General features: G+C 56.6%; 53 protein-coding genes. 24 read left to right on the forward strand and 29 right to left on the reverse strand.

Annotated elements, in window-relative coordinates; all coding sequences use genetic code 11:
- Positions 1 to 147: 147 nt before the first annotated feature.
- The 5 genes from dusB to C814_RS10040 all read left to right on the forward strand — a co-directional run bounded on the left by dusB (position 148) and on the right by C814_RS10040 (position 6,859).
- A complete protein-coding gene (dusB, locus tag C814_RS10020) occupies positions 148 to 1,113 on the forward strand; it encodes a tRNA dihydrouridine synthase DusB (protein ID WP_016317689.1) in 966 nt (321 codons plus the stop codon).
- A gap of 268 nt (positions 1,114 to 1,381) precedes the next feature.
- The gene (trmB, locus tag C814_RS10025) at positions 1,382 to 2,032 is read left to right on the forward strand and encodes a tRNA (guanosine(46)-N7)-methyltransferase TrmB (protein WP_016317690.1); all 651 of its coding nucleotides are present in this window, start codon (positions 1,382 to 1,384) and stop codon (positions 2,030 to 2,032) included.
- 157 nt (positions 2,033 to 2,189) lie between these two features.
- Complete coding sequence (purB, locus tag C814_RS10030; protein WP_016317691.1) at positions 2,190 to 3,623, forward strand: adenylosuccinate lyase; 1,434 nt, start codon at positions 2,190 to 2,192, stop codon at positions 3,621 to 3,623.
- Between the two features lie 240 nt (positions 3,624 to 3,863).
- Positions 3,864 to 5,480, forward strand: coding sequence for an alginate O-acetyltransferase AlgX-related protein (locus tag C814_RS10035; RefSeq protein WP_016317692.1), 1,617 nt, complete (start codon positions 3,864 to 3,866; stop codon positions 5,478 to 5,480).
- Between the two features lie 149 nt (positions 5,481 to 5,629).
- A complete protein-coding gene (locus tag C814_RS10040; RefSeq protein WP_369750548.1) occupies positions 5,630 to 6,859 on the forward strand; it encodes an MBOAT family O-acyltransferase in 1,230 nt (409 codons plus the stop codon).
- Between the two features lie 72 nt (positions 6,860 to 6,931).
- On the opposite strand, the gene C814_RS10045 is transcribed toward C814_RS10040, so the two are convergent.
- Complete coding sequence (locus tag C814_RS10045) at positions 6,932 to 8,101, reverse strand: aminotransferase class I/II-fold pyridoxal phosphate-dependent enzyme (RefSeq protein ID WP_022788296.1); 1,170 nt, start codon at positions 8,099 to 8,101, stop codon at positions 6,932 to 6,934.
- Positions 8,102 to 8,226: 125 nt separating this feature from the next.
- Positions 8,227 to 9,276: a stage II sporulation protein D gene (gene spoIID, locus C814_RS10050; RefSeq protein WP_016317695.1), complete on the reverse strand. Its 1,050-nt coding sequence runs from the start codon at positions 9,274 to 9,276 to the stop codon at positions 8,227 to 8,229.
- Between the two features lie 325 nt (positions 9,277 to 9,601).
- Between spoIID and C814_RS10055 the strand changes: the two genes are divergently transcribed.
- Positions 9,602 to 10,438: a hypothetical protein gene (locus C814_RS10055; protein WP_016317696.1), complete on the forward strand. Its 837-nt coding sequence runs from the start codon at positions 9,602 to 9,604 to the stop codon at positions 10,436 to 10,438.
- A 204-nt stretch (positions 10,439 to 10,642) separates the two neighbouring features.
- Here C814_RS10055 and C814_RS10060 read toward each other — a convergent pair whose 3' ends face one another.
- The 5 genes from C814_RS10060 to C814_RS0104120 all read right to left on the reverse strand — a co-directional run bounded on the left by C814_RS10060 (position 10,643) and on the right by C814_RS0104120 (position 15,332).
- Positions 10,643 to 11,416, reverse strand: a complete 774-nt coding sequence (locus tag C814_RS10060; RefSeq protein WP_022788297.1) for a hypothetical protein — start codon at positions 11,414 to 11,416, stop codon at positions 10,643 to 10,645.
- A gap of 11 nt (positions 11,417 to 11,427) precedes the next feature.
- A complete protein-coding gene (locus C814_RS10065; RefSeq protein WP_016317698.1) occupies positions 11,428 to 12,675 on the reverse strand; it encodes a glutamate-5-semialdehyde dehydrogenase in 1,248 nt (415 codons plus the stop codon).
- Positions 12,676 to 12,690: 15 nt separating this feature from the next.
- Positions 12,691 to 13,497: a glutamate 5-kinase gene (proB, locus tag C814_RS10070; protein ID WP_016317699.1), complete on the reverse strand. Its 807-nt coding sequence runs from the start codon at positions 13,495 to 13,497 to the stop codon at positions 12,691 to 12,693.
- Between the two features lie 2 nt (positions 13,498 to 13,499).
- Positions 13,500 to 14,792 carry a hemolysin family protein gene (locus tag C814_RS10075; RefSeq protein WP_016317700.1) on the reverse strand — a complete coding sequence of 431 codons (1,293 nt, stop codon included), beginning with the start codon at positions 14,790 to 14,792 and terminating at the stop codon, positions 13,500 to 13,502.
- 150 nt (positions 14,793 to 14,942) lie between these two features.
- Complete coding sequence (locus tag C814_RS0104120) at positions 14,943 to 15,332, reverse strand: SF0329 family protein (protein ID WP_016317701.1); 390 nt, start codon at positions 15,330 to 15,332, stop codon at positions 14,943 to 14,945.
- 36 nt (positions 15,333 to 15,368) lie between these two features.
- Here C814_RS0104120 and C814_RS10080 point away from each other — a divergent pair, with 36 nt between their 5' ends.
- Positions 15,369 to 15,596 (forward strand): hypothetical protein, encoded by a 228-nt coding sequence (locus C814_RS10080; RefSeq protein WP_016317702.1) that lies wholly within the window; start codon positions 15,369 to 15,371, stop codon positions 15,594 to 15,596.
- Between the two features lie 67 nt (positions 15,597 to 15,663).
- On the opposite strand, the gene C814_RS10085 is transcribed toward C814_RS10080, so the two are convergent.
- From C814_RS10085 to C814_RS10095, 4 genes are all read right to left on the reverse strand, one after another.
- Positions 15,664 to 17,775, reverse strand: a complete 2,112-nt coding sequence (locus C814_RS10085; RefSeq protein WP_016317703.1) for a polyribonucleotide nucleotidyltransferase — start codon at positions 17,773 to 17,775, stop codon at positions 15,664 to 15,666.
- 197 nt (positions 17,776 to 17,972) lie between these two features.
- Positions 17,973 to 18,239: a 30S ribosomal protein S15 gene (rpsO, locus tag C814_RS10090; protein WP_016317704.1), complete on the reverse strand. Its 267-nt coding sequence runs from the start codon at positions 18,237 to 18,239 to the stop codon at positions 17,973 to 17,975.
- Positions 18,240 to 18,578: 339 nt separating this feature from the next.
- Positions 18,579 to 19,361, reverse strand: a complete 783-nt coding sequence (locus C814_RS0104130) for a GDSL-type esterase/lipase family protein (protein WP_016317705.1) — start codon at positions 19,359 to 19,361, stop codon at positions 18,579 to 18,581.
- A gap of 84 nt (positions 19,362 to 19,445) precedes the next feature.
- Complete coding sequence (locus C814_RS10095) at positions 19,446 to 20,309, reverse strand: pyridoxamine kinase (RefSeq protein ID WP_016317706.1); 864 nt, start codon at positions 20,307 to 20,309, stop codon at positions 19,446 to 19,448.
- A gap of 170 nt (positions 20,310 to 20,479) precedes the next feature.
- Here C814_RS10095 and C814_RS10100 point away from each other — a divergent pair, with 170 nt between their 5' ends.
- A complete protein-coding gene (locus C814_RS10100; RefSeq protein ID WP_016317707.1) occupies positions 20,480 to 20,662 on the forward strand; it encodes an acyl carrier protein in 183 nt (60 codons plus the stop codon).
- A 96-nt stretch (positions 20,663 to 20,758) separates the two neighbouring features.
- Here C814_RS10100 and C814_RS10105 read toward each other — a convergent pair whose 3' ends face one another.
- From C814_RS10105 to C814_RS10115, 3 genes are all read right to left on the reverse strand, one after another.
- The gene (locus tag C814_RS10105; RefSeq protein WP_016317708.1) at positions 20,759 to 22,171 is read right to left on the reverse strand and encodes a TrkH family potassium uptake protein; all 1,413 of its coding nucleotides are present in this window, start codon (positions 22,169 to 22,171) and stop codon (positions 20,759 to 20,761) included.
- Positions 22,168 to 22,590 (reverse strand): bis(5'-nucleosyl)-tetraphosphatase, encoded by a 423-nt coding sequence (locus tag C814_RS10110; RefSeq protein ID WP_016317709.1) that lies wholly within the window; start codon positions 22,588 to 22,590, stop codon positions 22,168 to 22,170. The genes C814_RS10105 and C814_RS10110 overlap by 4 nt, the downstream gene beginning before the upstream one ends.
- A gap of 225 nt (positions 22,591 to 22,815) precedes the next feature.
- Entirely contained in the window at positions 22,816 to 23,244 is a 429-nt protein-coding gene (locus C814_RS10115) for a nuclear transport factor 2 family protein (protein WP_016317710.1), read from the reverse strand.
- A gap of 273 nt (positions 23,245 to 23,517) precedes the next feature.
- On the opposite strand from C814_RS10115, the gene C814_RS22140 reads away from it, so the two are divergent.
- Positions 23,518 to 24,642: a class B sortase gene (locus C814_RS22140; protein WP_016317711.1), complete on the forward strand. Its 1,125-nt coding sequence runs from the start codon at positions 23,518 to 23,520 to the stop codon at positions 24,640 to 24,642.
- A gap of 31 nt (positions 24,643 to 24,673) precedes the next feature.
- A complete protein-coding gene (locus tag C814_RS10125; RefSeq protein WP_016317712.1) occupies positions 24,674 to 25,249 on the forward strand; it encodes a serine acetyltransferase in 576 nt (191 codons plus the stop codon).
- 193 nt (positions 25,250 to 25,442) lie between these two features.
- On the opposite strand, the gene C814_RS10130 is transcribed toward C814_RS10125, so the two are convergent.
- From C814_RS10130 to C814_RS10175, 10 genes are all read right to left on the reverse strand, one after another.
- Positions 25,443 to 26,225, reverse strand: a complete 783-nt coding sequence (locus C814_RS10130) for a glucosamine-6-phosphate deaminase (protein WP_016317713.1) — start codon at positions 26,223 to 26,225, stop codon at positions 25,443 to 25,445.
- A gap of 457 nt (positions 26,226 to 26,682) precedes the next feature.
- Positions 26,683 to 26,907 (reverse strand): hypothetical protein, encoded by a 225-nt coding sequence (locus C814_RS10135; protein ID WP_016317714.1) that lies wholly within the window; start codon positions 26,905 to 26,907, stop codon positions 26,683 to 26,685.
- On the reverse strand, positions 26,907 to 28,274 hold the full coding sequence (locus tag C814_RS10140; protein WP_016317715.1) for a divalent metal cation transporter: 1,368 nt from the start codon (positions 28,272 to 28,274) through the stop codon (positions 26,907 to 26,909). Before C814_RS10140 ends, C814_RS10135 begins: the two co-directional genes overlap by 1 nt.
- 19 nt (positions 28,275 to 28,293) lie before the next feature.
- Positions 28,294 to 28,767 carry an L-2-amino-thiazoline-4-carboxylic acid hydrolase gene (locus tag C814_RS10145; protein WP_016317716.1) on the reverse strand — a complete coding sequence of 158 codons (474 nt, stop codon included), beginning with the start codon at positions 28,765 to 28,767 and terminating at the stop codon, positions 28,294 to 28,296.
- A 375-nt stretch (positions 28,768 to 29,142) separates the two neighbouring features.
- Entirely contained in the window at positions 29,143 to 30,750 is a 1,608-nt protein-coding gene (locus C814_RS10150) for a B12-binding domain-containing radical SAM protein (protein WP_016317717.1), read from the reverse strand.
- Between the two features lie 215 nt (positions 30,751 to 30,965).
- Complete coding sequence (locus tag C814_RS10155; protein WP_016317718.1) at positions 30,966 to 33,119, reverse strand: Tex family protein; 2,154 nt, start codon at positions 33,117 to 33,119, stop codon at positions 30,966 to 30,968.
- Positions 33,120 to 33,353: 234 nt separating this feature from the next.
- Positions 33,354 to 33,677 carry a sodium ion-translocating decarboxylase subunit beta gene (locus tag C814_RS24490; protein ID WP_016317719.1) on the reverse strand — a complete coding sequence of 108 codons (324 nt, stop codon included), beginning with the start codon at positions 33,675 to 33,677 and terminating at the stop codon, positions 33,354 to 33,356.
- Positions 33,674 to 33,982: a hypothetical protein gene (locus C814_RS10165; RefSeq protein ID WP_016317720.1), complete on the reverse strand. Its 309-nt coding sequence runs from the start codon at positions 33,980 to 33,982 to the stop codon at positions 33,674 to 33,676. Before C814_RS10165 ends, C814_RS24490 begins: the two co-directional genes overlap by 4 nt.
- Before the next feature lie 96 nt (positions 33,983 to 34,078).
- On the reverse strand, positions 34,079 to 35,023 hold the full coding sequence (locus C814_RS10170) for an AEC family transporter (protein WP_016317721.1): 945 nt from the start codon (positions 35,021 to 35,023) through the stop codon (positions 34,079 to 34,081).
- 27 nt (positions 35,024 to 35,050) lie between these two features.
- Positions 35,051 to 36,781 carry a sigma-54 interaction domain-containing protein gene (locus C814_RS10175; protein WP_016317722.1) on the reverse strand — a complete coding sequence of 577 codons (1,731 nt, stop codon included), beginning with the start codon at positions 36,779 to 36,781 and terminating at the stop codon, positions 35,051 to 35,053.
- A 292-nt stretch (positions 36,782 to 37,073) separates the two neighbouring features.
- Here C814_RS10175 and gcvPA point away from each other — a divergent pair, with 292 nt between their 5' ends.
- From gcvPA to C814_RS10240, 12 genes are all read left to right on the forward strand, one after another.
- Positions 37,074 to 38,465, forward strand: a complete 1,392-nt coding sequence (gene gcvPA, locus C814_RS10180) for an aminomethyl-transferring glycine dehydrogenase subunit GcvPA (RefSeq protein ID WP_016317723.1) — start codon at positions 37,074 to 37,076, stop codon at positions 38,463 to 38,465.
- Between the two features lie 12 nt (positions 38,466 to 38,477).
- Positions 38,478 to 40,046: an aminomethyl-transferring glycine dehydrogenase subunit GcvPB gene (gene gcvPB / locus C814_RS10185; protein WP_016317724.1), complete on the forward strand. Its 1,569-nt coding sequence runs from the start codon at positions 38,478 to 38,480 to the stop codon at positions 40,044 to 40,046.
- 221 nt (positions 40,047 to 40,267) lie between these two features.
- Positions 40,268 to 41,422 (forward strand): FtsW/RodA/SpoVE family cell cycle protein, encoded by a 1,155-nt coding sequence (locus tag C814_RS10190; protein WP_016317725.1) that lies wholly within the window; start codon positions 40,268 to 40,270, stop codon positions 41,420 to 41,422.
- Between the two features lie 276 nt (positions 41,423 to 41,698).
- A complete protein-coding gene (locus tag C814_RS10195; RefSeq protein ID WP_016317726.1) occupies positions 41,699 to 43,366 on the forward strand; it encodes a formate--tetrahydrofolate ligase in 1,668 nt (555 codons plus the stop codon).
- A gap of 10 nt (positions 43,367 to 43,376) precedes the next feature.
- Positions 43,377 to 43,802, forward strand: a complete 426-nt coding sequence (tsaE, locus tag C814_RS10200; RefSeq protein WP_016317727.1) for a tRNA (adenosine(37)-N6)-threonylcarbamoyltransferase complex ATPase subunit type 1 TsaE — start codon at positions 43,377 to 43,379, stop codon at positions 43,800 to 43,802.
- The gene (tsaB, locus tag C814_RS10205) at positions 43,799 to 44,503 is read left to right on the forward strand and encodes a tRNA (adenosine(37)-N6)-threonylcarbamoyltransferase complex dimerization subunit type 1 TsaB (RefSeq protein WP_016317728.1); all 705 of its coding nucleotides are present in this window, start codon (positions 43,799 to 43,801) and stop codon (positions 44,501 to 44,503) included. The genes tsaE and tsaB overlap by 4 nt, the downstream gene beginning before the upstream one ends.
- Positions 44,504 to 44,515: 12 nt before the next feature.
- Positions 44,516 to 44,953, forward strand: a complete 438-nt coding sequence (gene rpiB / locus C814_RS10210; RefSeq protein ID WP_016317729.1) for a ribose 5-phosphate isomerase B — start codon at positions 44,516 to 44,518, stop codon at positions 44,951 to 44,953.
- Positions 44,954 to 44,996: 43 nt separating this feature from the next.
- Positions 44,997 to 45,626, forward strand: a complete 630-nt coding sequence (gene upp / locus C814_RS10215) for a uracil phosphoribosyltransferase (protein WP_022788299.1) — start codon at positions 44,997 to 44,999, stop codon at positions 45,624 to 45,626.
- A gap of 277 nt (positions 45,627 to 45,903) precedes the next feature.
- Entirely contained in the window at positions 45,904 to 46,254 is a 351-nt protein-coding gene (locus tag C814_RS10220) for a sulfite exporter TauE/SafE family protein (protein ID WP_016317731.1), read from the forward strand.
- On the forward strand, positions 46,251 to 46,676 hold the full coding sequence (locus tag C814_RS10225; protein WP_016317732.1) for a sulfite exporter TauE/SafE family protein: 426 nt from the start codon (positions 46,251 to 46,253) through the stop codon (positions 46,674 to 46,676). The genes C814_RS10220 and C814_RS10225 overlap by 4 nt, the downstream gene beginning before the upstream one ends.
- Before the next feature lie 134 nt (positions 46,677 to 46,810).
- The gene (locus C814_RS22145; protein WP_016317733.1) at positions 46,811 to 47,584 is read left to right on the forward strand and encodes a M23 family metallopeptidase; all 774 of its coding nucleotides are present in this window, start codon (positions 46,811 to 46,813) and stop codon (positions 47,582 to 47,584) included.
- A 392-nt stretch (positions 47,585 to 47,976) separates the two neighbouring features.
- Positions 47,977 to 48,318 (forward strand): helix-turn-helix domain-containing protein, encoded by a 342-nt coding sequence (locus C814_RS10240; protein ID WP_016317735.1) that lies wholly within the window; start codon positions 47,977 to 47,979, stop codon positions 48,316 to 48,318.
- A 336-nt stretch (positions 48,319 to 48,654) separates the two neighbouring features.
- Here C814_RS10240 and C814_RS10245 read toward each other — a convergent pair whose 3' ends face one another.
- Positions 48,655 to 49,425 (reverse strand): IclR family transcriptional regulator, encoded by a 771-nt coding sequence (locus tag C814_RS10245; RefSeq protein WP_016317736.1) that lies wholly within the window; start codon positions 49,423 to 49,425, stop codon positions 48,655 to 48,657.
- Between the two features lie 231 nt (positions 49,426 to 49,656).
- Here C814_RS10245 and eda point away from each other — a divergent pair, with 231 nt between their 5' ends.
- Positions 49,657 to 50,625, forward strand: coding sequence for a VOC family protein (gene eda, locus C814_RS10250; RefSeq protein ID WP_031219532.1), 969 nt, complete (start codon positions 49,657 to 49,659; stop codon positions 50,623 to 50,625).
- Between the two features lie 45 nt (positions 50,626 to 50,670).
- Positions 50,671 to 51,693 (forward strand): sugar kinase, encoded by a 1,023-nt coding sequence (locus C814_RS10255; protein WP_016317738.1) that lies wholly within the window; start codon positions 50,671 to 50,673, stop codon positions 51,691 to 51,693.
- 128 nt (positions 51,694 to 51,821) lie between these two features.
- Here C814_RS10255 and C814_RS10260 read toward each other — a convergent pair whose 3' ends face one another.
- The 4 genes from C814_RS10260 to C814_RS10275 form a co-directional block, all read right to left on the reverse strand.
- Positions 51,822 to 52,334 carry a GNAT family N-acetyltransferase gene (locus C814_RS10260; RefSeq protein WP_016317739.1) on the reverse strand — a complete coding sequence of 171 codons (513 nt, stop codon included), beginning with the start codon at positions 52,332 to 52,334 and terminating at the stop codon, positions 51,822 to 51,824.
- A 71-nt stretch (positions 52,335 to 52,405) separates the two neighbouring features.
- The gene (locus tag C814_RS10265) at positions 52,406 to 53,188 is read right to left on the reverse strand and encodes an ABC transporter ATP-binding protein (RefSeq protein ID WP_016317740.1); all 783 of its coding nucleotides are present in this window, start codon (positions 53,186 to 53,188) and stop codon (positions 52,406 to 52,408) included.
- Positions 53,185 to 54,195: a FecCD family ABC transporter permease gene (locus C814_RS10270; RefSeq protein ID WP_016317741.1), complete on the reverse strand. Its 1,011-nt coding sequence runs from the start codon at positions 54,193 to 54,195 to the stop codon at positions 53,185 to 53,187. The genes C814_RS10265 and C814_RS10270 overlap by 4 nt, the downstream gene beginning before the upstream one ends.
- A complete protein-coding gene (locus C814_RS10275; protein WP_016317742.1) occupies positions 54,192 to 55,331 on the reverse strand; it encodes an ABC transporter substrate-binding protein in 1,140 nt (379 codons plus the stop codon). The genes C814_RS10270 and C814_RS10275 overlap by 4 nt, the downstream gene beginning before the upstream one ends.
- Positions 55,332 to 56,612 lie beyond the last annotated feature (1,281 nt).

A 56,612-nucleotide genomic window follows, 5' to 3' on the forward strand; every position in this document is an offset into this window, starting at 1 on the left:
TTGGAAACCGCAATTTTTTGAAAAAAATTGAGTAAAACTTTCATTTCAGAAAAAAGAGGATTTCTCCCCATTCGCATGATTTAAAAGATTGCCAGAACGCTTTTTTTCTGATATAGTCAAATCATTTCAAACAGCGAGGAGGATTCTATGAAAATCGGCAGCCTGGAACTGAAGCGCACCGCCGCGCTCGCACCGATGGCAGGGGTCGCGGACAGTGCATTCCGCCAGATCTGCAAGGAGTTTGGTGCATGCTATCTGGTCGGGGAGATGGCCTCCGCCAAGGGGATGCACTACTCGGACAAAAAGACTGCCCGCCTGCTCACGGTGCGCGAGCAGGAACGGCCAATCGCGGTACAGCTGTTCGGAGATGAACCGGAAATCCTCGCGGAAGCAGCGCGCAAGGCGCTTGCGTTCCAGCCCGATGTCATCGACATCAATATGGGCTGTCCTGCGCCAAAGGTCGCGGGCAACGGAGGCGGTTCGGCACTGATGAAAAATCCAGCGCTCGCGGCCCGGATTACCGAGGCGGTTGTCCGGGCGGTCGATCTGCCGGTTACGGTTAAATTTCGCAAGGGCTGGGATGACCAGTCGGTCAATGCGGTGGAATTTGCCCGCGCAATCGAACAGAGCGGCGCTGCGGCGGTGACAGTCCATGGGCGCACCCGCCAGCAGTATTATGCGCCCCCGGTCGATCTCGACATCATTGCAGCAGTCAAACAGGCGGTTTCGATTCCGGTAATTGGAAATGGCGATTGTATAGACCTGCCATCTGTAATGAAGATGTATGAATATACGAAATGCGATCTTGTGATGATCGGGCGCGGCGCACTTGGAAGCCCATGGATTTTTCGCCAGGTTGACCGTTACCTGACCGATGGGACAGTCCTTCCCGACCCCAGCCTGCCGGAAAGGATGCAGGTGATGCTCCGGCACATCAAGCTAATCTGTGAAAACAAAGGGGAAAGCGGCGGGATGCGGGAAGCCCGTAAACATGCAGCCTGGTATATGAAGGGGATGCGCGGCGCGCCCGCATTCCGCAAGCAAAGCGGGGAGCTGTGCACCTATGCGGACGCGGAAAAACTGGCGGCGGATGTGCTCGCCCGCAACGGTTAAAATGAAAAGTTTCGCCAGCCTTTTCAAAGGCTGCGGTTTCCAAAGGCAGAGCCTTTGGCCGCTTGTCGCACTGCGAGCCGCAGCGAAGCGTTTCGGAGCGCAACCGCTGAAGGCGGCTCTTGGCGCGGAGATCGAGCGGAACACTTTATCCTGTGAAGCGCATTTTGGGGGGTGAATTGCCGCCATTAGCGGCAGGAGGGGCTTTTTGCAAGAGAAAAAGCCCCTTTGTCAGAGATTTCAAATAGGCTCTAAAAAGGAGTGATATCCTATGCGTCCACGCAAAAAGACCAACCTGATCCCACGGCTCAATGCCTGTGCTTCGATGATCCTGTCGAATCCAACCGCTCAGAAAGGGCGTCTGCGGGAGGCGTTTCCAAATCCATCCGCGCCGCTCCATTTGGAGATCGGATGCGGTAAAGGGGCGTTTATCTGTCAGCTCGCCCAGCAAAATCCCAACATCAACTTTATTGCGATGGAGCGGGAACCCAATGTAGCGGTGATCGCGGTAGAACGGGCGATGCGTGCCGAGCCGCCGCTGCCCAATCTCCGTTTCCTGCTTGATGATGCGGAGAAACTGCCGGAGATGTTCGAGCCGGAAGAGCTGGAGCGCATCTATATCAATTTTTGCGATCCGTGGCATAAGCGCCGCCAGTATAAACGCAGGCTGACTTACCGGGGGAATCTGGAGGTCTATAAAAAACTGCTTGTGCCAGGCGGTGAACTCCAGTTCAAAACCGATAATTATATGCTTTACCACTTTTCAACTTTTGAATTTGCGGCGGTACTGCCGGCCTATTTCACAACCACCGACCTGCACAACAGTGAAGCAGCTGCCAGCAACATTATGACCGAATACGAGACCTATTTTTCCAATCTCGGACAACCGATCTATGCAATTCGTGCACGCAGACAGGACTGAGTATCAAAACAGGCGATGGCAGGGCTTGTCCACCTGTCAGGATTGATGGTATAATGGCTGTGAAACAGCCATTATACCAGAGTTATGGCCAGAACAATTATACCAAGTTCACGGACAATGCCGCCCAAAAACAGAGAGAAAGGATGTTGAACCAAACATGGGACACAATCAATATGAAAGCCCATTTTGCACCCGTTATGCAAGCGAGGAGATGCAGTATATTTTCTCCGCGGATCACAAGTTCAAAACATGGCGCAAGCTTTGGATTGCACTGGCAAAGGCGGAACAGAAGCAGGGCCTGCCGATTACCGATGCGCAGATCAGCCAGCTTGAACAGTTTGCGGAGGAGATTAACTATGATGTTGCGATCGCGCGGGAAAAAGAGGTGCGTCACGATGTCATGAGCCATGTCTATGCCTACGGGGTACAGTGTCCCGATGCCAAAGGGATCATCCATCTGGGGGCGACGAGCTGTTATGTCGGAGATAATACCGATGTCATCATCATGAGAGAGGCGCTGCGGATCGTCCGTCGCAAGCTGCTCAACGTGATCTCGCTGCTTTCAGAGTTTGCGATGAAATATCGGGAGATGCCTGCCCTGGCGTATACCCATCTTCAGCCTGCCCAGCTTACGACAGTCGGCAAGCGCGCAACCCTCTGGATGAACGAACTGCTGATGGACCTTGAGGAGGTCGAGCACCGGATCGCCGGACTGAAACTGCTCGGCAGCAAGGGGACGACTGGCACACAAGCAAGTTTTGTGGAACTGTTCGACGGAGATTCTGCCAAAATCAAGGCAGTCGAGCAGGATATCGCGCAGATGATGGGTTTCGACGCGGTGGTTTCGGTTTCTGGCCAGACCTATTCTCGTAAGGTGGACAGTTTTGTGGTCAATGCCTTGGCGGGGATTGCCCAAAGTGCAAGCAAATTTTCAAATGACCTGCGTTTGCTTGCCAGCTTCAAGGAGATGGAAGAGCCGTTTGAAACCCACCAGATCGGTTCATCGGCAATGCCGTATAAGCGCAATCCGATGCGCTCCGAGCGGATTACCGCGCTTTCCCGTTATGTGATGGTCAATTCTCTGAACCCGGAGTTTACTGCGGCGACTCAGTGGTTTGAGCGCACACTGGACGACAGTGCGAATAAGCGGATTGCGGTGGCGGAGGCGTTCCTTGCTGTGGATGCGATCCTCAAGATCATGCTGAACGTCTGTGACGGACTGGTTGTCTATCCCAAGGTAGTCCGCCAGCGGGTGATGCGGGAACTGCCGTTTATGGCGAGCGAAAATATCATGATGAGCGCAGTCAAGAAGGGCGGCGACCGGCAGGAGCTGCATGAGAAGCTGCGCATCCATTCGATTGCAGCGGCGAAGGTGGTCAAGGAGGAAGGCGGCGAGAACGACCTGATCGACCGAATTGTTGCAGACCCCTCGTTCAATTTGAAGCGCGAGGAGATCGAAGCAGTGCTGCAGCCTGAGCAGTTCACCGGCAGAAGCAGGGAACAGGTGGAAGAGTTTATCCATGAAGTGGTTTCTCCGATACTGGAGGCAAATCGGGAGCTGCTGGGAGAGCGTGCGCAGCTATCGGTATAACGCGCAGAAAAATTTGTCGGGCTGGATACAAGAGCAGGTCCAGATTGATAGTTTTGTAAATAAGTGGTGAAATACACCAAAACAGAGGACGTCCTCTGTTTATGCTTATGTCTTGGGAACATAAGCATAAACAGAGGACGTCCTCTGTTTATGCTTATGTCTTGGGAACATAAGCATAAACAGCTTTGAGCGAATCCTCTTGATCTTGTATAGAGTGTTTTTAGGAGGGTTAAAAACCGAATGAAATTAAAAAAGATGGTAATTGTGCTGTTTCTGACAGTACTGTATCTGCCGTTCGTGCTGGGGCTTGTTTCAAAAGCTGGTGCATGGGCTTGTGATGTGCCTTTGAAAGGCTTCACAGATACTGCTAAAAAACCGGAATTTTCCGCGAGTTCCTTTTTGAAAGGGGATTTTCAGAGGGATTTTACGAAATGGTATGAAGCGAGTTTCAAGCCAAGAGGGGTCATCACAAAAACCTATGCAACGATACGCTATAACTGCTTTAATCTCGGGAACAGAAATATAATCGGATACAACAAGGATATTATTGGAGAGGGATACATCAATGCCGAGTTATGCATTAATGGGGCTCCGGATTTTTCCGAAGAGGCCCCTCGAAAGCAGATGGAGAATTATGTAGAAAAACTTCAAATCCTTCAAAACAAGCTGAAACGTTTTGACAAACATCTTTATGTATATGTTACACCAAGCAAGGCGAATTTTTATCCAGAGAATATTCCAAAGAAATATAAAGCACTTTCGAATGATAATGCAGTCAGATCGGTGGATTATTTTTCTCAATTACTTTCCAAAACCAGCATCCCATATTTGATATGCGCAGATCAAAAGGATTCTTTGGAATATCCAGCTTTTTATACGTCTGGAATTCATTGGTCAAGACCATTTGAGCAGGAGACAAGTGCACGTATTATACAGGAATTATCCGAAATAACAGGCAAAAATTATAGAAATATATTATTGGTAGGAATGAACCAGTCATCAGTTCCTTATTGGAGGGATGCAGATGTATATAATACGCTGAATGTGTGGAATAAACTTCAGGGTTCCTATTACGAATATACAGTAAGCAGAGAGTATAAGGAAAGTTACGACAGAATGAGGTTTTTGCTTCAAGGGACTTCTTTTGGAGAAGGATTTAGAAAGGATATAATGGATTTATATCCGTATGAAGACATCATTATAATAAACAGAGATGAACGAATGGTAGATAGAAAAGAGGCATTTATAACAGAAAATTACAAATATATTGGCTCATGGGATACCTTTAATATTTCAAATCAGTTAGATAACACTGATGTCGTTATTATTGAATCAACAGAAGCGGAATTAACCAAGTATTCCAACGGTTTTGTTGATTATCTGATTGAATTTCTGGATACGTATATGCCTCAGGAAAAAACCGGAAACCATGCGGAGTCCTTAAACTACGCTTTGGATGAAAGGGTTCCACCAGATTCTTTGTATGGCGGATATGGGAAAGAAACAGGATTTGAGTGGCTCAGTAATTATAGTGACATTATTCTGAAAAGCACAGAGATTGCAGCCGCGGGACTGGAGCTTCAAATAGGGATTTCCCCTCATTTGTTTGAAGGGGACGGAACGCCGGACACAGTAGAAGTCTTTGTAAACGGAAAAAGGCTGCTGCAAAAAGATTTTTATGAGGCGTGGTCCGGGTCGCTCTTTATTACAGCGGAGGAACTGTCTGGGATCGGCGACGAAGACCGGTATGACATCGAAATCTATTGCAGCAAGTCCTTCATTCCAAAGGAAAAAGGAATTAACGATGACAGCAGGGATCTGGCAATCCAGCTGATGTATGCGGGGAGGGCGCGCTGATGGTATTTTCTTCTTCAGTCTTTCTGTTTCAGTTTCTCCCGCTCCTTTTATTCCTGTATTATTTTGCAAAGGACAGATACAGGAATCTGGTACTGTTAGTGGCTTCGCTCGCATTTTATGCATGGGGAGAGCCCAAGAATATTTTTTTGATGCTTTTGTCGGTATTTGTCAACTACTGGATCGGAATTCTCCTTGACAAATTCCGCAAACAGGGCAAGCTGCTCCTCACCATTGCAGTAGCCTACAATCTGGGGATTCTGTATATTTTCAAATATCTGAATTTCAGCGTAGATACACTGAACCGGGTGACAGGCGCAGCACTGACCATCCCCCAAATCGCGCTTCCGATCGGGATTTCCTTTTTCACCTTTCAGATTATGTCCTATGTGATAGATGTCTATCGGAAACAGGTGGAGGTTCAGAAAAATATTCTGGATCTGGCACTTTATATCTCCCTGTTCCCGCAGCTGATCGCAGGGCCGATTGTGCGCTATGTTGACGTAAAAAACCAGATCGCGCAGCGCGGCACATCATGGGAAAAATTCCACGCGGGGGTGATCCGCTTTGCAATCGGGTTTTCCAAAAAGGTGCTGATTGCGGATCAGCTTTCCTCCCTGGTGGATACGGTTTTTGCAGGAAAATATCCTTCACTGTGGGGGCATTGGGTTGGCATTTTGGCCTATACATTACAGATTTATTTTGATTTCAGCGGATATTCCGATATGGCGATCGGCATGGGGAAGATGTTTGGATTCGATTTTCTTGAGAACTTCAACTATCCATATATATCAAGGTCGATCAAGGAATTCTGGCGCAGGTGGCATATCTCGCTGAGTACATGGTTCCGGGATTATCTCTATATCCCCCTTGGAGGCAGCAGAAAGGGGAAAGCAAGGACCTATGTGAATCTTCTGATTGTCTTTTTCCTGACCGGATTGTGGCATGGAGCCAGCTTCAATTTTATTGTTTGGGGACTGTTTTACGCCGTATTTTTGATTGCAGAGCGGCTGGGATTTGAAAAGGTTTTGAAGAAGATGCCGGTTGCCCTCCAGCACATCTATTCCTTGTTTGTGATTATGATTGGCTGGGTGTTTTTCCGGGCGGATACACTGGGTGCGGCAGTCGATTTTATCAGGGGGATGTTTGTTCCATACGGAAAAGACATCGCGTATTTGAATGTGACGCTGAATCCGCAGTATGTTTTCTTTCTCGTTATGGGTATCCTTTTCTCGATCCCGCATACAAAGGCGATGAAGCGTGTCAATGCTTCCAAAATAGGCCGCGCCCTGTATGAGGTGTTTGTCCTTTTGACCTTTGTGCTGGCGATCATCTACATGGTTGGCAGTGGATACAGCCCATTCCTTTATTTCAGATTTTAAACAGAGACAGGCGGCAGCCCAGCAAGATGGGCTGCCGCCTGTCCTATGTAGAACCTTCGCAACGGGTGGGAATCATGAACGCAGGATACCGGATTGGTCGATCGCATGGATTGCATAACGCATCTCTTCCTCGTCCTGAACGAGTGCGAGCCGTACATGCCCTTCGCCGGAGGGGCCAAACGCACTTCCGGGGGTGACGAGCACACCGGAACGCTCGAGCAGCTCGAGAGCAAACTGCTCCGCATTTTCAAATTTTAGGGGAAGTTTGGCCCACACAAACATGGTGGCTTTGGAGCGGTCGACCGGCCAGCCGATTGCGGAAAGCCCGTCGCAGAGGATATTGCGGCGGGTTTCGTACGCCTGCCGGGTAACAGCCACACAGGACTGGTCACCGGTGATTGCCGCAATTGCGGTTTTCTGCACCGGGAGGAACATGCCGTAGTCCATATTGGACTTGAGTGTAGAAAGCTTGGAAACAACCTCCGCATTGCCAACACAGAACCCGATCCTTGCGCCGGCCAGACCATAGGTCTTGGAGAGCGAATTAAATTCGACACCGACCTCTTTTGCGCCTTCGTAGGCGAGGAAGCTGCCGCACGTCTGCCCATCAAACACCAGTTCACTGTAGGCATTGTCGTGCAGGACGATAATCCCATATTTTTTTGCAAAGGCGATCAGCTCCTGATAGAACGATGCAGGTGCAATCGCTGTTGTTGGATTGTTGGGATAGGAAACGATCATCAGCTTGGCAGCCCGGGCAACCTGCTCCGGGATTTCGTCCAGGTCGATCAGATACCCGTTTTCCCGGCGCTGGGGCATATAATGCAGTTTTGCCCCGGCGATGCGCGGACCGTCTCCAAACACCGGATAACAGGGGTCAGGCACCAGAACGACATCCCCTTCATCCGCGACTGCGAGACTGATATGGGCCAGCCCTTCCTGGGAGCCGAGCAGAGAGACAACTTCGGTACGGGGGTCCAGCTCGACCCCATACCGCCGGTGGTACCAGGCTGCGGCCGCATCCTGAAGCTCGGCAGTATCGCTGATCGCATAGACATAGTTGCGCTTGTCTGCGGCTTCTCTGGCCATAGTATCCAGAATATGCTGTGCCGGCGGGATGTTTGGCGTGCCGACGCTCAGGTCCACCACATGCACCCCTTTGGCAAGCTGCTGTTTTTTCAGTTCAAGCAGTTTGGAGAAAATCCCCACACCGAAAAGTTCCATCCGTTTGGCAAATTCCATCTTTGGCAACCCCTTTTTCCACATCCCCGTCAAAGCGGGAGCGGGCAACGGCCCGCATATCATCCAAATCGAAATCCTAGTTTCATTTCTATTATAACACAGAGCGGCCCTTTTGCAAACTGTTTTCAGGAAATCACCGCCAATGTTGCGCCGGTATAGTAGTGCAGCAGGATTTCGTCAAAGGTGGCACCCTGCCGCGCCATATAATCCGCGCCGTATTGGGAAAGCCCTACCCCATGCCCGTACCCGCGCACTGTGAAGCAGAACTGGGTACCGTCGCAGGAGATGTCAAAGTCAGCCGAACGAAGGCCGAGCAGGGAACGCAGGCGGGTCCCGGAGAGGTTCTGCCCGCCCGCCAGAAGGCCGGTAACATATCCCCCCTCTGACCGTTCGGTGATCTCAAACCATCCGGAGGGGTCTCCGTCGAGCTGCGCGGACGGGCAGGTGGAGCGGACCGCCTGTGCAACCTGCTCCACCGGAAAAAAGGTTTGCGTCTCGTAGTCGGGAGCGAGTGGGTCCCCGGTGCTCTCGACCGGCACCAGATAGGGTTTTCCGCCCTGCCACACATTGGATGCATCCTCGGTGACCCCGCTGCTCATCGAGTGGTACGCCGCAACAATCGGTTCCCCTTCCCAGGTCAGAAGGTAGGCGGCTACCGGGTCGGCCGCGCTGCAAATTGCCTTCCAGTAGGCGTCCGCATAGCTGCCATACCGTTCCCGGAATACCTGCTCGGTGGTGTAGCTTCTCCAGTTCTGCGGGTCGGCGGTCAGGTCATACGCCTTGCCCGTATTCTGCGCTTTGCAGGCAAGCGCATAGGTATGCGCTGCCACTGCCTGGGCCTTCATCGCCTCCGGATGGAAGGTCGGCGGCATCTCAGCCGCCAGCGCGCCGCGCACAAACTCCCGCCCGCTGACCGTAAAAATTTCCCCTGTCTGCTCGTCCAGAATCCGGAGCCGGTCGTCCGCCTGCACCACCTGCGAGGGCTGGGGCGGCTCCCCGGCCCCGGAATCCGAATGTTCGCTGTCCGCCGTCCAGGTGGGCCTCAATGCGGCAGGCGTGTCCTGTGCGGCTGCGGATGAAAGCTCCAGCAGAGGGATCGGGTGCCGCAGGGCAAGCAGCGGGATCAGAAAGAGCAGGACCGCAAATACCGCATAGTCTGGAAAATTCCTTCGCATGGTGGTTCCCCCTGAATCTGATGATAGAGTCAACACACACCCATTGGATGTGCAATGCGAAACAAAGCCGCCAGAGGCGGCTCTCTGCGGCCAAAAGGACGCAGGCTTCCAAAGAAGGGTTTGATTTTGGAAGCATTTCGGTGATAGTTCCATTTTATGCGGGGGAAACAGGGGACAGTACACTTTGTCCGGATTTTGTGCCCGGATGCATCTTGACCATTTTTCGGGTAAACTGTATAATAAACAGGTCATACCAATCTAATCTTATCCTGCCGGGCATCCGGTCCGGCATCCGCGGCAGGACCGCGGCGAAATGGAGCGTCTTATGAACCGGAAACTGTTGCATCTGTATTTTATTGGGTTTACAGCCGTCTGCACTGTCCTGCGCCTTTTCCTGAAATTTGCCTCGGTCGATCCGCTGACCGGCTACTACGAGGGTTATGGCGCGGTCGTTTGGCTTTTCAACCTGCTTCTGCTGGCGGGCATCGGGGGATGCCTGCTTCTTGGATGGCTCCAACCGAGAAGGTCGTATCTTCCGGTATCCCGTATCCGGCGGATGGCAGCCGTATTGGTGGGGGTTGCCTGCTTTCCGGCCGGGGTTTCAGGGCTGGCGGCACAGTCCGGCCAGCTTGAGATGCTGCAGGGGGCGATTACCATGCCGGCATTGATTGCCGCGTTGGTGGTTACGCTGGTTTCGTTCCTCTGCCTCGGGATAGCGCCATTTGTAACGGGCGGGCTTTTCCTGATGATCGCGCGGCGCACAGAAGATTCGCAGTCCAGGCCAATACACGGACTGCTCCTGCTGGTGCCGCTTGCCTGGCAGGTGGCGCTGCTGCTCTCCTCATTTATGGAATACACGGCCATACGCAGCGTTTCCGACCAGATGCTCACGACGGTAATGCTGATCCTGCTTGCGCCGTTTCTGCTCGCACATGCGCGGGTGCTCGGCCAGATCGACCCGGATCGGGGGGCCAGACAGGCGGTCGTATTCGGGCTTCCGTTTGCGTTGGTTGCGTTCTGTGCCTGCATGGGAATGCTCGCCGCATCGCTTGCAGGGCGGGGTGTTACAGTGGCTCCGTCGCCGGTCTTTTCCGCGTTTTACCTGTTTTTCGGCATCTATGCGGCTGCTTTCTGTCTGGAACTCACACCCGTCAAAGGGTGAACCGGCAGGCATTGCGCGTACAGCGCGAAGAAAAAGCGTAAACTGTTTTGATAGGGACAGGCGCGCTGAAATAGAAAAACGAGAGGGAAATTCCCTCTCGTTTTTTATAACCCAATTATAAGGTCAAGAAGCCGAAATCCTTTTCGCTCCCACGGCGAGACCATCGCAGAAGCAGCCATCCGATCTGTTTTGTATGCGGGCGGGTTATGCTGCCGGCTGTGCGGAGGAGCTGCTTTCCGAGGAGGATAGGATCTCCACAGTGGAAGAAGTATCACGCGGTACATCCCGGATTGCAACCAGCTGGAAATGGTCCTTGACCCGGACCAGCTCGTACATCATATGTTTGTTCTGGGTGCTGGGGCCGCTCGCTGCCGGACGTCCGCCCGCCTGCGTCCATGCGGTTGCCGGCGGGACATACTCGACCTCAAGGGTGTAGCTGTCCCCCTTCTTGACTACGCTCAGAACATTCGGGCTGGGGCCGGCCTCCATGGTGGTGGGGATATAGTAGGTCTTGCTCTCATCGTCGTAGACATAGGTTGTCTCGTAGTCACCAAACGTCTGGTGGTGCAGCTCGACTTCGGGGCCGAACAATCGCGCACAGGCGACGTCAATGTCCGAAGCGGGCACAATCAGACGCAGGTTGGTGTCGTTGTCGAACTGATAGCTGTCCCGCTTCTCGCCCAGCAGGGCGCTCCACATGGACGATTGCAGCAGGAAAAGCGGGTCGGCGTCGACCGCATTTTCAAACGGGACCGGGTCGAACATCAGCACAGGCGCGATGATTCTGCCGAACTCCTCCTTTTCGCCCGAGTTGTCGAGCATGGCGCGGGTAAAATTCACGCAGAATACCGCGACCGAGATCAGCCCAATCAGCATCAGGAGAAGAAAGAGCGTCCCCACCGGAGCGGCGTATTTGTTTTTCCGGGGCTGCATCCGCTCGCCCAGATCGGGGCGGCCCCCGGGTTGGTTTTTTGCCATAGTATTCCCTTTCATGTTCGAATTTGACCGCTTCCGGTCACGATGTATTTACAGGAGGTCAGTTCAGCCAGCCCCATCGGCCCCCGCGCGTGGAGCTTCTGGGTCGAAATACCGATCTCGGCGCCGAATCCGAACTCCCCGCCGTCGGTGAACCGGGTCGATGCGTTGACATAGACCGCTGCCGCGTCAATCTCTGCGGTAAACCGCTGTGCGTTTGCAAAATGGTTGGTCAGGATCGCTTCCGAATGTCCGGTTGTGTAGGTGCGGATGTGCTCGATTGCCTCGTCAAGCGAATCCACCACCCGCAAGGCTAGGATATAGTCGTCAAACTCGGTGGCATAGTCCTCGTCGGACGCGGGCAGGGCCTGCGGCAGGATCGCCCGGGTGCGCGCGCAGCCTCGCAGTTCCACCTGGTGTTCGGCCAGCTTTTCCGCGAGCGCGGGCAGGAACTGATCGGCAATCCGGCTGTGCACCAGCACCGTCTCCACCGCGTTACAAACCGACGGGCGGGAGGTCTTGGCATTGTCACAGATTGCGACTGCCTGCGTGAGGTCGGCGGATGCATCAACAAAGATATGGCAGTTGCCCGCGCCGGTCTCGATCACCGGGACGGTCGCATTTTCGACCACCGCGCGGATCAGCCCCTTGCCGCCGCGCGGGATCAACACATCCAGGTAGCCGTTCAGGTTCATCAGGTCGTTGGCCGAGTCGCGGCTGGTATCGGTCACAAGCAGGATACAGTCGTGGGGGAGCCCGGCGCCCCCGAGCGCACCGCACATGATCTGTGCAAGCGCTGTATTGGAGTGGATCGCTTCCTTGCCGCCCCGCAGGATACAAACGTTGGAGGATTTGAGGCAGAGACACGCCGCGTCAACTGTGACATTGGGGCGCGCTTCAAAGATCATCCCGACCACCCCAATCGGGGTGCGCACCTTCTCGATTTTCAACCCGTTTGGACGGGTGCCGCCATCTATGACCTGCCCAACCGGGTCAGGCAGGCCGATCAGGTCACGCACCGCCCCGGCGATCCCCTCAATACGGGCCGCGGTCAGCCGCAGGCGGTCCTGCAATGATTCGGACATCCCGTTTTGCGCCGCAGCTTTCAGATCCTCCTCATTGGCCGCGAGGATTTCCGGGATATGTGCGCAGAGCGCGTCCGCAATCGCCGCAAGCGCGGCGTTTTTCTGCGCTGTGGATGCACAGGAGAGGGTGCGGGAAGCGGCCTTCGCACGCTTGCCCAGTTCAGTCAAACGGTTCATCCTGTCCACCGCCTTTCAATCGTTGTGCGGCGCCATGAACCAGGTCCCAACCTCTTCCCCGTCCAGCAAACGATAGAGGTCGTTTGGGTTCGCGCCGTTCAGAATCAGCATTTCGGCCCCATGCGACACCGCGAGCTGTGCCGCCCGGATTTTGGTAACCATACCGCCGGTGCCGCGTGCACTGCCTGCGCCCGAAGCCATCGCTTCGATCTCGGGGGTGAGCCGTTCCACACAGGGAATCAGCTGGGCGTCCGGGTTGGTGCGGGGATTGTCAGTGTAAAGCCCGTCGATGTCGCTCAACAGGATCAGCAGGTCGGCCTCAATCAGTACACTGACAACCGCTGACAGGGTATCGTTGTCACCAAACGATCCGCCGGCCTCGATCTCTTCGGTTGCGACCGAGTCGTTTTCGTTGACAATCGGCAGAATATTCATCTCAAGCAGCCGATGGAAGGTATTTTGCAGGTTCTGCTTGCGGACGGGATTGTCCACATCCTCGCGGGTCAGCAGAATCTGGGCGGTGACATGGTTGTATTCGGAAAACAGCTTGTCGTAAATGTACATCAGTTCGCACTGGCCAATCGCGGCGACCGCCTGTTTGCCGGGCATGTCCTGCGGTTTTTCACGCAGGCCGAGCTTGCCCACGCCGACCGCCTGCGCGCCCGAGCTGACCAGCACCAGTTCCCGCCCGCTGTTTTTGATGTCGGCAAGCACCTTGACCAGTGCTTCGACACAGCGGATGTTGAGCAGGCCGCTCGGATGGGTGAGGGTGGAGGAACCGATCTTGACCACCACCCGCTTGACGTTGGAAAAATCGCGCATATTTACACCTTCTTTTTGGTTTCCTCCGGCTCGGATTCCTCCGGCGCCGGGGGTTGTTTCTCCACCAGCAGGCTGAGCACCCGCTGTTCCTCGACCAGCTGGACGGTAACCGTCAGCGGTCCATAGACGTACTGTTCGCCCGCTTCGGGGATATGCCCGAGCATCTCAAGCGCCCAGCCGCCAACCGTATTGTAGTCGCTGTCAAACGTCCGGTCGTCGATTTCAAGAGCCTCGAGCAGCTCAAACACGTTCATGTCGCCGCTCACCCGCCAGACGTTTTCTCCGGCTTCGACCAGCTCATCGACCACCTCGTCGCTCTCGTCCCAGATGTCGCCCACCAGCTGTTCGAGCACATCCTCCATTGTGACGATGCCCATAGTGCCGCCGTAGTCGTCGGTCACCACAGCCAGATGCAGCTTTTTGGCCTTCAGTTCGGTGAGCAGGGCAGAAATCCGCATGGTCTTGTGCACGTAAACGCAGTCGGTCAGCAGATGGGAAAGCGCTTTGGCGTCGTTAAGCACCACCGCCTTGAGCAGGTCGCGCACCTGAAGCACCCCGATGATATTGTCCACCGTCCCGCGGTAGACCGGGATCCGGGAGAAATGGGCCTCCATCACCGCCTTGAGCGCTTCCTCCATGGGGGTATCGACGTCGATCGCGGTGAGGTCCACACGGGGGGTGAGGATTTCCTGTACAGTGATCTCGTCAAACTCGAGCGCCGAGCGGACGAGGTCGCTCTCCTGTTCCTCGAGCACCCCCTCCTGCTCGATCGACTCGACAATGTATTTTAGCTCTTCCTCGGTGACCGAAGGCTGTGCCTCGCCGCCCTTGAACGCCCGGAGTGCAATCTCCTTGATCCCGATGAAAATCCAGACCACCGGCGAGAGCAGCTTCATCAGGAAGGAGAGCAGGCCGCTCACCTTGAGGGCGATCTGCTCACTGTTCTCTTTCGCGAGGGTTTTGGGAAGGATTTCCCCGAAGATCAGCACCACCACCGTCATGACGATGGTGGCGGCAGCCGGGCCATACGCGTTGCCGAGCAGGGCGGTCGCAACCACTGTCGCGATCGAGGCGCTTGCCATATTGACCACATTGTTGCCGACGAGGATCGTCGAGAGGGTGCGGTCAAAATTTTCGGCGATTTGAAGCGCGCGTTTGGCGCGCTTATCGCCGTTGTCGGCATAATTTTTCATGCGGATCTTGTTGAGAGAGGAGAACGCGGTCTCACTCGCCGAGAAAAAAGCGGAAAAAGCAATCAACAAAAGCAGAATCAACCAGGATATGCCACTGTCCAAACGAAAACCAACCTCCAAAATGTTTCATAATTCTTGTCTTGGTTATTTTTATGCCGGCGGAAAACCGAAAAGACTGATTACACTATAGCAAATTTTCCATCCGGCTACAATCAATTTTAGCATAAGTTTATGAAAAATTCAATCTCTGTATCAGCAGACGCTAAGCCGCAGCTCGTAAAACTGCCGCACCCATGCTGGGTCTGATTGGTATGCCGCCGCATCCGCAATCGCTTGCAGGGTCCGTTTCCCCAGCCGCCTGTCCATGACTGCAAAAACCCTGACGAGAGGGTTTTCGGATGCAAGCGCCTGTTGGATGGGTAGGTTGAGATAAGAGAGCGCCGCTTCTAGAAAATCCATCTCGCTATAGGTACCGTCTTTTGCCCACTTTTCTTTTAGTGCTGCATTCCCATCGTCCCAGACGCCGGTTTCTTTCCAGCGCTGGTGGAGGTCCCATTCCCGCAGATAACCGTCCATCCAGGTAAAACCCGCGATCTCTTTGCCGTCCAAGCGGATCGACGCCCGGCCATAGGCGTTATGCACCGCATGGTACCGGGTGAGGAAATAGGAGACCCGCCCTTGCAGCGGCGCGCACAGGAAACTTTGCAGCTGTTTGTTGAGCCCGGACCAGGATTTGTAATGGTTGATCTTTTTCTCCTCCTTTTGCAGGGGGCTTTTTCTCTTGCAAAAAGCCCCCTCTTGCCGCTTCGCGGCAATTCACCCGAAAAAAGCGCTTCTCAGGATAAAGTGTTCCGCGTCCTGCGGGACGCGGCGAGGGCTCTGCCCCTCGACCCCGCGATTTTTTGAAAAAAATCGAGTAAAACTTTTGGTTGAAACAAAGCAACGGCGCGGATTCGACCGCGCCGTTTGCTCTTTATCGATTGTGTTTTTTGGCTTCCATCGCGAGCAGCGCGTCGCGGCGGGAGAGGTTGATTCTGCCCTGCTGGTCGATCTCGGTGACCTTGACGATCACCTCGTCGCCGACCGCGACCACGTCCTCGACCTTCTCGACCCGGCCCATATCCAGCTTGGAGATGTGGACAAGTCCTTCTTTGCCCGGTGCAAGCTCGACGAATGCGCCGAAGTTCATCAGACGGGTGACCTTGCCTTTATAGATCGCGCCGACCTCGGGATCGTTGACGATCGTCTCGATGATCGAGATGGCGCGGCGGATACCGTCCGCGCTGGTGGAGGAGACAACCACTGTCCCATCATCGTCAATGTCGATCTTGACGCCGCAGTCAGCCGAAATCTTCTGGATCACCTTGCCGCCGGACCCGATCACCTCACGGATTTTGTCCGGATGGATCCGGATCGACTGCACCTTGGGCGCATATTTTGAAAGCTCAGGCCGCACCTCGGGGATCGCCTTGAGCATGATCTCATTGAGGATATACATACGGGCGGCGTAGGTCTTTTCAAACGCCTCTTTAATCATATCATAGGTCAGGCCGTCGATCTTGAGGTCCATCTGGATCGCGGTGATGCCGTTTTTGGTGCCGCCGACCTTGAAGTCCATATCCCCGAAGAAATCCTCAAGTCCCTGGATATCGACCATGGTCATCCAGCGGTCGCCTTCGGTGATGAGGCCGCAGGAGATGCCCGCAACCGGCTCCTTGATCGGGACGCCCGCATCCATCAGCGCGAGGGTGGAGCCGCAGATCGAACCCTGCGAAGTGGAACCGTTGGAGGAGAGCACCTCCGAGACCAGGCGGATGGTGTAGGGGAACTCCTCGACCGACGGGATCACCGGCTCGAGCGCGCGCTCGGCCAGAGCGCCGTGGCCGATCTCACGGCGTCCGGGGCCTCTCGAGGGACGGGTTTCGCCGACCGAATAGGACGGGAAATTGTAGTGGTGGATATAGCGCTTCTGCTCCTGGTCGTCGATACCGTCCAGCTTCTGCGCCTCGCTGATCGTGCCGAGGGTCGCGATGGTCAGCACCTGGGTCTGGCCGCGGGTGAACATACCCGAGCCGTGGACGCGGGGCAGCAGCGAAACCTCTGCGGCGAGCGGACGGATCTCGTCCATCTTGCGGCCGTCCACCCGTTTCTGCTCGTCGAGCAGCCAGCGGCGGACAATCTTTTTCTGGAGCTTGTAGAGCACCTCGTCCAGCACCGCAGGATTTTCGGTTTTTTCGTCGAATGCCGCGTGTACCCGGTCGACAATCGGGGCAAGCCGCTCGTCACGGATTACCTTGTTGTCGGTATCGAGTGCGAATTTGACATCCTCGGCGCAGAACGCCTCCACCTCGTCGAACAGGTCGTGCGGGACCTCCATCGACTCAAAGGTAAATTTGGGCTTGCCGATCTCGGCCTGTACCTGCTTGATGAACCGGACCATCTTTTTGATCTCCTCATGGCCCTTGATGATCGCGTCGAGCATAACCTCATTAGAGACCTCGTTCGCGCCCGCCTCGATCATGCAGATGACATCCTCATTGGCGGCGACGGTGAGGTTGAGGTCGCTCATCCGGCGCTGTTCGGCGTCCGGGCAGACGATGATTTCCCCGTTCACCAGACCGATATTTGCGCCTGCGATCGGTCCGTTCCAGGGGATATCCGAGATCGAGAGGGCAAATGAGGTACCGATCATGCCGGCAATCTCGGGCAGACAGTCGGGATCGACCGACATCACTGTCATAACGACCGAGCAGTCATTGCGCATGTCCTTGGGGAAAAGTGGGCGGATCGGGCGGTCAACCAGGCGGGAAGCCAGGATCGCCTTATCCGACGGGCGGGATTCCCGCTTGATGAACGAGCCGGGGATCTTCCCGACCGAGTAGAGCTTCTCTTCAAAATCGACCGAGAGGGGGAAGAAGTCGATCCCCTCGCGCGGCTTGGCGGATGCGGTGACGTTGACGAGCACGACCGTCTCGCCCCAGCGCACCAGCACCGAGCCGTTGGACAGGCCGCACATCTTGCCGGTCTCGAACGTCATGGGGCGTCCGCCGAACGTGGTTTCATAAATCTTGAAATTTTCAAACATGTTACAGTTTCCTCCGTTTCCATTCTTCAAAATTTTCACGGAGCCGGGAACTCTTTAGCAAGTATCTCAACATGCCGGAGCGGTTCCGGGATGCTCAGATAACTGCTAAAAGTGTCGCCGCGGCCCCGTCGTTTCTGGGCTGTGGGATACGCACAGGAAGGCAGACGGTCGATCCGCCTGCCTTCCCTCCATTTCTGTTACTTACGCAGACCCAGCTTCGCAATCAGTGCGCGATAGCGGTTGATGTCCTTTTTCGCAAGATAGCTCAGCATATTCCGTCTTTTACCGACCATCTTCAGCAGACCGCGGTTGCTGTGGTGGTCCTTCGGGTGAAGTTTGCAGTGGGCGGTCAGGTCATTGATCCGTTTGGTCAGGATCGCGATCTGTACCTCCGGCGAGCCGGTGTCGTTTTCATGCTGTTTGTTTGCAAGAATAACTTCCTGCTTTTCTTCTTTGCGCATCATGGCTGTTGTCACCTCAGATTAAAATTTCGTCCGCTTTCTCAGGGGCAGGCGGGTGATTTCCCTGCCTGAAGCAGGCTTGCAGTCCTGTCTCCGGGAAATGGCCGTTTCGAAGGATCATTATACCATAGTTTAGGCAGCTTGTAAAGCATCCATACAGGCCTTTTTGTGGATTTGTGGGTAAAAACGAGGAAAACAGTGGATTCCAACGACCGGATTCGTATTTTAAGGACGCTCTCCAGGCCTGCTTTTCCCTTTAGAGGGAATTTTTTCGTCTGAAACATCTTTTGGCATCCTTCTGGAGACAACGAAAGAACCGCGGACAAGACATCCGATGGCGGCTCAGCCCCGCTCCCAGACTCCGATCCGTCCCGGCAGACGGTCACCTGGCCGGTCGGGGGCCGGTTTCCGGCTGGGTTCGGACTCGGTGATGAAGGGGAGGACCTTCTCCTGCCAGACCGCATACCCTTCCTTGCTCAGATGCAGCCCGTCGAGCTGGTAGTCATACGCGAGCTGCCAGGAGGACTGGTCGAGCATGGGGAAAAACAGGTCGATGTATTCCAACCCTCGCTCCTCCGCCATCTGCCGGATCGAGCGGTTGACCTGTTCGAGCAGCCGGTTATCCGGCAGGGTGCGTATATCGGTTCGGACCGGCAGCAGGCTCTGGACATAGATGCGGGTTTCGGGCATCGCCTGCTGAAGCCGGTCGAGCAGCCCTGCATAATCTGCACAAACCTCCCTGGGGGCGCGCTCACTGAGGTCATTGATCCCGACCAGCAGAAAGAGTTTCCGAGGCCGCAGGGCAACGACCTGGTCCAGCCGGGCTTCCAGACCGGCGATCCGATCGCCGTCGATCCCGCGGTTGGCGATTTTCAGCGTCTGGGAAAGGGCCTGCCAATCCCCCCGGTAGGTCAGGCTGTCCCCGAAAAAGACAAGATCCGCGGTTTCCCCGCGCGGCTCATATTCCTTCAGCATTTGGGCATATCCCTGTGCATAGCTTTCCCCCCGTGTTTGTGCCAGCTGATCCAGATAGAACGCCTTGTCCGGGTCCGCATGGCGCACCCCGTAGGCGGTCAGGGACAGCGCTGCGCAAACAAGCAGGGCGGCTGCCGCTCCCCATCGCAAAAAAATCCCTCCATTCACATCTTTCGACCGGATTCGACTTTGAACCCTGAAAAAAATCCCCTCCCAGAGGGGCCGGATAGGTGCTTACAAAAGCTGATAGTTGGTGAGAACCTCGCGATGGGTCAGCCATCCGAGGCATTTTTCCAGCATCACCCCATAGCGGGTGTCGGTTCCATAGCTGAAAGTGGTCTTGATCGCCAGTTCGACAAAGCAGGTTGCCCGGTCCATTGCCATGGGGAAGCTGTCCCCGGTGAGCATCGCGCCGGTGAGCACGCTCGCGAAGATGTCCCCTGTGCCGGGATAGGAGGTCGGCACATAGTCGTAGTTTACACACCAGTAGGCGTTCTGACGGCGGTCATAGCCCACGTTGGCGCACTCGCCGGAAGCCAGCTCCGCCCCGGTAATCACCACATACCGCGGCCCAAGCTCGGAGAGCCGCGCCATCATGCTTTTAAGCTGCTGGCGGGTGAGCGGCTCGTGACGGTAGGTCTCCCCCAAGAGCAGGTACGCCTCGGTCAGATTCGGGGTGATGACCGCTGCCGACTGTACCAGAAGGCGGATCTGCTCTACCAGTTCAGGGGTATAGGTGCGGTAGAGCTTGCCATGATCCCCCATCACCGGGTCCACCACCGCAAGCGCGTCCGGATAGGCGGAGATGAAGGATTTCATGTCGCCCGCCTGGGAGGGCCTGGAGAGGAATCCTGAATAGATGCCCTCCAGATCGACCGACAGCCGCTGGTAGTGCTCGACGGTGGGATAGATATAGTCGGAGAGGTCGCGGTGCACCAGCTCGCCAAGCCCGCCGGTGTGGGTGGACATGACCGCAGTAGGGATCGGGCAGACCTGCACGCCCATCGCGGATAGGGTGGGGATCACCACTGCGAGCGAGCTGCGCCCAAACCCGGCCAGCGCGTGGATTGCCGCGACTCTCGGCGGACGGTTGTTCATAAGCGGACACCTGCACTTTCCTCGGTTTTGAAAAGATTCTGGAAATTTGTTTTTCATCGGTACAGCCTGTAGATTTGCCCTGCGAACCGGGCAAACTAGTTCAGGCGGATTCCGCCCGGGCCGACCGGAAAGGGAAGCTCTGAAACATTGAAATAGGGAGGTGGATCAGGATGAACAAAGCAGCTACCACAGCGATGACCGGTGTTGCGGTTGCGATGGCAGCGGGGACTGCGGCATATATGCTCTCCGGACATGGCAAAAACAGCACCGGCAAAAAGCTCAAACGCAACGCAACCAAGGCGGTCAAGACGCTTGGGAACGTGCTGGACAGCGTGGAATATCTCATGCATTGAGCGGGAAGGGAGGCTTTCGGCTGCGAAAGGCTCCCTTCTTTATATGTTCGGCGCAGCGGGCGCCGTCCCTTTACAAAAGGAACGGCGGGCAAGCGATTAAATCCCGATCTGGCCTTCGGGCAGAACCCGGCGGCTGGAAGGCTCTCTGCGCATTGCGAGCGAGAGCAGGAACGAGACCGGCCCGAGCCTGCCCATATACATCAGCAGGATGAGCAGCCCGCGTGAAACCGGGCTTGCGGCGCCGGTCACCCCCACCGAGATTCCGACCGTCGCAAAAGCGGAAACACTCTCGTAAAACGCGTCAATCCCGCTGATCTCGGCAGCCCCGTCGGTGAGCATCACACAGGCCGCGCTCATCGCGACCGCAGACAGCCCCATCAGTACGACCGCCAGCGATTTGTAGACCGTCCCGTGGTCCAGCCGCCGCCGGAAGACGACGACCTCCTCATCCCCGCGGGCAACCGAGCAGACGGTCGCAGCCAGGACAACCGCAGTCGTACATTTGATGCCTCCCCCGGTCGAGCTGGGTGCAGCGCCGATAAACATGAACAGTGCGGAGAGGACCTTGGTGCTTCCCCGCATCAGGTCGCAGGGGAACGAGTTGAACCCTGCGGTGCGGCAGGTCACCGAATAGAACCAGGCGGCTCCCAGGCGCTGCGCGTTGTTTGGCAGTGCGCCGAGAGTGGCCGGGTTGGTCCACTCACAGGCCAGCGTCATGAGCATACCGGACAGGAGCAGGATGCCGGTTGCCGCCAGCACCACCCGGGTGTGGAGCAGCAGGGTGCGGGTGCGGCGGTACTGGAACAGGTCGTAATAGACCACAAAACCAAGCCCGCCGGCAATAATCAGCGCGCTGACCGTCCCCATGATCAACGGGTTTCCGTTATAGTTGGTGAGCGAAGAGAACAGACCCTGACCGCCGAACAGGTCAAAGCCCGCATTGCAGAATGCCGAAACCGCGGTAAAGATCGAAAAAAAGATGCCTTGCGCACCGTACTGCGGCACCAGCGCGATCATCAGCAGGAGTGCGCCGGCCCCCTCCGCAGCGAGCGCGCCGCCCACCACCAGCCGGAGCAGCGGACGTATGGTGAATTCCTGCGTACCGATAGATTCGCGCGCGAGGTCGAGGTTTCGGCGTTCCAGCCGCCGGCCGACCGCCATGGAAAAAAAGCTGGTCATCGTCACCAGCCCGAGGCCGCCGGTCTGGATCAGCAGCAGAATCACACACTGTCCGAATCCGGTCCAATGGGTGTAAGTATCATAGATTACCAGCCCGGTGACACAGGTTGCCGAGGTGGCGGTGAACAGGCAGTCGAGCAGCGGGGTCCAGCTGCCATCCCGGCTGGAGGCCGGCAGCATCAGCAGGAAAGTCCCGATGAGGATCACCATTGCAAAGCTGACCGCGATGATCCGGGCCGGAAACCGGAAGAGGAACCGGAACCGCGCCTCCTTCCGTCCGCGCCCAAACGGCTCCGGGCGGGAGATGCGGACCGGGAACGACCCGGTCACGGCTCCCTTTTGACCGTGAGAAACCGCTTGGCTTCCCGGATCAGGTTTTTGTCATTGCGGAAGGTGACCAGCCCGTCCGCCTCATCCAGCAGGCACCAGCGGTAGTCGCTGATCTCCTCCTCCTGTTTGGTGACAGTGTCATCCGCTTCCGGGCTTGCCAGAAAATAAACCACCTGCTTTTTGACATGCGGCTTGGGAAAATATTCAACACTCTGCCGGAACCCGTCCATCAGGCGCACATCCAGCCCGGTCTCCTCCTTGATCTCCCGCAGAGCGGTTTGCAGCTCGTTTTCTCCCGATTCGACATGCCCCTTGGGGAAAGACCAGTGGCCGCCGCTTTTATGCTTAATCAGCAAAAGCTCATATTTTTCCTTTCGTTTGCGGTAGACCAGCGCACCGCACGATTTTTCACGCAACATTTTAATCGTCCTTCCTGCCGCGGCGCCGGACCGCGCCGCATGCCTCCTGTGTGCAGAACACGAAATTATGCTGTTCAGGGCCTGTACGGAACCCTTCCGGAGCGGTAAAAAAACCGGCTGACCATTGTAGATGCGGGTCCGAAATACAGGGCTTTTAATAATATACCACGTTTGGGGCCGGTTTAAAAGTAGTATTTTCTGTTTTTTGCAGAGCGCAGCCAGCGCTTAAAACCACATTGGCTCTGCGCCCTGAAAATGTGGCGCCGGGCCATTCTGATAGGGGTCGTAGCGGTTTTCGTTGCAGCCAAACTCCTTCAAAAAGCGGATTTTGCAGTCTGCCGTCCATTGGATCAGCGATATTCCATCAAAGGACTCTGTCCTCCCGCCATCCACAGTATTTTTAAAATACCATTCCACAACCGTTTGCTCCCCCTTGTGGAAAAACTGCCTGATCTCCCATTGCAGAACGGTCCCGCGTGTGTTCCACTCGTCGAACCAGAGCCTGATTTTTTCGATCCCGTGGTATTCGGGCCCCCAGCTTTCGATGTAAACCGCGTGCTCGTCAAAAATCGCTTCGATCCCCACATTGCTTTTTTGGAGCCACATCGCAAACCATGACCGTATGACAGCCTCCCGTTTATCGGTTTTATCCATAGAGCGCTCCTTTCAAGATGCCGCGTACAGGGCACCTGTATTCAGCTATTTTCCAGACCGGCGCTGAATAAAATGATTATAGCATACGCGGCGGGATACGCGCAAGGGACCGCCCTGCCCGGCTCATAGAGTGCTGTTCAGCAGTGAGATGTCCCCCCTTCGGGAAGGCAGGCTGTACATCAGCCGATTTTTTAAAATTTTATCTCCACAAACAGGGATATTTGTGCTATACTGTTTTTGTTCCAACAATTTTCTGATAAAAAGAGGGTCTGTATGAATCTGCTTCGTAAACTGCTGCGTGGAATCTACTATTTCTGCGTAGGCATCAAAACCGCATGTTCCGATCTGATCGAATGGTACACCTCCAACAAGAATATCCCCCGCCCCCTGCGAAACCGGGCGTCCTTGCTGGTGCTCCTGCTGGCCGTGGCCGCTGGCGGTTGGGGTCTGGCTTCGATGCTGGGAAGCGGTGGCATTGAGGGGCGTCAGGTCTCCGCAAAACCGGATGAAACTTCGAGCAGCCAGGAAGAGCCTGCATCTTCCTCCACGCCGGAACAGTCGGAACCGGAGGAGTCCACGCCGGAGCCCGAGCCGGAGGAAGACAGTTCCTCCGAGCCGGCAGAGCAGGCGGAAAAGGTTGACGCGGTTGCAGCTGCGACACGGTATCAGCCGATTACCGCTGAAAAATTGTCCGCCACGATCACCGAGCGGGTAAATCAATATTATGAAGCAGGTATCGTATCCAATGAGGGAGGCGGCTCCGCCGGTGCGGGAGTTGTCTACACCCCGCCTGCATCGGGCGACATCGCGGCATGGAAGGCGATCAACCCGGATGTACGGGGGTGGATTTCGATTTCCAATACCAACATCAGCTATCCGGTGGTTGTGGGGCCGTATACCGATTACTATACCCATCGGGACGTCTATAAAAATGCAAGCCGCAACGGGTGCATCTGGTTCGATTCGGATACCCGGTTCGATTCCAAGGGGGAAATCCTCTCGCAGAATGCGGTGATCTACGGCCATAACTGGACCAACTGCTGGAGGCCGGTCAATATCGGGAATCCGAACGACGTGATGTTCGCACAGCTTGCGGCATACGACAATGCTGCATTTGCCGCCGCCAACCCGTATATCCGGGTTACCACCCAGGGCGGAGACCACCTTTATCAGGTGTTTAGCGTCTTTTACACTACGCTCGATTTTGCCTACAATTATGCGGACGGTTCGACCATCCCGGGGATCATCAGCACCGCGAAAGCTAAGAGCATCCACAACTTCAATGTCTCGGTCGGCTCGAGCGACCAGTTTATCACCCTGTCGACCTGTACCCGGATCCTGGGGCAGCAGCTGGGTGAGAACCAGCGGTTTGTGGTGATGGCGAAGAAGATTTCCTAATCCGGCGTATTTCCCACAGGAGAACAAAACCATGTTGAAAGATTTGATATTTGGCATCCTCCGCCCCTTCCTGACCGCCTATGCACTGATACGGTATGGGAGCATCTGGGGGTTAAAGGAACATCTGATGCGCCGCCCGAGCAAGCTGCTCCGCCTGACCTATGGCCACTTCTTTTTGCAGCGGGGGAGTTTTGTCGGGCTGACGAGCGAAATTGCGGGGGTACCATGTTTCCCACACGGGATTCAGGGGATTTTCATTTCGAATACGGCAAAGCTCGGTAAGGACGTGGTAATCTTCCAGCAAGTGACGATCGGGTCGAACAATCTGCCCGATACCAAAAAGCCGGGCAGCCCAACGATCGGAAACAATGTCTATATCGGGGTTGGAGCCAAGGTCATCGGGGGAATCACAATCGGGGACAACTGCCGGATTGGAGCGAATGCGGTGGTTTATGAGGATATGCCGCCGAATTCGGTCGCGGTCTGCGCGGCGACCCGGATCATCTCCAAAGATGGCGAACCGCTCGACAATACCTACCGCACGACCCTCGATGGGGTGGATTACGTTTTCCAAGACGGCAGGCTGCACAGAGCGGAACCGTCGTAATGGAACATTCGGGCAAGTTTTGCAAGCGTGAGGGAATTTGGTTTTTTGGGTTTCTGGAATCCCATGAAAGTGGAGGCTGCTGAAAGAGCCGCCCTGGTCAAAGGGAGAGATCAATCAAAGGCCGTATCACCGGTTCGGGTGATACGGCCTTTTTGCAAAGCAGGGTATAGAGGCAAAACAGGAGGAAGCTGCACTATACCTTAACCAGGCCGGTATTTGCAGCGGCATCCCTGTCAAGAACCAGCGTCGCATGGGGATGCCGGCGCAGGATGCTGGCGGGGCAGGCTTCTGTAATCGGGCCGCAGAGGGTGTGATATACCGCCTGCGCCTTTGTAGGGCCGGGGACGGTGATAACCAGCGTGGCCTCGGGAGGGGTAAGCTGCGGGATCGTCAGGGTGACTGCCTGCCGGGGCACCTCCTCCAGGGACGCGAAGCAGCCGTCGTGAACCTGCTGGGCCCTGCAAACCTCGTCCATATTCGAAATTTTAACCCTGGCGGGATCATGGAAATCCGCAACGCCCGGATCGTTAAACGCCAGATGCCCATTTTCTCCGATCCCCTCGAAGATCACGTCGGGGGGATACGCTTCAAGCAGGGCGGCATATCGTGCACATTCGGCTGCGGGGTTGTCCGCCTGCCCATTGATATAATGGACTGACCGGAATCCCGCATGCTGGAAGAGGTGCTCCTTCAGATAGTTGCCGAACCCCTGCGGGGCGTCGGGGGCAAGTCCGAGGTATTCGTCCATGTGGAATGCATGGATCCGGCCGAAGTCCAGACCGGAAGTGAGCAGGGCGGCATACAGTTCGAGCTGCGAGGGTGCGGACCCCAGGATGATGTTGACCGACTCCCGCTCTTTCAGCAGCTCCCTGATCCGGGCAGCGCCCAGGTCCGCGGCGGCCTGCCCCATTTCTTTACGCGTGGCATAGACAGAAACCTCCAGAAGGTCGATCTTCTGTTGTGCGATTGGAACCATACGTTTTCTCCTTTCAGATTGTGGAACCGGAGGAAAGGCCCCCTGTCCGCCGGATGACCGCACCGCCCATGAGTGAGAAACCTGTTTCATAATCAGGGGATGCTGGATGGGCGAGGGATTTTGCTGCCCTGCGAGGCGAAAAAACGCAGACAATACTTTGTGTATTGCAAGGTTTTTCAACGCGGCAGGTCGGCAAAAGGCCCGCCCAGATGGTATCAAATGGTTGTGAATACGGGTTCTGATATAGCGTATGCCGGTGGCGGCAGCCTGATTTCAATTTATCATAGCATTTTCAGGCATCAAGTACAAGAGAGGGGCTGCTCCCAAAAGATAGAACAAGTTCGAAGAAACCCGCTCCGCCACAGGACATGGCGAAGCGGGTTTCCCCTATTTTGAGGAGTGGAGATCATAATGGAAGGGCTGGAAAAGGCTCAGACGATCCTTTTCCAGTCTGCTTTCAAGAGTCCTGATTGGATTCGATTTTGGTCGGCGTACTTAGAACCGCGATGCAGGCCACTGTCCCGGCAACACCTAGATACAGGAGCAGCGGGGTCATCGAATGAAGATAGTACATCACCGCGCCGATCGGTATGAATGCGTTGAAGAGGAACAGGAGAACCAGCATATAAACCCGTCCGATGAATTTCCCATGTTTGGAATCCAGAAATTTCTGCATGTTCATTATTCCGGCCACACTCCTAACTTACTCATGATAAAGGTGATAAAGACGATATTGAGGATCGAAATGCAGATCAAGATGCCCGCATTGAAAAACCGGCTCTGGATAACCCGTTTGCCGAGGTAGCGGGTATCGTTTCCGAGCAGATACCAGGAGTTCCCGCTGATCCAGTTGAACAGGCTCTGCATGGCGGCAACGGTGACAACGATCATAACCGGCTTGCCGAAGAATGCGCCCAGGAAGCCGATCTGTGGGGCGAGGACAACCACCGGATGGTACCACGCCTTGGGATCGCGCTTGACATTGGTGGACTGATAGAACGAGGTCGCACAGGTGACGCTGAGGCCGATCATGGAGGAAACGACCAGCGCAATGATCCCGATGTAGAATCCGACCTGGATCCACACGCTCGGGATAACGCCTACCAGCGCGTCACACAGCTCACCCGACGAGGTGGGGATGCCGGGTTTTCCAGAGAATGCCTCGGCGAATGCGATCGAGACAAACGAGAGGATCAGGGTGACCGGCAGCAGGCCGCCGAAGAAGGCGTCGAACCGTCCGAGCGTCTCGTGTTCCTCCGAGTATCCTCTCGAGATCATCCCGTTGTTGAACAGGACCCAGTCCATAACACCGATGGTAGCAGTCATCGAGCCGATCAGCATGATGATGCCATCCATTCCCGAAGGGAGCTTCGGGATCAGCAGGCCCTTCACCATAGCGGGGAGGTTGATACCGGTCACGCAGATAACCGCGCCGAACACCAGCAGCATAATCCCGATCATGACCTTCATGGCGTTCTCAACAAATTTGACCGCCTTGGGATTCTCGCCGCTTCCGTACATCAGCGAGAGCGGGACCGAGATTGCAACCAGAACGATCCAGCTTATGCTCTTGGGGATTGGCAGCCCCACCACCTGGAACAGGGAGGTAAGCGCGTCCGATCCAAGCGCATATTGTCCAAAGGTGTATACGATAGAGGCGATAAAGCAGGCGACCAGTCCGGTGGCAAAACTGCCGAAGAATTTCCCATGGAATTTGTCCTGCGCCTCAATGACATTCATCTCCGAGCCGGTGACAAACCGGGTGGCAAGCGCCAGCATAAAGATGCCGAATGCAAATGAGTAGAGCGGGATCCAGAGCATGTCGTATCCATAGGCGGCGCCCAGTGTGACCGAACTGGCGAATGAGCCGGCCCCCAGTGTAAACGCGGCGTTCATAAAGCCAGGGCCGGACAGTTTTACATAGCCCATGAAGCGTTTGGTGGACGGCTGTTTTTTCAGTTCCTTCAGGTAGGCTTTTTCCTTGATCGCCTGTTCGGTGTAGCGCGGGTTGATGACCTCAACCGGCTTGTTTTGCGATTCATGGCTCATAATAAACGACCTCCTCTTCCTATAGCTTTGTAACGATCATCTCACACGGGGCATCCGGGCCATCGGTGAACAATCTGGGCCGTTCGAACCGGATATTCCCAAAAATCGCCTGATTCAGTGCGAGGTCGATTTCCTCGCAGTAGAGCTTCCCAATCTGCTCCAGCCCCAACGCGCGAAAGGCGGTGGAAAACGGGCAGACGCGGTTGACCTCCCGCAGGCAGTTGCCTTCCACCTGGCTTTCGCAGTCCCACGCCTGGTTGGGTGGGTAATCGGAATATGCTTCTGCATTTTCAAAGGTCAGCTCTTTGCCATCCGCGAGGATGTTTGCCCTGATCGCCTCGCCGCGCATCAGGCCATATCTTCGGACAGCCTTGCGCACAATTTGGGAGCCCTCTTCCTCGCCGCAATTTCTGAGAACCTCATCCGCAATCAGCGCAAAGAGCTTTGCTGCCATTTCGGTGGCTTTTCCAACCGGATCGTTCGGGTTAAACATGGTTGCCCCTCCTTCTTTGTTCAGATTTGCCCTTTTAAACAGCAAAAAATGTGCCAATTTTTTAAGATGGCAGAATCATACAGAATGGAAAGAAAAATATGGATATTACTTCCAATTCAAAGAAAAATCAATAAAAATTTGTAAAACAATCATAAAATCTTTTTCCTTTCCAAACGACTTGCGCTGCATTTGCAGGATGCCTGTCATGAAATTTCATGATAGAGCAAAATCGGATAAAAAAGAAAAAGATTCCTTGACGGGGCAGTTTGGCAAAACAGGCAGGTTGACAGTCAACAGGCGGCGAAGACCCAGGACGGCAGTGCATCATTGGGAGGGGATGGATGCAAAAAAGTGCAGCTTCCGCAGAAGCTGCACTCAAGCAGATTGTGATGGTTCGATTTTTGTGCAGGACGCATTTCCAAACGGGTCACGGAGGGTATAGTCAAACCGCACAAGCGTTTCCTGTTGGGGATGCTGCGGGTCAAGCGGGTCGAAGGGGAACAGCTCGACCCATTCCTGCGGACCGGGCTTGCCGGGCAGGAGCAGCCTGCGCCGGGGTTCATTCCCGGCTGCGCAGTGTTCGGGCAGGCGGCGCGGGCGCTCGTGCAGGCAGAGGTCAAGCCGCATCAGCCAGGAAAAGACCTCCGGGTCGCAGCCCTGCTCGACCGCGAACGTGAACAACAGGTCGTAGCAGGCATATTTCCCCACGTTCTGCGCGGGTATCCGCTCGCCAAGCGCAAGAAACATCCGGAATGGCGAGGGACAGTCCCGCAGCAGGCAGGCAAGCTGGTTTTGAAACCGTCCGCTGTTGTAGTAAAGCTCGGTCATCTCCTCCACCCGTTTGATCCGGCAGATCTCATGAAACGAAAGCTGTGGGGTTTGCAGGATTTCATACGGCGGCGTTTCGCTGTAGACCAGCCCATACTGTTCCCGCTGTTCGTAAAGCCGGGAGCCGCGCAGCAGCTTGAGAAACCCAAGCTGGAGCTGATGGGGGCGCATCGCAAATACCTCGTCGTAGCTCTGCGCGAACCGTTCGAATCCTTCGAGCGGGAGTCCGGCGATCAGGTCGAGATGCTGGTGGATATTCCCGAACGCACCCACTGTGCAGACGTTATCCCGGAGCGTTTGCAGGTCGGTCGGGCGCGCAGCGGCGGCAAGCGCAGCGGCGCAGGTCGACTGCACCCCGATTTCAAATTGAAACAGGCCCGGACGCACCGTTTGCAGCAGCCGGAGCTGGTCCGGCGTGGTCAGGTCGCCGCCCAGCTCCATCTGGAAGGAGGTATATCCGTTGTCATGCGCGGCGAGATACTGCCAGATAGCAGACGCGCGGTCCGGCCGGAGATTGAATGTCCGGTCAACAAATTTTACCTGCATCACCCGCGCATCCAGCAGTTTTTGCAGATCGTCAAAGACGAGCGGCAGCGAGCGGAACCGCACCGTCCGGTCGGCGGAGGAGAGGCAGTAGGAGCAGCCGTACGGACAGCCGCGCGATGATTCATAATAGAGTACCCGGTTGGGGAGGGATGTAAGGTCGCTGTATGGGAACGGGAGCGCGTCCAGGTCGGCAAACCGGCTGGCGCGGAAAATCCCGCGCGGATGCGGTTCTGACAATACCTGCGCGAGGATCGGCTCCCCCTCGCCGCAGAGGATGCCGTCCGCCCATCCGTAACGGGCGAGCCGGTCTTCCGGGTCGAAGCTGACCTCCGGTCCGCCCAGCAGGATTGGGATATCCGGGAAGAGAGCGCGAAATTCCGAACCAAGCTGCTCGACCTGTCGGATGTTCCAGATATAACAGGAAAAGAGCAGCCGGCCGGGCGCGCGGGAGACGATGTCCGCGAGGATCTCCCGCACCGGCTGGTTGATGGTATATTCCACGAATGCGGCAGGAATCCCCGCCGCATCAAGCGCCAGTTTGAGGGATCGCACCGCGAGGTTGGTGTGGCTGAATCTGGCGTTGACCGCTACCAGCAGCGTTTTTTTCATCGCTGTCTGCCTCCTTTCCGGAACCCGCGGTACCACAGTTTTTCAAACAAAGGGGCTTTTTCACTTGCCAAAAGCCCCCTCTTGCCGCTTCACAGGATAAAGTATTTCGCTCATTGCGATGAGCGACCAGAGGCGCTGCCTTTGGAAACCGCAATTTTTCGAGAAAAATCGAGTAAAGCTTCAGATGTGAAACGTCTGCCAACGGGTGCGGATTCTTATTTTTTCGGCTTTTTCATGGTCAGCGAGATACGTTTTTTCGGCAGATCGACACCCAGCACCCAGACGGTGACAATATCCCCCACCTTGAGCACCTCGCTCGGATGCCGGATATACCGGTTGGTGATCTGCGAGATGTGCACCAGCCCATCCTGATGCACCCCGATGTCGACAAATACGCCGAAGTCGATCACGTTCCGCACCGTTCCCTGAAGCTCCATCCCCTCTTTGAGGTCCTTCATATCCAGGATATCGCTGCGCAGCATGGGCGGGGGAAGTTCATCCCGCAGGTCACGGCCGGGCTTGAGCAGTTCGGCGGCAATATCCCGCAAGGTCGGCGCGCCGACCCCGCATTCCGCCGCAACCTGTTCCTCCCCGGCAGCCTTGATCTGTGCGGGCAGCTCAGAAAGGCGGTTGCCGGCTGCATCTTCAAGGGTATATCCGAACCGGTCAAGCAGCGCTTTTGCGCCTGCATAGGATTCGGGATGCACACCGGTGCTGTCCAGCAGGTTGTTCGCGTGGGGAATCCGGAGGAATCCCGCGCACTGTTCAAACGCTTTCGGCCCCAGCTTGGGCACCTTTTTAAGCTGGGTGCGGCTGGTGAATGCGCCGTTTTCCTCCCGGTAGGTCACGATGTTTTTGGCAACTGTGCCCGAAAGCCCTGCCACATATCCCAAAAGCGATGCCGACGCGGTATTCAGGTCAACCCCAACCCGGTTTACGCAGTCCTCAACCACACCGGTCAGCGTCTCATCCAACCGCTTCTGGGGCATGTCATGCTGGTACTGTCCCACACCGACCGATTTCGGGTCGATCTTGACCAGTTCAGCGAGAGGGTCCTGAAGCCGCCGCGCGATCGAAACCGCGCTGCGCAGCGAGACATCGAAGTCGGGAAACTCCTGAGCCCCCAGTTTGGACGCCGAATAGACCGATGCGCCCGCCTCGTTGACCATCATGTAGGAAAGCCCGCAGTCCATCTCACGGATCAGCTCTGCGGCGAACAGCTCGCTCTCCTTGGAGGCGGTGCCGTTCCCGATCGAGAGGACGTCCACATGGTGTTTGCGGATGAGCGCGCCGAGCTTTTGTTTGGCTTCGGCAACCTTGTTCTGGGGCGGGGTCGGGTAGACGACAGCGGTATCGAGCACCTTCCCGGTTGGGTCAACCACCGCAATCTTGCAGCCGGTGCGGTAGGCCGGGTCGATCGCCAGCACCGTTTTCCCCTTGACCGGCGGCTGCATCAGCAGTGCTTTCAGGTTTACCCCAAAATTTTTAATCGCCTGTTCGTTGGCGGTCTCGGTCAGATCCGAGCGCACCTCCCGTTCGAGAGAGGGGTGGATCAGACGTTTATAGGCATCGGAAACCGCCTCCAACACCAGCGGGGTGGTGATGCTCCCCTTCTTCACAAAGAGTCCGGAAAGCAGGCCCACGGCATAACCGCTGTCCACCTCGACGGAAGCTTTGAGAAAACCTTCCTTTTCACCGCGGTTGACAGCCAGTATCCGGTGGCTGGGCATCCGGGAGACCGGCTCCGCATAATCGGCGTACATCGCATAGACGCCCGCGTCCTCCCCGACAGAGACGGTTTTCAGCACCGCGTTTTTCTGGTAGTACTGACGCAGCAGCAGACGTCCCTGCGCGCTGTCCGAAAACTGCTCGGCGAGGATGTCCGACGCACCTGCCAGCGCATCCTCCGGCGTAGGGACGCCCTTTTCCGGATCAACAAATGGCTCCGCCAGAGCCTGCACGCTCCCGGAGGTCCTGTCCTGCGCAAGCAGAAGCTCGGCGAGCGGCTCCAGCCCCCGTTCCTTCGCGACCGTTGCGCGGGTGCGCCGCTTCTGCTTATAAGGACGGTAGATGTCCTCAAGGCGGGCCAATGTTTCGGCTGCCGCAATATCGGCTTCCAGTTCGGGGGTCAGCTTGCCCTGCTCGGCGATCGCTCCGGAAACCTCCTCCCGGCGTTTTTGCAGGCCGCGCAGATAGTCAAGCCGCTCGGAAAGCTCCCGCAGAACCTGATCGTCACAGGAACCGGTCTGCTCCTTCCGGTAGCGCGCGATAAACGGGATGGTATTGCCCTCATCGATCAGGGCGATGATATTTTCCACCAGTTTTTGTGCGATGTGAAATTCGCTTGAGAGAATCGCAGAAAAGTCCATACGTCAACTCCAAATCTTCTTAAAAAGTTTCGCCAGCCTTTTCAAAGGCTGCGGTTTCCAAAGGCAGAGCCTTTGGTCGCTCATCGCAATGAGCGAAATCCTTTATCCTGTGAAGCGCGTTTTTCGGGTGAATTGGCTCTGACTTGCGGTCAGAGCCAAGAGGGGGCTTTTTACAAGAGAAAAAGCCCCCTGAGAATCTGTGTAAATCCCGGACGGGAGCATCCCGAAAAGCGGTCAGCGTCCGTCATTCCGCCTGCGGAGCAGGAGCCAGACCGCCAGACAGGCTGCCGCGAGGGCCGCAAACAACCCGGCAATGACCACCGGCTGCATCCACCACTGTGTGGGGATGGATGTAATAAAGATCGCAGTCGGACCGTCCGCACCGCCGATGATCCCGATACTGGCCGCTTCCCCCGAATGGATCAGCTCCGGTGCGGCCGTTGCCAGCGCTTTATGCAGCAGCCACCTCTTGAACAGCCGGTCAGCGAGCAGGGTGAGTATCCCAAGCGCGGCAAAGACGATTGCACCGATTCGGGCGAACTTTCCCAGCCGCTTCATCGGGCTTCCTCCGGCTTGACCATCCATACCACCAGCAGAAAGACATACGCCAGCAGGATACAGATGGTGGCTATGATCCGCAGGGCGGCGCCCCACCGCTGTTCCCCGATCCAGATGACCGTAGAATGGCGGGCCCCTCCGATAATCCCAGCCCGCGCAGCCCGTTTTTGTTTTCTGTCCGCAGCCCAGCTGTAGAGATGCAGGAACAGCTTGTACACCGGCTCCACCAGGGCGGTCACGATTCCGGCCAGTGCAAAAAAGCGCACGCCCATCCGGGCGCAGGATTCCAATCTGCAATGTTTCATTTTATTCTCCTTTTTGTTTTATAAAATTGATTTTATCCAATCTGTTTTAGAACCTGTATTCATACGAATGCTGGTTTTCCATCTTTCCCCAAAACCCTAGATGAACCCCAGAGAGCGGAGCAGAAAGACATAGACAAACATGGTCACGAGGGAACCGGCGGTGGTCCAGACCACGATCTGTCCAGCAAGCTCACTGTCGCCGCCCATCTCCTGCGCCATGGTGAACGAGCTGACCGCTGTGGGCGCGCCGAACGCGATCAGCAGCCCGACCAGTTCGGCGCCCCGATAGCCCGCCGCGATGCTGGCGGCCACACCGGCCACCGGCACCAGTACCAGCCGCGCGACAAGCACGATCAGGAGCTGACGCTTGTGGCTGCGCGGCAGGCCGAAGTCGACCGAAGCGCCGAGGATAATCAGCGCGAGCGGGGTACCGAGCTTCCCGAAATCGCTGAGCGCGGTATAGACTGCCTGCGGAATCCCGATGCCCAGCCCTTTCAGCTCCCAGAACAGCAGGCCGATGGCAGAGCCGATCACCAGCGGGTTGTGCAGGATGCCCCGCAGGATTTTGCGTGGGGCGGGCTTCTGTCCCCGGAAGATCTCGAGGACGACCACCGACAGGATATTGATGGTCGGGACCACGACCGCAACTGCCAGCGCAACCGTCCCGACCTCGTCGGGGCAGAGGATCATCCCGATCGGCAGGCCAAAGATCACCGAGTTGCCCCGCATGATCCCCTGTATCATCACCCCGCGGCGGGCGTTTTCCGGCTCGATCCGCGGGATGATCACGAGCATGATGAGGCAGACGAGTACCGTTCCCGCGAAGGCAAACGCCAGAAAGGACGGCTGCGCCATATTTTCGTGGCTGGTGTTATAGATGCTCATGGCGAGCGAAACCGGCAGGAAGGTCCTGAAGGTGACCTTGTTCATAATGTCGAGGGTGCGCTGGTCAAAGAGGTTGATCCGTTTCATCAGCTTGCCCGAGAGCATCAGCAGAAAAAGCGGAAGAACGACGTTTACCGATGTAGCCAGATGTTCCATGTTGTTTCCTCCGTTGACAGAGTCCGGTCAGTTGTCCGGAGTCCCCTGGGTCCCAAGCCGTTCGAGCTTCCGGTAGAGGGTGCGCAGGCTGATCCCAAGCGCCTTGGCAATCTGCGTTTTCCCCTCCAGCGTATACCCAAACTGGTCCAGCAGATCCTGAATCCGTTTCTGCTCCTCGATCTGGAGCAGCTTTTTTTCGGTTGCAGCCTGCATCCGTCCGCTCCGGTCGCGCATACTGGGCGGCAGGTCCTCGACGGTCACGACCTCGTTCTCGCAGAGGTTGACGGTATATTCCACCACATTCTGCACCTCCCGGACATTCCCCCGCCATTCGTAGCTCAGGAACAGCCGCTCCACCTGCTCGTCAAACCGCTTCACAGGGGTATTCATCCGCTGCCGGAGGGATTCCAGGCAATGGGCGGCGATCGGCAGGATGTCGCTGGTGCGTTGGCGCAGCGGGGGCACCTCGAGGTTGATGACACCGATCCGGTAGTAGAGGTCCGCCCGGAACCGCCCGTCCGCGATCATCTCGGACAGGTCGCGGTTGGTCGCCGCGATCACCCGGATATTGAGCGGGATTTTTTCAGCCGATCCCACCCGCTCCAACTCGTACTCCTGCAAAACCCGCAGCAGTTTGGGCTGCATTGAGAGCGGCAGTTCCCCCAGCTCGTCGAGGAACAGGGTGCCGCCCTGCGCCATCTCGATCTTCCCGATCTTGCCGCCCTTCTTCGCCCCGGTGAACGCGCCCTCCTCATAGCCAAACAGCTCACTCTCGAAAAGGGTTTCGGGCACGCTGGAACAGTTGACCGCCACAAACGGGTATTTCCGGCGGCTGCTCTGCTCGTGGATGGCGCGGGCAGCCAGCTCCTTTCCGGTGCCGGTCTCCCCGCAGATCAGGATCGGGGTCGGGCTGTCCGCGAGCCGGCGGATCATCCGCTGGAGCTGCTGGGTTTCCGGGCTGGTCCCGATGATCCGGCTCACATAGTCCGGCTGGTTTTCCGGGCCGTAGGTCTCGTCCGAAAACCGCACCGCTACCGACATCAGCTCCCGGTCCACGTAGATCGGCCGGGTGGTGAGCTTGGCGCGGAACCCGCCCATTGAAACCTCTTTTTCCTGGAACACAATCCCCCGCAGCACCTTGCGCACCGTAGTTTCCGGCAGGATGTGCCGCAGGGAAGCGGTCGAGAGCCTGCAAAAGCTGAGGCTGTGCGCCGCCGCTTCGTTATACTGGGTGATGACCCCGTTGGAATCCGCGAGCAGCAATGGGTCCCGGGAGACGTTGAACGCCTCCTGCACCAACATCTCAAAGCTGCCTGTCTGCGCCAGCCCCTCCCGGCTGCGCACCAGCCCGCCGATCAGCCCGGCAAGCTCGGTCAATGCGTCCAGATAGGTCTGGGTATTCCCGCTGATCCGGGCGTGCCCCTCCCTGGTGAACGAGGTCAGGGTGACTACGCCGATCACCGCGCCGTCCGCCTTGATGCAGCAGAGCAGCTCGACGGTTGCAGGGCAGTTGTCCTTAAACCGGCAGCCAACACAGGTCTGCATCTCCCCGGGCGTATTGACCAGCACGCTGCCATAGTTCATCACCTCATTGATCGAGGGGCTATGCACCGCCTTCCCCTTTTTTTTGAGATAGACCGGCGTGCCGCAGATCAGGTTGGAGCCGCTGTCAAATACCGCGGCCTCCGCTTTCAGCGCATTGGCAGCGCCGTTAATCAGCCGTTCGATCGGCTGTTTTACCTCCCCCAGACGGTTCATCCCGCACCCCCTCCCGGATTCTGTTAAGCGCTTCCTCTTATATAGTACATTTTATCCGGTTTGACAATTCTGTCAAGGCATCTGCCGGATTTGCCATCTGGCAATCTGTTTGACAACCATCTGGCAAAAAAAGAGCGGCGCCCACATAAAATCCCCTGTTTACGGCGATTTTGTGTGTTTTTACGGTTTGGCACGAATATTGCTTTATTCTTTTTCAGACAATCAGGACCCCATATCCGGCATGGATCGGGTACAGCATCGCAAAAAGGATGAAAAAGGAGGGCTTTTCCCCATGAAAGGTTTCGACAACCACCCCTATATCCCCAACTCCGCACCGGAAATTCAGGCGGAGATGCTCCGCGAGATCGGCCTGGCCTCGCTGGAGGAGCTGCATAAAAATGTCCCGGACGCGCTCAAACTCAAAGATACCATGAAGCTGCCCCGCGCGTTCGGTTCGGAATACGAGCTGCGCCGGCATGTTGAAGGTCTGCTCGGCAAAAACACCGACTGCAAAAAGAACCTGAACTTTCTCGGCGCGGGCTGCTGGCAGCACTATGTCCCCGCGCTCTGCGACGAGGTCAACTCCCGCGGCGAGTTCCTGACCGGCTACGGCGGCGAGCCGTACAACGAGCTGGGGCGGTTCCAGTCGCTTTTTGAGTATGCGAGCATGGTCGCAGAGCTGGTGGACATGGAGGTGGTCAACGTCCCGACGATGGACTGGGCACAGGCCGCTGCCACCACCGCGCGGATGGCGCAGCGGATCACAAACCGCACCGAGGTGATCGTCCCCACGCTGATCGACCCGGAAAAGTTCGCGGTCATGGAAAACTACTGCCGCGCGAGCGTCCGGTTTGTCCGGGTAAACTGCAACGGCAAGGGGCAGATCGACCTCGACGACCTGAAATCCAAGGTGAATTCCAACACAGCGGGGGTCTACATTGAAAACCCGGGCTATCTCGGCGTCATCGAGGAGCATGGGCAGGAGATTTCCGACCTGATACATGCGGCGGGCGGACTGAGCCTGGTCGGCGTGGACCCGATCTCGCTGGGCGTGCTGGCAACACCTCCTTCCTATGGCGCGGACATCGTCTGCGGCGATCTCCAGCCGCTTGGCATCCATATGAACTACGGCGGCGGGCAGTCGGGCTTTATGGCCACCCGCGACGAGGAAAAATTCGTCATGGAGTTCCCCTCCCGCCTGTTCGGCATTGCCCCGACCAGCCAGCCGGGCGAGTACGGCTTCGGCGACGTCGCGTATGACCGAACCTCGTTCGGCCACCACCGCGAGCATGGCAAGGAGTATGTCGGCACACAGAGCGCGCTCTGGGGGATCACTGCGGGGGTCTATCTCGCCACGATGGGCCCCAGAGGGATGGAAGAGGTTGGAGAAACAATCCTGTATAACGCCCAGTACGCAGCCAAAAAGCTGGCCGAGCTGCCGAACATCCGGGTGAACCGGTTTGGGAGCTGCTTCTTCAAAGAGTTTGTGGTTGACTTCTCCGAGACCGGAAAGACGGTCGCCGAGATCAACCGGTCGCTGCTGGCACAGGGTATCTTTGGCGGGAAGGACCTTTCAAACGAGTTCCCGCAGTTTGGACAGTCGGCCCTCTACTGCGTGACCGAAATCCACACACAGGACGACATCGAACGGCTGGTGTCTGCGGTCGCGCAGGCGGCCCGATAAATCGAGAAAGGGATGAGTATTGTGAACAGAATTGATCGGTCCGCAAAGGTCAGAGAGCACTTCCATCAGGCCAAGTGGGATGAACCAGTGATCTATGAGCTGAGTACCCCCGGCGAGCGCGGCATCCTTGTGCCGCAGGCGAGCGAAGAGGTCGCCTCGCAGGTCGAGGGGATTGGCGCGCTGCCCGCAGGCATGAAACGCAAAAACCGGGTCAACCTGCCCGAGATTTCCCAGAACCGGGTGCTCCGCCACTATCTGCGCCTGTCCCAGCAGGTACTCGGCGCGGATGTCAACATTGAGATCGGGCAGGGTACCTGCACGATGAAATACAGCCCCAAGGTCAACGAGCAGCTCGCCCGCGGCGTGCAGGAGCTGCACCCGCTTCAGGACCCGTCTACCGTACAGGGGATGCTCGAAATCTACTATCAGACCGACCGGTATATGTGCGAGATTTCCGGGATGGACCGGTTCACCTTCCAGCCGGGCGGCGGCTCGCAGGGGATTCTTGCGATGGCTTCGGTCATCCGGGCCTATTTTGAGAGCCGCGGGGAACAGCGCGACGAGATCATCACCACCCTGTATTCGCATCCGTCCGATGCGGCCGCCCCGGTGATGAACGGGTTCAAGGTGATCTATCTCCAGCCTGACCCTCAAACCGGCCTGCCCAGCATGGAGACGCTGAAAGCAGCTGTTTCCGAGCGCACCGCCGCCTATATTGTGGCAAATCCGGAGGACACCGGCGTCTATAATGGGCAGGTGCAGGCGTTTACCGCCTATGTGCACGAACACGGCGGCCTCTGCGCCTACGACCAGGCGAATGCCAACGGCCTGCTCGGCGTCACCCGCGCGCGGGAAGCCGGCTTCGATCTGTGCTTTTTCAACCTGCACAAGACCTTTTCTTCCCCGCATGGCTGCGGCGGCCCGGCCTGCGGCGCGACCGGCGTCTCCCAGGAACTGGTGCCGTTCCTGCCCGCCCCGCTCGTCGGGTTTGACGGGGAGCGCTATTTCCTCGACTATGGGTTTGCCGACAAGGCGTTTGGCGTGGGGAAAATCCGCTCGTTCTATGGGGTGGCACAGGTTGTCCTGCGCGCCTATGCGTGGATCCGTTCGCTCGGCGGCGAGGGGCTGTATCAGGTCGCCAAAACCGCGGTGCTGAACAACAACTACCTGTTCAAAAAGATGCTCGAAATTCCGGGGATCGGTGCCTATTACTGCGACGGCAACAACCAGCGTGTCGAGCAGGCCCGCTACACGATGGAGAAGGTATACGAGGAGACCGGCGTTTCGACCGGCGACATCCAGCGCCGCGCGATGGACTTTGGGCTCCACTACTGGACCTCGCACCACCCCTACTACCTGCCTGAGCCGATCACCCTTGAGCCGACCGAAACCCCGTCCAAGGCGGATATCGACGAGTATGTTGAAACGATGAAATACATCTTCAGCGAGTGCCGCGAGAACCCGGAGGTGGTCAAGACCGCGCCGCACCGGAGCACCGTCCACCAGATCGACGAATCCGGGATGGATGATCCCGCCAAATGGGCCGTTACCTGGAAGATGTACCTGAAAAAATACCAGTGACCGCCAACCCTTTTTTTGCTGGCTCTCTACAAAAGACGCGCTTTGCGCGTCTTTTTCTTTTCGCAGAAAAGCAGTCGTTTGGGCGTTTGGCTTGAATTGCCCTGCGGTTTCCGGTATAATAAGGTCTGACGAACCGGTCGGTTTGCGGGCTGCCTGCGCCGCAGTCAAAATTCAGAAATTCAGCTGTCAGGTATCTGGGCAGCCGGTAAGGGAATTATAAGATGAAAAAACTGTTTCGCATCCTCTACGGATATATCCGCCAGACCGATGGCTGGCTTTGGCTGCTTTGTTTGGGGCTTTCAGGGTTCAGTATGCTCCTGCTCTCCGGGATTGTCCATTCCGGCGTCTGGGCGCCCTATGACTACGGCCTGCAAACCATGCGGATCGTCGGGGTGCAGTTCGGTGCAACTGCGGTGGGAGTGCTCTGTGCGCTGATCCTCTCAAAGTTTGATTACCATGCGCTCACCCGGCTCTGGAAGCTCCATGCCCCGGTTGCTTATGCGTTTGTGCTGCTCACCTTCCTGATCGGCATTGGGGCGGCGGACCGGCAGGGGGACAAGTCCTGGATCAGGATACCGTTCACCAGTATGACCATCCAACCGGCGGAATTCCTCAAGCTGTCGTTCATCCTGACCCTCGCCTACCATCTGCATGTGGTCAGCGACGTGATGGACGACCCCAAAACCATTCTGGCGCTCTGCGTCCACGGGGCGGCGCCTATCCTGCTGATCCACATGCAGGGAGATGATGGGACGGCGCTTGTGTTTGCGTTCATCTTCATCGGGATGCTGTTTGCAGCGGGGATCCACTGGTTTTATGTGCTGGCCGCAGTCGGCGGATCGGTCATTGGAATCCCACTGATCTGGTTTTTTGTGCTCAATGATTTCCAGAAACAGCGGTTTCTGATCCTGTTCAGCCCCACCGCCGCGGATACGCAGGGCACTTATTATCAACAGTACCGCGCCAAGCTGGCGATCGGCTCGGGGCAGATTTGGGGGAAGGGCATCTTCTCGGAAAACCACCACTATGTCCCCGAAGCGCAGAACGATTTTATCTTTTCCTTTATTGGGGAATCGCTCGGCTTTGTCGGTGCGCTGGCGGTGGTCCTTGTGCTGATCTCACTGGTGGTGAAAATCCTGTCGGACGCCCAGTGTGCCGAGGATTTGCAGGGCCGGCTGATCTGTGTGGGCGTGTTTTCGATGATTGCCGCCCAGTCGGTCATCAACATCGGGATGTGTCTTTCGGTGCTTCCGGTCATCGGGATTACCCTGCCGTTCCTTTCGGCGGGCGGCTCCTCGGTGCTGGCGAGCTATCTGGGGCTGGGGCTGGTGCTTTCAGTCTATATGGAGGCTCCCAAAAATCTGTTCAGCGAGTAAGAACCTGTATTCATAATCAGAGGATGCCGGATGGGCGAGGGATTTTGCTGCCCTGCAAGGCGAAAAAACGCAGACAATACTTTGTGTATTGCAAGATTTTTCAACGCGGCAGGCCGGCAAAAGACCCGCTCAGACGGTGTCGAATGGTTGTGAATACGGGTTCTAGGGCGCTTTCAAAGGCAATTCACCGGATGAGGCGTTCATCTACCTTTTTGACAAGGTGGATGAAATGTTTTGTTCTGCTGGTTTGATAGAAAATAGAAGGAGGTTTTTCCCATGAAATCGGATATTGAAATTGCGCAGTCGGCTGAGATGCTTCCAATCAGCGAGATTGCGAACCGGCTGGGCGTACAGCCGGAGGAACTGGAGCCTTACGGACGGTACAAAGCAAAATTATCGGAGGAAATTTTCAGCCGGCTTTCCGGACGTCCGGACGGCAAGCTCGTGCTGGTGACCGCGATCAACCCCACGCCCGCGGGCGAAGGCAAGACCACCACTACGGTGGGGCTTGGCCAGGCGATGGAGAAGATCGGAAAAAAGGCGATTATCGCGCTGCGGGAGCCTTCGCTCGGCCCGGTGTTCGGGATCAAGGGCGGGGCGGCAGGCGGCGGCTATGCGCAGGTGGTGCCGATGGAGGACATCAACCTGCATTTCACCGGCGATATGCACGCGATCACCGCTGCGAACAACCTGCTCTGCGCGCTGATCGACAACCATCTCCAGCAGGGCAACGAGCTTGGGATCGACCCGCGCCGCATCCTTTTCAAACGCTGCCTCGACATGAACGACCGCGCCCTGCGCAATGTAATTGTCGGGCTGGGCGGCAAGGTCAATGGGGTGCCGCGCGAGGATGGCTTCCTGATTACCGTTGCATCCGAAGTGATGGCGATCCTCTGCCTTGCTTCCGACCTCGAGGATTTGAAAAAACGTTTGGGAGAAATTCTGGTTGCTTATACCTATGGTAATCAACCGGTCTATGCGCGTGACCTGCACGCAAGCGGTGCAATGACCGCCCTGCTCAAGGACGCGCTCAAGCCCAATCTGGTCCAGACGCTCGAGAATACCCCCGCCCTGATGCATGGCGGGCCGTTTGCCAATATCGCGCATGGGTGCAACTCGGTGCGTGCAACCAGGCTCGCGCTCAAGCTCGCCGACTATACGATCACCGAAGCGGGATTCGGCTCCGATCTGGGCGCGGAAAAGTTCTTCGACATCAAATGCCGGTATGCGGGGCTTGCCCCCTCTGCGGTCGTGCTGGTCGCGACCATGCGTGCGCTCAAGTATAACGGAGGCGTCCCCAAGGCCCAGACCGGCGAGCCGAATGTGGAAGCGCTCAAACGCGGCCTGCCCAATCTTGCCAAGCATGTGGAAAATATGCAGAAATACGGGGTTCCGGTCGTGGTGGCAATCAACCGGTTCCTGACCGACTCGGACGAAGAAGTGAAGCTGCTTTCCGATTTCTGCGCCCAGGCCGGCTGCCGGTTTGCGCTGTCGGAAGTGTTTGCCAAGGGCGGCGAAGGCGGCGTGGAGCTGGCGAAGGCGGTCGTTGAAGCCTGCGAACAGCCCTCCCAGTTCCGGCTCCTCTATGATATTGATCTGCCGGTCAAGGAGAAGATCGCGGAAATTGCAACCGAAATTTATGGTGCGGATGGGGTCAACTACACCGCCGCGGCGGAAAAACGGCTCGCCGAGATCGAAGCGCTCGGCAAGGCGGGGCTGCCGGTCTGCATGGCCAAGACCCAATATTCCCTCTCGGACGATCCTTCCCGGCTCGGACGCCCGGCCGGTTTTACGATCACCGTTAAGGACCTGCGGCTGAGTGCAGGCGCTGGGTTCATCGTTGCGCTCACCGGCGACATCATGACCATGCCCGGTCTGCCGAAAGCGCCCGCCGCCCACCAGATCGACGTGGATGCCGCCGGACAGATCTCCGGCCTGTTCTGAGGGGGCCGCTGTGATCCGGTTTACCAGCCATTCGGCGGAGGAAACAGAACAGTTTGCGGAGCGGTTTGCCAAAAGGCTCCGGCCTGGCGATGTGATCGCCTGCTTCGGCGGGATGGGGATGGGAAAAACGGTGTTTGCGCATGGGCTGGCGCGTGGATTGGGGCTGTCGGACGAGGTGTCCAGCCCCACCTTTGCGCTGGTGCAGGAATATACAGATGGGAATATTCCGCTCTATCATTTCGATATGTATCGTGTTTCGGATTTCGATTCCCTCTATTCGACCGGTTTCTTCGACTATCTGGAACAGGATGGGGTCCTGCTGATCGAGTGGAGCGAACAGATTGAATCCGCCCTGCCGCCGGGCGCAATCCGGCTGTCCTTTGCGCGGCTGGACGACAATACCCGCGAGCTGACGATTGAGGGGGAAGAGATTTGAGAATTCTGGCGATGGATACTTCGTCCCAGTCGGCAGGCTGCGCCCTGTTGGAGGACAGCCGGCTGTTGGGGGAGTTTTTCACCAATGTGAAACTGACCCATTCACAGACCATCCTGCCGATGGTGCAGAACCTGCTCGACCAGACCCATACCGCGCTTTCGGAGGTCGACCTGTTTGCGGTCACGACCGGCCCCGGTTCGTTTACCGGGCTGCGGATCGGGCTTTCGGCGGTCAAAGGGATGGCGCATGCGCTGGGAAAACCATGTGTCGGTGTTTCTACCCTGGAGGCGCTCGCTTTCCAGTTTTGGGGACAGGAGATGCTGGTCGCCCCGGTACTGGATGCGCGCTGCGCCCAGGTTTATACGGCGCTCTTCCGCTGGGAGGGGGAAACCCTGGACCGGCTTGAGCCGGATCAGGCGATCCCGATTGCCCAGCTCGAACAACGTCTGAAAAATGAGAAAAAAGCCGTATTTCTGGTTGGAGATGGGGCGGAAATGTGTTATAATATGCTTAACGAACGGTTGCCTCTCCTGCGGCTCGCCCCGCCAACCCTGCGTTATACCCATGCGGGCGCGCTTGCGCTCGCGGCACAGCGTGCGGCCAGGCTGGGATACACCGTTTCCGCCGAACAGCTCGCCCCGGCCTACCTGCGTCTGCCGCAGGCGGAGCGGGAACTGCTCGCAAAACAACAATCAGTTTAGGGGTGGAATCTTATGATCGCACTGGCAGCGGATCATGGCGGCTTTGCGCTGAAAGAACAGGTCAAACAATGGCTGGAGGAACAGAAGATCCCTTATCACGATTTCGGTACGCTCGACGGCGCGTCCTGCGATTATCCGGACATGGCCGCAGCCGCTTGTGACGCGGTTGTATCCGGGGCCTGTGAGAAAGCGCTCCTCTTCTGCGGCACCGGTATCGGGATTTCGATGGCGGCGAACAAGATCAAGGGGATTCGGGCGGCCTGCTGCTCCGACTATTTCAGCGCGAAATACACCCGTATGCACAACGACGCGAACGCCCTCTGCCTTGGCGGACGGGTGGTAGGCGCCGGGCTGGCAATCGAGCTGGTCGACGTCTTTTTACATACCGCGTTTGAGGGCGGCCGCCACCAGCGCCGGATCGACAAAGTTGCCGCGCTTGAAAACCGTTGAACGCTCGAAACCACATGAAATCAAGCTGTAAGGGGTAATGATGATGTTGAAACCGTTTATTATGGACCATCCGCTGATCCAACACAAGGTCACCCTCCTGCGGGACAAGAACACCGGCTCGAAGGAATTCCGCGAGCTGATTAACGAGGTCGCCATGCTGATGTGCTATGAGGCGACCCGCGACATGCCGGTCAAACAGATCGAGATCGAGACCCCTATCTGCATCGCGAAAGCAAACGTGATTTCGGGGCGCAAGGTCGCGTTTATCCCGATTCTGCGGGCAGGGCTGGGGATGGTTGACGGCCTGCTCAAGCTGGTTCCGGCTGCCAAGGTCGGGCATATCGGGATGTACCGCGACCACGAAACCCATCTGCCGGTGGAGTATTACTGCAAGCTGCCCGCGGACATCGAGGAGCGGGATGTCATCGTCCTCGACCCGATGCTCGCGACCGGCGGGTCCGCGGTTGATGCGATCGACCAGCTGAAAAAGCGAGGCTGCTCCAATATCAAGTTTATGTGCATCATCGCCGCGCCCGAGGGGATCGAAGCGCTGGCCGGGAAACATCCGGATGTGCAGATCTATTGCGGCGCGCTTGACGACCGCCTGAACGAGAACAAATATATTGTTCCGGGGCTGGGCGATGCGGGCGACCGCATCTTCGGAACCAAATAAAGGTTGGGCCTGACCTCCGGATGCCTGAATGCGGCTGTTCCAATGCTTCATCCGCCTTTGGCGCTCGCTGTGGCTCGCAGTGCGGCGGCAGTTAATTCGGGTGGGTTGCTGTTCAAAGGGTGGTAAAAGAAAAGCCCCCTTTGCATGTTGCCGGAATCCGCCCGTTTTTCTGCCCCGGCAGATTTCGAAAAACAGAATATTTCCAGATGCAGAGTGAAACACTAGTTTCACTCTGCATTTTTTATATGCAAAGGCTGTTTGAAAAAGAGGTGTCCAGATGAAACAGATACGATTTCTCCTGACCGGCAGTGCCGCAGGCTTTTTAAACGGGCTTTTTGGTGCAGGCGGCGGTATGGTTGTCGTGCCGATGCTCCAGCGGGACGGACTTCCCCCGGAGCGTTCCCATGCAACCTCCATCGCGGTGATCCTGCCGCTTTCGATCGCAAGCAGCCTGCTCTACCTCTCGATGGGGAGCATCCGGCTTGCACAGGCGCTCCCCTATATCCCGCTGGGGCTTGTCGGGGCAGCGGTTGGCGGTTGGCTGCTCCCGAGGGTCAAAACCGTCTGGCTTCACCGCATCTTCGGCGCGCTGGTACTTTATTCCGCTGCGCGTCTGCTCCTGCAATGAGCTGGCTTTGGATTGCGGCCGTATCCCTCGCCAGCGGGCTGCTCGGCGCGCTCGGCATGGGTGCGGGTGCGGTGCTTCTGCTCTATCTGCGGGTATACGGCGGCTGCGACCAGCTCACCGCACAGGGGATCAACCTGCTGTTTTTCCTGCCGATTGCGCTGCTTTCGATCCTGCTGCACGCGCGAAACCATCTGATCGACTGGAAAGCTGCCGGACTCTGTGTACTGACCGGCCTGCCCGGCGTGCTGCTGGGGGTCTGGTGCGGCAGGCTGCTCGGGACCGGCCTGCTTTCCAAGGCGTTTGCCCTTCTGTTATTGGTCATCGGGCTGCGGGAGCTTTCGTTCGGATTCTCTAAAAAAAGGAAAGAGGAAAATTCCCACAGCAGGTATAACACCCCCCGGACAGGGTCAAACTCATCTTAGAAAGGAATCCCGCAGAAAGCGGCCTGACGGTAGCATCCGAAGCAGAATCCCAAAAAATCAAGCTTGTTTTTCAAACGCTTCGAGGATAATCCTTTTGCAGACGTTCAAAATAATACCGGAGGTGTAACCATACAATGAACGACTCTTATAATCCCAAAAGCAAATTCAGCAAATTCATGGCGGGCAAAGGTTTCTATGTCGCGCTGGCCATCTGCGTGATGGGCGCGGGTACGGCGGCGTGGGTGGCTGTCGACCGGACGATCGACCGGATCGACGACAACAACAACCGGATTATCGAACAGCAGTCCGCTTCCAGCCAGCCGGAGCCGACCTACGGTTTCCCCGATTTGGAGGAAGCCGGAAAAGCGCAGAGCGGCGTGAACAAACCGTCCGCCTCGTCTTCCTCCTCTACTGCGCGTTCGTCCTCGTCCGCGGCTTCTTCCGCACCAAAAAAGCAATCCGAGCCGGTCGCCGCACAGCCAACGCCGCAGCCTTCCTCTTTCATCTTGCCGATCTCCGGCGAAATTTTCGCGCCGTACAGCAATGGTGAGCTGGTGAAAAATATCACCCTCAAGGAGTGGCGCACCCATGACGGCATCGACATCAAGGCGGCAAAGGGGACCGAGGTAAAATCGGTCTGCGACGGGAAGGTGACCACAGTGCACGACGACCCTCTGATGGGGATGACCATTGAGGTGCTCCATGAAAACGACATCACCTCGGTCTATTGCGGACTGGCGAAAGAAGTTTCCGTCAAGGAAGGGGACGCGGTGAAGGTCGGGCAGGTCATCGGTACTGTTGGAGAGATTCCGGCAGAAATTGCCCTCGACCCGCATCTGCATTTCGCGATGCGCTCTACCAACCAGTGGGTCGACCCCCTGAAAACGATGGGAAAAGTCTCTGGATGACAGGGTTTCAAAAATCACAGAGCGATCTTATAACAAATAGTTGTAAGATCGCTCTACTATTCTATTTGGAATTTTTCGAAGCGCAACCGGCCATCCGGAATTCTTACAAGGCGGGAACAGACGGTTCCCTCGGCCCTGCGCATAACCACGCAGCAGACAGGCGCCTCTTTTGATTGGCGGGGTTGTTCTGCCGGCACCCTCTCCGCAGCCGCTAATATTGCACAGCCCAGCAGTGCAACCAACAGCTTCCGCATCCCATTGCCTCCCAACTATGATGAAAAGTACGATCTTATTATAATGCACAATAATTATAAATACAAGTACGATTTTAGTTTTAGTTCCTGGAACATATCTCTTTTTTTGCATTATGCTTAAATTGGGAGGAATCTTTTGTGCAGATAGATTACGCTGTTTTCGGCAGACGGATCGCCGCGATCCGGAAAAAACGCGGCCTTACACAGGAAAAACTTGCGGAGCGTGCGGATGTCACCAACAATTTCATCTCGCATATTGAGACCTGCCGTTCGATCCCCAGCCTGGAAACGGTGGTCAAGCTGTGCAATGCGCTCGATGTGACGCCCGATGCGCTCCTGCTGGGCACCGAAACCAGGAGCCGCGCCTATCTGACCCAGGACATCCTGCGCAAACTGGAGGGATGTACCCCGCAGGAGCGGCGGTTGGTAGACGGTTTTATCGACCTGCTTGTCGCGGAACGGCGGCGCGGCGAACCGTAAAAAAGGACCCGAGCACACGTTGGTGTGCCCGGGTCTTGTCTTTTCCAAAGGCGGTTTCTTCTGTAGGCTGGAAAAGACCTGCCCAAACGACGACAGAGACAGATTCCAAGTTCGCAGGGTTTGAAAAGGCGGAAACGGGGAAAGATAGAACGGAAGGTTCCGTAAGGGGTCTTTTTCACCTGCTAAAAGCCTCTCTTTGTCTCAGGCAGGACACGGCGACCCAACAGTTCTCACGATGGAATTCAGGCACGCCCCAGTGTTCCGCCGAAACGGCGGGACAGGCCATCGGCGCTGAAACCGGCGGCAAAGCCCGGGGAACTATTTGCCCAAAGGGGGTTAGCGGGAGAAGCCGAGGTCGGTCGAGATCTGTTGCGCTGCGGCGAGCAGCTGCGGGACAAGCAGCCGCACCCGTTCATCGGTCATGCGAGCGAGCGGAGCGGAAACCGAAATGGCGGCTTTTCCACGTCCGGTATAGTCCCGGACTGCGGCGCCGATGCACCGGACCCCCAGCTCATTCTCTTCGTTGTCAAATGCGTATCCGCACTGCCGAATCTGGTCCAGCTCCCGGAATAACCGGCTCAGATCGGTGATCGTGTGTTCAGTATAGGCGTGGATGTCGCTGCGGTTCCAAATCTGCGTGACTTCATCATCCGGCATGGTGGCAAGGATGCTCTTTCCCACCGCGGTGCAGTAGAGTGGACGGCGCATCCCCAGCCGGGAAAACATCCGGATCGACCCGCTGCGGCTCTCGACCTTGTGGATATACACAATCTCGATCCCCTCCCGGATCACCAGATGCACCGCCTCCTGGGTGGCGTTGCGGAGCTGCTCAAGCGGCGCTTTGGCAAGCCCCAGCACGTCGATGCTGTCCACCACCCGGCCGGACAATTCGAACAGCTTGAGGGTCAGCCGGTAACGGCCGCTCGACTCGTCCTTTTTCACATAGCCGAGCTGCGACAGCGAAGCAAGCAAGCGGTGAACGGTGCTTTTGTGCAGGCCGGATGTGCAGGACAGCTCCATAAGCGGCATCCCATCCGGATTATGCGAAAGCAGTTCGATCAGTCTGAATGCACGCTCGAGTGATTGTACAGCAGGTTGATTTTCCATAAAAGGCAGTTCCTTTCAAGAGTTTCATAATACGAAATATGGTTTTATTCTACACATGAAAGGCAAAAAAAGCAAGCATTTTTGTGGAAAAATTTTTTACTGTTTTCATAAAATCTCTTGCAAACTGTGAAAAAAAGGCTATAATAGGGGTATAGACCGTAATACGGAACATGGTTTTGCATTATGAAACAAAGAAACGGAACCAAAATGAACAAGTATGAGGTGAAGCAGATGAATGCAGTTCTGGAACAGCTCTCCAAGATTGGCATTGTACCCGTAATCAAAATTGACGATGTGGACAAGGCGGTCCCGCTGGCCAAGGCATTGAAGCAAGGCGGCCTTCCCTGCGCCGAAGTGACCTTCCGTACCGCACAGGGCGAAGAGGCGATCCGCCGGATTGCGAAAGAGGTCCCGGATGTGCTGGTCGGTGCGGGCACTGTCCTGACCACCGAGCAGGTTGACCGCGCGATCGATGCGGGCGCAAAATTCATTGTCAGCCCGGGCCTGAATCCCAAGGTCGTGGCCTATTGTGTCGAAAAGGGAATCCCGGTCACGCCCGGATGCGCCAATCCTTCCGATGTGGAACAGGCGATCCAGCTCGGGCTCGATGTGGTCAAATTCTTCCCTGCGGAGCAGGCGGGCGGCATCAACTATATCAAGGCGATTGCCGCCCCTTATGTCAATATGAAGTTTATGCCGACCGGCGGCGTCAATGCCTCCAACCTCAACAGCTATCTGGCGTTTGACAAGATCCTTTGCTGCGGCGGCTCCTGGATGGTCAAGGCGGACCTGATCGACGAAGGCCGGTTTGACGAGATTACCGCGCTCTGCCAGGAAGCGGTGCGCAATATGCTCGGCTTTGAGCTGGCGCATATCGGCATCAATGCGGAGAACGAGGAGGAAGCGCTCAAGGCTGCGAAGATGTTTGAAGCGCTGTTTGGGTTCGCGGTCAAGCCGGGCAACAGCTCGATCTTTGCGGATAAGTATGTCGAGGTTATGAAAACGCCGTACCTCGGCAAAAACGGCCATATCGCGATTGCGGCCAATTCGGTTGACCGCGCGGTTGCCTACCTGGAACGCCAGGGCTTCGCATTCAATCCCGATACCGCCAAGAAGGATGCCAAGGGCAAAACTGCGGCGATCTACCTCAAGGACGAGATCGCAGGATTTGCAATCCATCTGGTACAGAAGAAAAAATAAACCTTCCGGTTTTAAAATTTCAAAATCAAAAGGAGACAGAACGTTATGGGCAAAATTGTCACATTCGGAGAGATCATGCTTCGTCTTGCTCCCGAAGGCTACTATAGATTCGTACAGGCTTCGACCCTCGGCGCAACCTACGGCGGTGGGGAGGCGAACGTCGCGGTTTCGCTCTCCAACTATGGCATGGACGCGGCGTTTGTCACCAAGCTGCCCAAGCACGAGATTGGACAGGCGGCTATCAATGAGCTGCGCCGCTATGGCGTGGATACCTCGATGATTACCCGCGGCGGCGACCGGGTAGGCATCTATTTCCTCGAGAAGGGCGCTTCCCAGCGTCCGTCCAAGGTCATCTATGACCGCGCAGGCTCTGCGATCGCGAAGGCGGAATCCGCTGATTTCGACTGGAATAAAATCTTTGAGGGGGTCGAGTGGTTCCACTTCACCGGCATCACCCCGGCGCTGGGCGACAACGTTGCGCAGATCTGCCTGGAAGCCTGCAAGGCTGCTAAATCGAAGGGGATTACCGTTTCCTGCGACCTTAACTACCGCAAGAACCTCTGGACCCGGGAGAAGGCCGGACAGGTGATGGCGGGCCTGATGGAGTATGTCGACGTCTGCATCGCCAACGAGGAGGACGCCTCGGATGTGTTTGGCATCAAGGCGGACAACACCGACGTCACTACCGGGAAGGTCAACCACGAGGGCTATAAGGATGTTGCCAGAAAGCTGGCCGACCAGTTCGGCTTCAAGAAGGTTGCGATCACCCTGCGCGGTTCGATCTCGGCCAATGACAACAACTGGGCTGCTATGCTCTATACTGACGGCGAATACTTCTTCTCCAAGAATTATCTGATTCACATTGTCGACCGCGTAGGCGGCGGCGACAGCTTTGGCGCGGGCCTGATCTATGCCTGCATGAACGGCTGCAGCGCACAGGATACGATTGAATTTGCGGTTGCAGCGAGCTGCCTCAAGCATACCATCGAGGGAGACCTCAACCAGGTCTCGGTGGACGAGGTCAAAAAGCTGGCCGGTGGCGATGGTTCCGGCCGTGTCCAGAGATAACCGCTTCCTTTTACCATGCTCCCACTTTAATCACTTTGAATCCGTCGGGCGGCCAAGCGCCCGGCGGATTTCAGTCTGTCCGGCCAAAACTTGTATCACAAACCAAAAGCCGGATGGGCAGGGTGCGGTTAACCGCGGGTCACGACATAGCGGTCATGGGGCATATCTATGCCGCGATACCGTTTGACCCAGGAGTCCGCTACCGCCATTCCATTGCGAATGGCGACCCTTTGCGAAGCGGTGTTGGTATCGCGGATGATTGAGCAGACCTCATCCGCGTGCAGCACCTCAAAGGCATATTCCTTGCACGCCTCGGCCGCCTCTGTGGCATAGCCTTGGTGCCAATAGGCCCGCTGGAATAGATAGCCGATCTCAAGCACCTCCTGGTTTTTCCATGGCTGCATTGTAAGCCCGCACTGCCCGATCAGTTCCCCTGTTTCCTTGAGGATGACCGCCCACAGGCCAAACTGCCATTTCTGATAGCGGGAGATCTGCCGGTCCAGCCATTCCTGTATCTCCGCATCGCTGAATGCACCTTCGTAGGCATACATGACCTGTTCGTCCTGTAAAATCCGGCAAAGAGACGGGTAGTCCGCCTGTGTCATCTCCCGCAGGGATAACCGCTCGGTTTCCAATAGCATCGTTCTTGCTCCTTTCTTGTTCCGGCCGTCTGCCGGTGCCCTTTCTCCGCATGAAACGCCACAGCAGGGGATCAGGATTTCACCACGGCATATCCGCCCGCATATTCCAGAACCTCGACGTTTCCATAAAGTTGGGAAAGCGCAGTTTGCAGGCCGCTGCGGCTGGCCCGCGCTACTTCGACCTCTCCACAGATGCTGCCGTTCTGAAGGAACAGAATCCGGTCGCAATAGGCCAGTGCAAAGTTTGGGTCGTGCATCGTGACCAGTCCGCACCGTCCGCCGCCTTGCACCACCGACCGAATCTGCGTGAATACCAGATGCCGGTTGACAAAATCGAGCGCGCTGTCCGGTTCGTCCAGCAGCATGGCCGGTGCATCCTGCACGATCGCCCGCGCGAGGATGACAAGCTGTTTCTGTCCCTCGCTCAGATGCAGGAAGTCGCTTCCCCACAGATGTGCAATCGACAGCTGTTCAAAAATGCTGCGCACCCGTTTTCGGTCTCCTTCTCCCGGCATCCCGAACAGCGGAAGGCGGGGGTTGCATCCCATCAGCGCGACTTCCTCCGTCCGGATCGAATAGACTGCGCCGCTGCGCTGCGGCATATAGCAGATCAGACGGGCGCGGGCTTTTTCCCGAAGGGCGGCGCAGTCGATCCCGCGCACCCGGCATCGCCCGCCCGAAAGTCTGTGCAGCCCGCAGAGAGACCGGAGCAGGGTGGTTTTTCCCGAACCGTTCAGCCCGAGCAGCGCAACCAGTTCCCCCTCCCGCAGGTGCAGGTCCGCCGACCGGATGATCTCCCGGCTTCCGTAACAGGCCCGGACCCGTTCGGCCTCCAGCAGGATTGGTGGGTTCATATCGTGTCCCCCTTCCGGATCAGCAGGTAGGCGAGGAACGGCGCGCCGAGCGCCGAAGTGAGGATGCTCACCGGCAGTTCGCCCGCCGAGCAGGTGCGGGCGAGACAGTCGGCGGCGAGCAGAAGCGCAGCGCCTACCAGCCCACTGAATACCGCTGTGTCAAAATTGTTCCGTTTCAGAAGCATTCGACCGATATGAGGTGCGATCAGGCCCACAAAGCCGATCAGCCCTGAAACACAGACGATCCCTGAAACCAGCAGGGTTGCGCAGAGAAGCACTCCATACCGCACCAGGGTGGTGCGCACCCCAAGCATCCGGCTTTCATCCTCGTCCAGCGAAAGGAGGGTGGTCTGCCGGCGCAGCAGGTACAGCCCGAGTGCTCCGGCCAGCAGGATCGGCAGTATCGCACGCACCTTTCCGGCGGTGACGTTCGAGAAACTGCCCATTGTCCAAAATTCGATGGTCGAGAGCTGCCGTTCGGGGTCGGCCAGAAATTTGACGGTCATCACCGCGGCCTGCGCCAACGTGTTGAGTACAATGCCCGCCAGAACAAAGGTCGCCATTCCGCGCCTGCGCGAGAGCCCTACCAGCCCGAGCAGCAGGACCGCAGCGAGCATCCCGCCCGCAAAGGCGCTCATCGAGACTGCCGCCATCCCGCCGCCCCAGAAAACGATTGCATATGCCGCACCCATGCTTGCACCCGAAGCAACCCCGATGAGATCCGGGGAGGCGAGCGGATTCCGAAAGACGGTCTGGAACACCGAGCCTGACAGGCTTAACCCGAACCCGGCGGCAGCGGCCATGAACGTACGCGGCAGACGCAGGGTAAAAAAGACGCTGCGCGCCGTGGGATTGACCGCTTTGCCGGATACCAGCCCGATCAGCTCGGTGAGCGGGATTGGGTAGGCTCCCACACAGAGCGAGACAAGAAAAGCAGTCCCCACAAGGGCGAGGACTGCGAGAAAGCATAGCAGGTCTTTGCTGTGGGTGGCTGTTCCAGGCGTCATCGGGTGATTTCCTCGGTGTCGATTGAAATGCCGTAGAACTGCTGATAAAATGCGGCAGCATCCTCCCGCATCTGCTCGAGCGGGTATGCCTGTTCATGCAGCAGGCTGGACATCCAGAGCATCCCAAGGGCGCTGGAGGTGGTCGGCGAATCCCATGCCTCAAATGCATCTGGGAACTGGTAGACAGCCCGATTCTGAACTGCTTTTAGAGCTGCAAGCTGCGGGTCGGAGAGCAGATCCTCCTTTGTGTAGCTTGCATCCGATGCAAGCACGATCCGGTCCGGATCATAGGCGAGAAGCTGCTCATAGGAGACGGTTGCCCAATAGGTATCGTCGATCTCTGCGGCAGCGTTGGTTCCCCCTGCGGCTTCAATCAGGCTGTTCTGGTACATCTTTGCGGTAGCGGTCGAAAGGAAACTGCTGTTTCCAGCCAGATAGACCGTCGTTTCAACCGGGTCCTCTGCGGCGATCTGCTGCACCTGTGTCAGCTTGTCCTCGTAGTCCGAAATCAGCGCGGATGCACGTTCCTCCGCATCTGCTGCTCTGCCAATCATCCTGATCGTCTCCATCAGAGACTCCTGATCCTCCGGGTTGACCCCAATCACGGGAATCCCCACCTCCTCCAGTGCGGAGATGCTGTCTTTCAGCCGGACCGGCAGAATTACCAGGTCCGGTTCGAGCGCGATGCACCCTTCCAGATTGAATTCCTTGGCGGAGCCGACATTGGGAAGGGAAAGCAGATCCGGGGCTGCTAACGCATAGATTGGGCGGGTATCGGCCTTGGCTTCGACCCCAACCACGCGGTCGGTAAGACCGAGCGCAATCAGCATCGAGGTAGTGATATAGTACCCGCTCACAATCCGTTCAGCCGGGGATTCAAACGAAACCTGACGCCCCAGGTGGTCGGTGACTGTGATTGCATCTGTCTGTTCCGTCCCGGAGGAAGAACCAGATGCGGCGTCCGGTTCACCTCTGTCCGCCTCCGTCAGGCTTTTGCTCGAAACAGCCGCATCCGGCATCGGCGCGGGCCCGGCATCGGCTGGTGTTGCTGGTTTGCAGGCCGCCAGTGTCACCATAAGTGCTGCGGCCAGAAGGCCGGCGCAGACGCGTTTGAAAATTTCAGTTTGTTTTTGCATGATATCCCTCTGCTTTTCAATGAAATCGTTATCTTTTTAAAAATATAACGGTTTCATTCTATCATCTTGAGTCAGAAAACGCAATCCCCGCATATGCAAATTGCGAAAACAGCGTGAGTTTGCATAGTAAATACAAAAAGTTTGCACACTAAATGCAAAAACGAGTTGCTGCAAACAGTTTGATTTATGCATAAAAATCCAAAAACAGCTCCATAAAAAGCGACGGCACCCACCGAATAAAATCGAGCGAGTGCCGTCTTTTATTATTTAATTACAGGTTGCTGCACACTCAATGCGCTGTTTGGCTATTTGGAAATAGCTAGATTCAAGTTCTATGCCGATAAGAACCCGTATTCACAACCATTCGCCACCGTCTGAGCGGGCCTTTTGCCGGACTGCCGCGTTGAAAAACCTTGCAATACACAAAGTATTGTCTGCGTTTTTTCGCCTTGCAAGACAGCAAAATCCCTCGCCCATCCGGCATCCCCTGATTATGAATACAGGTTCTAAGCCGGCGTCGGGAAATGTTCGTCAGCCCATCGTTCCGCCACCTCGGCTGAGTACACCAGGGCGGGAGGTCTGTCCGACAGCACGATTAACCCATCCAAGGTCTGGTTTGCCGGAAAGGGGCAGAGTATCGTTAACGCACCGGGTGGTTGGTGCGCACAGAGCGATTTGGCGGTACCTAAACTACCCGCAGAGGCGAATTACAAGGAGAGATACGACGCGCTGTGCGCAGAGATGATAGCTCTGGCCGCAAAGTACAAAGAGAAATAAATGCGAAAGAACGCCCCTGGAGTGGGTACGCCTTCAAAAGAAGGTTCCGCTTCAGGGGCGTTCTTATTTATGTTTATGAACTTTTATCAGGCATAGATTTGACGCGCGGTCTGGGGTAGACAGGTTTGGCATTTCGATAATCGGACCAGTCCAACCTTTGACCACATCGGTCGCAGAAACGAACAAATTCCCGCTCCAGGGTGGTTTTGCATTTCGGACATACGTAATATCCCGTCTCTCCATAATCGGGCGATGGATATATCATGATCTCAGTGACCCGCATTGGTTTGCGATAGATGAAGATATCTATGAGGGCATTAGCCAGTATATCTATCCTGCAAAGTATGGTTCGTTTCATTCGGCTGTGTCATCCTCCTCCCGGAAGGTAAGAAAGTATTCCATAGGCTTTTGGAATTCCTGACTGATTTTATAGAGAAGAGGGGCGGAAACGGAAGTATCTTCGCTTTTCAGATTTCGTATATGGCGTGCGGAGATATTCAGGCG

The organism is Anaerotruncus sp. G3(2012) (assembly GCF_000403395.2).
Lineage (GTDB): Bacteria > Bacillota > Clostridia > Oscillospirales > Ruminococcaceae > Anaerotruncus.

Coding starts and splice junctions, on each gene's coding strand:
- dusB (WP_016317689.1), top strand. CDS start 148: ATGAAAATCGGCAGCCTGGAACTGAAGCGCACCGCCGCGCTCGCACCG.
- trmB (WP_016317690.1), top strand. CDS start 1,382: ATGCGTCCACGCAAAAAGACCAACCTGATCCCACGGCTCAATGCCTGT.
- purB (WP_016317691.1), top strand. CDS start 2,190: ATGGGACACAATCAATATGAAAGCCCATTTTGCACCCGTTATGCAAGC.
- C814_RS10035 (WP_016317692.1), top strand. CDS start 3,864: ATGAAATTAAAAAAGATGGTAATTGTGCTGTTTCTGACAGTACTGTAT.
- C814_RS10040 (WP_369750548.1), top strand. CDS start 5,630: ATGCTTTTGTCGGTATTTGTCAACTACTGGATCGGAATTCTCCTTGAC.
- C814_RS10045 (WP_022788296.1), bottom strand. CDS start 8,101: ATGGAATTTGCCAAACGGATGGAACTTTTCGGTGTGGGGATTTTCTCC.
- spoIID (WP_016317695.1), bottom strand. CDS start 9,276: ATGCGAAGGAATTTTCCAGACTATGCGGTATTTGCGGTCCTGCTCTTT.
- C814_RS10055 (WP_016317696.1), top strand. CDS start 9,602: ATGAACCGGAAACTGTTGCATCTGTATTTTATTGGGTTTACAGCCGTC.
- C814_RS10060 (WP_022788297.1), bottom strand. CDS start 11,416: ATGGCAAAAAACCAACCCGGGGGCCGCCCCGATCTGGGCGAGCGGATG.
- C814_RS10065 (WP_016317698.1), bottom strand. CDS start 12,675: ATGAACCGTTTGACTGAACTGGGCAAGCGTGCGAAGGCCGCTTCCCGC.
- proB (WP_016317699.1), bottom strand. CDS start 13,497: ATGCGCGATTTTTCCAACGTCAAGCGGGTGGTGGTCAAGATCGGTTCC.
- C814_RS10085 (WP_016317703.1), bottom strand. CDS start 17,775: ATGTTTGAAAATTTCAAGATTTATGAAACCACGTTCGGCGGACGCCCC.
- rpsO (WP_016317704.1), bottom strand. CDS start 18,239: ATGATGCGCAAAGAAGAAAAGCAGGAAGTTATTCTTGCAAACAAACAG.
- C814_RS10095 (WP_016317706.1), bottom strand. CDS start 20,309: ATGAACAACCGTCCGCCGAGAGTCGCGGCAATCCACGCGCTGGCCGGG.
- C814_RS10100 (WP_016317707.1), top strand. CDS start 20,480: ATGAACAAAGCAGCTACCACAGCGATGACCGGTGTTGCGGTTGCGATG.
- C814_RS10110 (WP_016317709.1), bottom strand. CDS start 22,590: ATGTTGCGTGAAAAATCGTGCGGTGCGCTGGTCTACCGCAAACGAAAG.
- C814_RS10115 (WP_016317710.1), bottom strand. CDS start 23,244: ATGGATAAAACCGATAAACGGGAGGCTGTCATACGGTCATGGTTTGCG.
- C814_RS22140 (WP_016317711.1), top strand. CDS start 23,518: ATGAATCTGCTTCGTAAACTGCTGCGTGGAATCTACTATTTCTGCGTA.
- C814_RS10125 (WP_016317712.1), top strand. CDS start 24,674: ATGTTGAAAGATTTGATATTTGGCATCCTCCGCCCCTTCCTGACCGCC.
- C814_RS10130 (WP_016317713.1), bottom strand. CDS start 26,225: ATGGTTCCAATCGCACAACAGAAGATCGACCTTCTGGAGGTTTCTGTC.
- C814_RS10135 (WP_016317714.1), bottom strand. CDS start 26,907: ATGAACATGCAGAAATTTCTGGATTCCAAACATGGGAAATTCATCGGA.
- C814_RS10140 (WP_016317715.1), bottom strand. CDS start 28,274: ATGAGCCATGAATCGCAAAACAAGCCGGTTGAGGTCATCAACCCGCGC.
- C814_RS10145 (WP_016317716.1), bottom strand. CDS start 28,767: ATGTTTAACCCGAACGATCCGGTTGGAAAAGCCACCGAAATGGCAGCA.
- C814_RS10150 (WP_016317717.1), bottom strand. CDS start 30,750: ATGAAAAAAACGCTGCTGGTAGCGGTCAACGCCAGATTCAGCCACACC.
- C814_RS10155 (WP_016317718.1), bottom strand. CDS start 33,119: ATGGACTTTTCTGCGATTCTCTCAAGCGAATTTCACATCGCACAAAAA.
- C814_RS24490 (WP_016317719.1), bottom strand. CDS start 33,677: ATGAAGCGGCTGGGAAAGTTCGCCCGAATCGGTGCAATCGTCTTTGCC.
- C814_RS10165 (WP_016317720.1), bottom strand. CDS start 33,982: ATGAAACATTGCAGATTGGAATCCTGCGCCCGGATGGGCGTGCGCTTT.
- C814_RS10170 (WP_016317721.1), bottom strand. CDS start 35,023: ATGGAACATCTGGCTACATCGGTAAACGTCGTTCTTCCGCTTTTTCTG.
- C814_RS10175 (WP_016317722.1), bottom strand. CDS start 36,781: ATGAACCGTCTGGGGGAGGTAAAACAGCCGATCGAACGGCTGATTAAC.
- gcvPA (WP_016317723.1), top strand. CDS start 37,074: ATGAAAGGTTTCGACAACCACCCCTATATCCCCAACTCCGCACCGGAA.
- gcvPB (WP_016317724.1), top strand. CDS start 38,478: ATGAGTATTGTGAACAGAATTGATCGGTCCGCAAAGGTCAGAGAGCAC.
- C814_RS10190 (WP_016317725.1), top strand. CDS start 40,268: ATGAAAAAACTGTTTCGCATCCTCTACGGATATATCCGCCAGACCGAT.
- C814_RS10195 (WP_016317726.1), top strand. CDS start 41,699: ATGAAATCGGATATTGAAATTGCGCAGTCGGCTGAGATGCTTCCAATC.
- rpiB (WP_016317729.1), top strand. CDS start 44,516: ATGATCGCACTGGCAGCGGATCATGGCGGCTTTGCGCTGAAAGAACAG.
- upp (WP_022788299.1), top strand. CDS start 44,997: ATGTTGAAACCGTTTATTATGGACCATCCGCTGATCCAACACAAGGTC.
- C814_RS10220 (WP_016317731.1), top strand. CDS start 45,904: ATGAAACAGATACGATTTCTCCTGACCGGCAGTGCCGCAGGCTTTTTA.
- C814_RS10225 (WP_016317732.1), top strand. CDS start 46,251: ATGAGCTGGCTTTGGATTGCGGCCGTATCCCTCGCCAGCGGGCTGCTC.
- C814_RS22145 (WP_016317733.1), top strand. CDS start 46,811: ATGAACGACTCTTATAATCCCAAAAGCAAATTCAGCAAATTCATGGCG.
- C814_RS10245 (WP_016317736.1), bottom strand. CDS start 49,425: ATGGAAAATCAACCTGCTGTACAATCACTCGAGCGTGCATTCAGACTG.
- eda (WP_031219532.1), top strand. CDS start 49,657: ATGAATGCAGTTCTGGAACAGCTCTCCAAGATTGGCATTGTACCCGTA.
- C814_RS10255 (WP_016317738.1), top strand. CDS start 50,671: ATGGGCAAAATTGTCACATTCGGAGAGATCATGCTTCGTCTTGCTCCC.
- C814_RS10260 (WP_016317739.1), bottom strand. CDS start 52,334: ATGCTATTGGAAACCGAGCGGTTATCCCTGCGGGAGATGACACAGGCG.
- C814_RS10265 (WP_016317740.1), bottom strand. CDS start 53,188: ATGAACCCACCAATCCTGCTGGAGGCCGAACGGGTCCGGGCCTGTTAC.
- C814_RS10270 (WP_016317741.1), bottom strand. CDS start 54,195: ATGACGCCTGGAACAGCCACCCACAGCAAAGACCTGCTATGCTTTCTC.
- C814_RS10275 (WP_016317742.1), bottom strand. CDS start 55,331: ATGCAAAAACAAACTGAAATTTTCAAACGCGTCTGCGCCGGCCTTCTG.